We start from the raw sequence: 57,671 nt of genomic DNA on the forward strand, positions 1-57,671 counted from the left end.
GACGACGATGGCCTGGAAGTCGGCAAGCGCATTCCGATCCGGGTCAAGGTCATTGTCGAAGGCGACGGGATGACGGTTGATTTCACCGATGTGGCGAAGCAAGTGCGCGGCTTCTACAACTCGGGCTTCACGACCGGTATCGCATGCGCCCAGGTCGCGTACAAATGCCTGACCACGCCGACCGATTACCCGGTCAACGACGGCAGCTTCCGACCCCTCAAGGTGATCATGCCGATGGGGACCGTGATCAGCGCCGAGCGGCCCTTTCCGATGCGGGTGTGGATGACGTTCCCGATGACCGTGATCGACACCATCTTCAAGGCCCTCGCGCCCGCCATTCCCGACCGCGCGATCGCCGGTCACCACGCCGACCTGGTGTTCCCGAACATCCACGGCATCTCGCCCGAGGACGGTCGCCTGTTCATCGTCGGCATCGGGCCTCTGGGCGGCGGCTGGGGCGCCAAGTCGCGCGAAGATGGCGTCTCGGCCACGGTGTGCATCAACGACGGCGATACCCACAACAGCCCGAGCGAGCAGCTCGAGGCGAAATACCCGGTGCTGGTCGAAAGCTACCGCCTGCGCCAGGACAGCGCGGGCGCGGGGCGCCAGCGCGGCGGCCTCGGCGCGGAGATGGTTGTGCAGGCGCTGTCGCCATTCACCGTCACCACGCGTATCGATCGCGTGCACTGCAAACCCTGGGGCCTGGATGGCGGCCATGAGGCGGCAGGCAACGGCATCGGTATCCGGAAGGATGGGGTGTGGGACGAGAGCCATGCGAACGCCAAGATCTTCAATGTGCGCCTGGCGCGCGGCGACGCCTACAAGATGCTGTCCGGTGGCGGTGGCGGCTTCGGCGACCCGGCCGAACGCGATCCCGAACTGGTGGCGCATGATGTCCGCGAAGGCTATGTCAGCCGTGAGCAGGCAGAGGCCGCCTATCGCGTGATCGTCGGCGCCGATGGCCATGCCGATGCAGAGGCAACGGCGCGCCTGCGCAGCGCGGCATCGACGCCGGCCAACGTCTGAGGCAGCGATGGAGCACGCCACCCACGCTGTATCGGACGAGGCCCGGGAACTGCTCGATATCTGGGACCGCCTGGCGCGCCAGCACGTGGCGCTGGCGGGAAGCTGCGCCTGCAGTGTGGGTGGTGTCACGCTGCAGTTGCAGGACTTCGAGCAGGACATCGTCGATTACCTGCTCGGCCAGGCCGAGCGCAACGATCGCGCCGATGTCGCGGCGCTGCTGCGTCATCGTGGACGCGATGAGGATGGCAAGTGGAGCATCGGCGCATTGCTCGGCGCGCTGGCCGGCAAGGAAGCGCCGGCCGGCGCCGGCATCGACGCGCCGGCGTTCATCCTGACCCGCCTCGGCAAGACCTTGCGTTCATTCGCCAAACTTCATGGTTGAGAGGAGCCACATGAGCACGATTGCGAAAACCGCTCTCCCGCTGCCGGTCACGGTATTGACTGGTTTCCTGGGCAGCGGAAAAACCACCTTGCTCTCGCATATCCTGCGCGATCCCGCTTTCGCCCGTACCGCCGTCATCATCAACGAATTCGGGGAAGTCGGCCTCGATCACGACCTGCTGGAGCAGACACGTGAAGAGCTTGTCCTGCTGGCCAACGGCTGCGTGTGCTGCACGGTGCGCGGCGACTTGCTGGCCACGCTGAAGCGCCTGGCCGATGAAGGCGCGGTTCACGACATCGACCGGGTGGTGCTGGAAACCACCGGCCTGGCCGATCCGGCGCCGATTCTGCATACCCTGATGGCCGAGCCGTCGATCCGGGACCAATTCCGTTTTGACCGCCTGATCACCACCGTCGATGCGGTCAACGGCGCGGACACCCTTCATCGCCACGAAGCGGCGCGGCACCAGGCTGCCCTGGCCGACCGGCTGGTACTGACGAAAACCGACCTATGCACGCCGGAACAGCGCCAGGAGCTCGAAGGCTGGCTGGAAGCACTGAATCCAGGTGCGCCCCTATATCCGGCCTTTCAGGGCCAGATCGCGCCGGACGTCCTGTTCGGCGGCGCGACTTCGCACGAGGCAAGCGACAGCGACCAGTGGATTGCCCGCGCGGCAAGCCACGAGCATCACGGAGAGCATCACGACGACCACGCTCATCATCATGACGACGGTATCCGCTCGTACGCCGTGGTGCTTGACGAACCTGTCTCGTGGGGCGGTTTCGAGTCATGGCTGAATGTGATGACCGCCATGCGCGGCCCGGATCTGTTGCGGGTAAAGGGGTTGGTACAGGTGCGGGAACATCCGGACCGGCCTGTCGTCATCCATGGTGTCCAGCATGTGTTTCACCCGCCACGCATCCTCGATGCCTGGCCAAGTGACGATCGCCGCACCCGCCTCGTGTTCATCACCCGTGGCATCGATCCGGACGATATCGAGGCGACGCTTGCCGTTTTCGCAAACAGGCATGCATAGACGTATGTAGGCTGTGCCTGCGCATGAAACAGTCGCTTAATGCCCAGAATATTGCAAATAGGAAATAAAACGAAGTTTTTACCATAACCAGCAAGCTCACGTAGGCCGCGCAGACGGCATGAACATTCAATCACGGAGACATCATGAGCATCGCAAACAACTCGGCCGGACTGAAGGCGCACGAGGAGTCAGTTGCCGCGGGTGAACAAAGCATCACGCAGGCGGCACGGCTATTGTTTCGGTTGGAAAACGTACATATGTGCCGGTGGCATACCAGGGCCAGGATCATCATGGGAAGCGCGACCTTCTTCGATGCGTTCGACGCCTTGTCCCTCGCCTTCGTTCTGCCGGTGCTGATCGGCCTGTGGAAGATATCGCCGGGCCAGGTCGGACTGCTTATCGCTGCGGGTTACCTGGGCCAGGTGGCGGGCGCGCTGTTCTTCGGCTGGCTGGCCGAGCGCATCGGGCGCATCCGCAGCGCCGGCATCACGATCGGATTGATGTCCGTGATGAGTATCGGCTGTGCCCTGGCCGGTAACATCAACATGCTGTTCCTGGCACGCTTCATCCAGGGTATCGGCGTTGGCGGCGAAGTCCCGGTGGCGGCCACCTACATCAACGAATTGTCGCAGGCAAAGGGACGCGGCCGGTTCTTTCTGCTGTACGAACTGATTTTTCCGATCGGCCTGATGGGGGCGGCCCAGATCGGCGCCTATGTCGTGCCACGCTTTGGCTGGGAGTACATGTTCCTGGTGGGAGGCATACCCGGGCTCGTGATCAGCTTTCTGGTGTTCCGCTTGTCGGAGTCGCCACGCTGGCTGATCGGGCGCGGACGCTACGCCGAAGCGGACCATATCATCACCTCCATCGAAAAGGTGAGCCCCGGCCGCCACCTCGATCCGATCAAGGAAGCGCCCGCATGCGAAGCGCGCACCGTCGAACTTGCCAATACCCTGCAAAGCAAGAAAAAAGGCTCCTGGAAAGAGCTGTTCTCGCCCGTCTACCGTACGCGTACGCTCATCGTCTGGGTCTTATGGGCAAGCGCGTATTTCGTGGCAAACGGCATCAACAACTGGCTCCCCAGCCTTTACAAGACGGTCTACCATCTGCCGTTGCAGGAATCGCTGCGCATGGCATCGCTCTCGAACGTGCTGAGCACTTGCGCGGTTGTGTGCTGCGCGCTCCTGATCGATCGTACGGGCCGCCGGCGCTGGGCCATTGGCAGCTTCTTCATAGGCGGGTTGTTGCTCGTGGGCCTGGTCATGCTCGGTACGCATAGCGCCACCAACGTGATGATTCTCGGCTCCGCTGCTTACGCGGTGATGGGAACCACAACCGTCATGCTGTATTTGTACACCCCCGAGATCTATCCCACCCGGATCCGTGCCATCGGTACCGGCCTCGCCACTTCCTGGTTGCGTGCGGCCTCGGCAGCGGCGCCGGCGATCGTCGGCCTGGTATTGGCCAAGGATGGCATCTCCACCGTGTTCCTGATGTTCGCTGGCATGACGCTTGTCGGGCTGATCGCCGCCTGGCGCATGATCGAAACTACCAACCGTTCGCTCGAAGAAATCTCACCCTGAGCCAAGCTACTGGCACTACGGAGACAACATGAAAATCGAAAAAAACAAGGCGGTGCTGGCCGCGGTCGGGGCCGCTGCATGCCTGCTTTGCGCAGATGCAGCCGCACAGCAGTCTGTCGAGATATATGGTCTGATCGGGGCCTATGTCGGCAGCGTGAAGCGTAGCGGCGAGCCACGGGCAGTCACCCAGCTCAATGGCGGCGGCCTGACCACGTCCTTCCTCGGCTTCCGGGGAACCGAAGACCTGGGCGGCGCCAACCACGTCATCTGGTCGCTCGAAAGTTTCTATCGTCCCGATACGGGCGAGCAGGGCCGTAACGCAACCGACCCGTTCTGGTCGCGTAATGCCTGGGTTGGCGTCGAGGGTGACTTCGGCAGGATCACGCTGGGCCGCCAGACGAATCCAATGTATTCGGCAATGCTCCAGCTCAGCCCCTTTGGTACCTCGGTCGTCTTTTCTCCGCTTGCTCTTCAGACTTTCGTCCCGGCCTATGGAAGCAATGTGCTTGGGGATACTGTCTGGAACAACGTCATCCGCTATTCGACCACGAACCTGAACGGATTTCGGGCAAGCGCCGACTACGGCCTTGGCGAACAGTCGGGCAGGCCTGGCGTTGCGAATCTCGGCCTGCATGCCAATTACAACAGCGGCAAATGGAGCGCGGCCGTGAGCGCACAACGGCTGAGGGTCAACATCAATACGCCACTCCCGGTCGAGCAGAAAGCCTACCTGGCCGGCGTTGCCTACAACTTCGGACCAGTCAAGGTCTACGGCAACGTCGGGCATGCGAGCATCGAAAGGGGTAATTCTTCTCGTATTGTCGATCTCGGCTTGTCGGTCCCGATGGGCGAGCGAGGTACGGTCATGCTGGAGAGTGCTCACACCAGGCTTTCCCCTGCACAGGCGGCGGTGACGCATCGCAATACGAGTTCGCTAGGCTACGATTATCGGCTATCGAAACGTACCGACGTGTACCTGATCCATACTGGTGACAAGAAGAGTAATGCAGGATACGCGAGCACGAATGCGTTCGGGATACGTCACTTGTTCTAGAACCGTGTACAGCGCGACGTACGAGAATGTTTCGATACGTCGCTCCAACCCGCCCGCATTCGCCCCTCATGATCGATATTCCCTCTCCCAGCACTGTACACAGAGCCGGGCGCCCGCGAAGTGCGGATCTCGAAGCCCGCACCGATGCGTTGATCGTTCGGGTTACGGCCCTGTTCCCCGGTGCCGGGACGGTAAAAGCTTGCGAGCCAAAAACGGCTTTCAAGCCAGCGCCCAAATCCTCCTTCCCCCTGACCCCGATGACCGAGGTGTTCAGGCCGCCGCCGTTGATTTGTCGAGTGGCCGCCGGATCGCCGCTACGCTTGAAGCTGCCGCTGTATACCCCGATCAGGCCATATATCTTCAGGGACTGCGCCCTGCATGGATCGCAGGCAGGCTGCCGATGACAACGAGCGCGCTCGCGATGAATCTTTTCATTGTTCGAGCCTTCATGTCTCCTCGCTCATGCATTGTTATGACCCGTCGCTTTACGCGTCGGGCCGTGAGGAGCGCTCTGTCGGATTGACTCAAGGTGAAATTTCTTCGAGGGCGCGGTTGGTGGTTTCGATCATGCGGGTCGTCGCCAGAAAACCGATGACGCTGACGCATGCGAACATCAGGAATACCGCCGCAATGCCTTGACCAGTCAGTACGACCCCGACGATGGCAGGCGCCGCAGCCGATGCCGCACGCAACCATGAGGTTGCGAGGCCGGTGCCGATGCAGCGCATCCGGGTCGGATAGATTTCCGGCGTGTACAAGTACAACAATACGGTCGTGCTACCGATCACCGCATAGGCCGACGAAGCGAGAATCATCACGGACCACGGGCTGCCGGCACCCAGGGTACCGAGCGCTGCCAATAGCACGCCGCTGACCAGGAAAGAGATCATGGCCCAGCGCCGGCGTCCGATGCGGTCGACCAGAAACGCGCAGGCAAGTACGGCAAGGACGCTCAGCACGTTTGAAAGCGACGCCATGCGCAGCGACTCCTGCAGCGGCAAGTGGTAGACCGTCTTGTACAAGCTCGGCAACCAATTGTTGATGCCGTTTGCAATGAAGTAGGAGCTGGCCCACAGCGCCCACACCACCACGGTCCGGCCACGGTAGAACGGTGAAAACAATTCCTTCCACGATCCTTTTTTCTGCCCCTGGAGGCCGTCAAGCAGGTGGGCGACACGCTGATTGACTTCGCCGACATCCCGCTGTGGATCGAGATTGCGCCTGGGCGTGCTGGCCTCGATACCCTTGATGACATTTTCCGCATCGCTGAACCGTCCCTTGGAAATCAGCCAGCGCGGCGACTCCGGCAAGCGCAGGATGAGGAACGTGACAATGAGTCCCGGAATCCCGCCCACCAGGAACATATATTCCCAGCCGAAGCGCGGCACCAGGAAAGCGCCGAGCTGGGCCGCGGCGAGCAGGCCGAGCGGGAAAATCAGTTCATACAGAATGAAGAAGCGACCGCGTCCATGGGCCTGGGATAATTCGTTGATGTAGGTTGCTGCCACCGGCACCTCCCCACCGACTCCGATTCCCTGGATGAAGCGCGCGAGAAAGAGCATATGGAAGTTGCCGGTGAAGACGCACATGATGCTCATGACGGACATGAGACCGACGGTCACGGTCGCACTGGGAACGCGCCCAAGGCGCTCTGCAAGCCAGCCGAACATGAGTGCGCCAACGACTTGACCGAGATATCCGGCCGCAATCAGGAACCCGATATCGCTGGGCGCAAGGTGCCACAGGCTGGCCAGCACCGGCAGCACGAATGCCAGCGCAAGAGCATCGAAGGCATCGAAGAGCGTAGCGCTGCCCATGATGATGCGGGCCTTGGTGTGCCACCGGGTGAAGGGAACGTTTTCGATTCGAAACAGAAGCTGCGCGGCGTGCAATTTACTATCAAGTACAGTGGTGTCCATGATGTCTCCAAATATCGGGCTTATTTTTCTTGTCGGGGTCTGTCGCCCCTTAGAGCGCTTGACGCTCTTAATCGGTTTAACGCCTGCCATGACTGGTGCGCCAATCCTTGTTCCTTTCGTCCGAGGCGTGTAAATCGCTAGGGATATCGACAGCGTTTTGGTTTCCGGCACCGAATGCACATGGATACTCCAGTGTTCCACAGGCCGGACAAGCGGAAAATGGGCGCCCCAATGGAAGCGGCGGAACCGAAATGCATTCCGCCGCCGGGGACTGCAGGCCTCAGGCTGCAGCGCGCTCCTTCACTTCAGCCAGGCCGGCCGAACGCACGGCATTCGCGATCTCGACTTCGGCGCCCGGCTCGAGGGGCAACAGAGGCGAACGCACGGTCGCATGCTCCAGGATGCCCCGCGCCACCAGCGCATGCTTGAGTGCCACCGTACCTTCCATGTGCGAGCCGCGATGGTAGACACTGCGGGTCACGGGCAGCAGTCGGTCATGGATGGCGCGTGCCTTCGCATAGTCCTTGGCTTTGCCGGCGGCGATCAGCTCGACCAGGGGCTCCGGAGCGATCCCGCCATAGCCGACGAGTGCGCCATCGACATCGAACATGGTGTGCAGCAGGTATTCATCGTGGCAAGTCAGGATTTGCAGGTCCGGGTTCTCGCGGCGGATGACGGGAATTTCGGTGTCCCAGCGACGCATGTTGCGCACGCCGTTCTTCATCGCGAAGACGCCCGGTTGTGCGGCAATGTCAAGCTGGGTCTCGAGGTTGTAGGTTGCCTTTGTCGCGTCCGGATACTGAAACAGGATGAGCGGCAAACCGCTCTCTTCGTAGATGGCACGGTAACGGTCCTGAGGCGCGCCTTTCTGGTAGCCGAAGCGCAGCCAGCCATGGGACGGGTAGACGAGGCCGGCCGCGGCGCCTGCTTTTACCGCCCGCTTGGCTTCCTCGGCTGCGACCTGGGTGCCTTCCAGCGTGATGCCGGCAATAATGGGCAGCTTTCCATCAACCGATTTGCTGAAGCTCCGGATAACCGCTGCTTGCTCTTCCTGGGAAAGGAAAGTGCCTTCCCCCGCATGGCCCAGCACCACCAGACCCTTGACGCCAGGGATGCTTCCGAGCCAGGAGCCGAGGCGCTGGATAGCGTCATGGTCAACGGCGCCATCGCGGGTGAAAGGGGTGACGGGAGCAGGAACGAGGCCGCGCAGATCAAGTGCTTTCATGGTATCTCCTTCGAACATGTTGGAATGGTTTGACCCTGGACGAAGTGTCTTGACAGGGAAGCCCGCCACCGCCGCTTGCTTCAGAATCTTCAAGGTCGGTACCGTGCATGCCTTGCAGTGTAGGAGTCGAAGAGAAGTGCAGTAACTGGCGAAAAGCACATGTCAGATATACGGAGTAAGTATGCTTGATCTCGAGGAAGCAAGTAAGCGTAAGGAGAGGCGATGGACTATGCCGCCTGGAAGCTTTTCATCGACGCCATCGAGCTTGGTAGCCTCAGCAAGGTCGCCGAGGCTTACGGCTCAAGTCAGCCGCATATCAGTCGCCGGCTCAGCGAACTCGAGGAGGAATGCGGCGGACGCTTGTTCCAGCGCACGGGGCGAGGGGTCGTCCTGACCGAGTTGGGGCAACGCATTGCCCCCCGGGTGCGGGCATGGCTGTCGAACACGGACCAGCTTGTGACCGATATCCATACCACGGCAGGAAAGCCGATGGGGAAGGTACGGATCGGCATCCTGCCCTCGACTGCGCATCCGCTGGTCAGCACCCTGTACTACCGACTGAGGGAGCGTTATCCGCTGATCCAGATGAGCGTGCGGGAAGGCCAGGGGGCGCAGCTCGAGACCTGGCTCGAAAACGGCAGCGTGGATCTCGCCATCCTGTTCCGGCACAGTCCGACGCCAAAGCACGGCGACATCTACCTGGTGGAGACGGCGACCTATCTTGTCGGCGCTGCCGGCGACCGACTCACTTCCAAGCCGACAGTGCCGTTCTCGTCGCTGCATGAGTTGCCGCTTGTGATGTTCTGCCGTCCTAACAGCTGGCGTGATCGCTTGCATCATCTGAGCCTGGAGCTCGGCATTTCCCTCAACGTGGCGTTCGAAGCGGATTCATTGCGCCTGCAGACTCGCATTGTCTCTGATGGCGGCATGTATGCATTGCTGGGGCCCTATGCCATCGCCGACGCTTCGAAAGATTGTCGGCTTCAGTCATCGAAGCTGATTGAACCGGACGTGCCTCGCCACATTGCCTTGGCCATGTCGCGTCATGGCGAGTTGACGCTGGCATGTCGAACGGTGATGCAGCTGACGAAGGAAATTGCACAATCCATTGCCGTGGAACTGGGGGACAGGGAATAAGATATGGCCGATACGGGTAAAACAAGCCGTATTGACAGTGCGGCATGTCGGAAACCTGAATTCCCGCCAAGAATAATCGACCTTCGTTGAACTGATTCGTGAGGATGAGGACGCCTGCAACGCTGTTTTCGAGATGGTCTGCAGCCGGCCTTCAAGGAGGCCTACCAATCGACACGGAACGTTGTTCCGCTGTCTGGAGGTAGAATTAGGCATTTGGTAATGCAGGCAATGATGAGTGCAAGATCGTCCTTCATTGTCCTGCTTCGACCAATACATGTAAGGGAATGAGAAAGGGTAGGCGCTGAAGTGGTATTGGCTGAACGCCAGTAGCCATGCGGGTTTCGGGACGCAATACGAATCCCACCGCCAGATTCGTAACGTGGGATGTGTGTGACCCCTCGAAGAAGGCTGGACCGCGCGTCTGAGCCACCCCGGCTTCTGACGAGGCCGGTTAGTTTGAGTCTGGCCGGCGGCAGGTCATTCGCGATACCATGCACATAGGACTCAACGGCGGGAATAGCGGTCGTGGCAGGGTAAAATCGAGGTAATGCCCGTTGTTGCCGGGTCAAGGATCAACGATTTGGCATGGTATCGTGAATGGTACTCGGCCAGGAACACGACGAAAATTTCAGTTGATTCAAAGGCTTACATCATCTATTGATCATCGAGTGGGAGTGAGTTTCGTTTTGGAAACTCTCCTTCTGTGGTTTAAAAAGGCTCGCTTCGGCGGGCTTTTTTCGAGATTAAGCGATCCGACGAGGGTTAGCCTTAAGGCCGCTCAAGATTGGTAGTCGAACCGATCGAAGCTGGCCAGTCGCTATCGAAGCTCGCGTTCTAGGTCAGCTTGCCTACGTAAAACTCTGCTATGGCGGTAATGGGCTTTGCAGCGGCCTACAAATGCGCGGATGATATCAACTCCCACCCTCACCTCAAGCATTCGCGGTTCCGGGTTCTGCACCGGACTTCGTCATTGAATTTCGAAGCCCCACCGTACTTTGTGAACCGCCCCGGCAAAACTGGACAACTTCCTTGATGAGTTTTGGTCCAACTTTTTCCTTGGAGAAGGAGTGTGACCATGAAACGAAAACGGTTCCCAGCGGAACAGATTGTCTCGATTCTCGGGCAGGCAGAGTTCGGCATTGGAGGTGAGCGATATCGTGCCCGAACTGGGCATTTCGGAACTGACGTTCTATCGATGGAAGAAGCATCACCGCTGGCGGTGTATGACACGAGGAACAAACCATGACAACGGGCACTTTGAACTGGCTCTCGAGGACTGAGGACGAGGACAACTTCATCAGCGCACGCACGCTGTACCGCGAGGCCAGCAAGCACGACCAGCGCCAAGCGGCGCCACACTTGCTCGTCATGCTCAAGGTCGAAGAGAAGCTGCAGACCGTGCGTGGCCTGATCGCCCAGATCATACGCGACTGGGTGACCATACCGCCGCCCACTTCGGCGCAGGAGGAGAAGGCGACCGAATTGTTCGACGCCTTGGACCGGGTGCTGAGAGACAACGAGCAAGTCGAAGGGGCCCAGCGCATCCTTGCCGACCCCGGCAAGCTGGTCACCTCGGGTCTGTCAAAATAAACAGTTCGTTCAGCCACGGTTTGCCGTTTGGCAGCTGCAGCGACGTATTCGAAACCATCAGGTAGGATGTAGGCCGCGTGCAGCGGCGCATACACCGCGATCGCCTCGCGAGGCAGGCTCGTGCGCTCTTTCAGATTACCCTCGAAATCGTCTGCGTCAACCTTATCAGCGCCGGTGAACACGATCAACGCGTTTTCCCAGACCGACGCACCCAGTGACGTCGTGAGCAATTTAATGCCGCGACGTTCATCGCTCGACACCCGAGCCGCGTCCAGCTCGGTCACGAACAGCAAGCAGTCGGCTTGGGTGGCCTGCGTACAAAGGATAACCGTGCATCTGTCAGCGCCGCCGGCGCCGGGGCCAACAGCCGCGCCGGTTGGTTTGCGTCCTGCTTCCTGCGACATCGACTCATTGTTGAAGCTGCTGTTGCACCAACGATTCGGTCGCTCGCCTTTATTTGGAGGGCCGCCCCCGCGGATATCACTGTACGAATCGTGCAACGTCCACGTATGAATCTTGAAACCTGCTAGCGCCTGAGCGACAATGAATTCGCTTGCCACACTGCAGGCGCGATGTCCTTTCGTTGTGCAGATAAGCGTCGACCGCTGATCTTTGCGCGTGGAGGAAGCGTAGGTATGCCCGGATGTGTGGCCCGAGATGATGTTCGAACGTAGCTGTCTCGCTAACCGGAGGCATATGCGCCGCTTTTGGCGCTTGCACGATCATGAAGTTCCCTCATCTGCTAGGTATAGCACTCATGCTGTTTTCTTGCGCCTCATCTGTGTGGGCACAAGAAAGTAAGCCCTTGTTTTGTGCGAAGGTGCCAGAATCGGTGCTGAGCGGGCTGGCCGTACCATACGCGCGAAAGGTCTCCCCGGACGGAAGTGCATATTGCGAGGGACTCTTGCGAGCACCGATTGCCTTTGCACCGTTGCGGATCATTTCGGTGAAGCAGCAGCAAGACCCAAAGCCGCAATTCGCAGTCGGATCTACAGCGCTGCTTCGCTGGTGTGATGAACCGAACGCCCCGGTGCATCTTGCACTTCGCTCTATGAAGGCGCCGATGTTCGCACTCGATGCCCTGCAGGCGGGGCAGTTCAGATGGTCTGCCGACTTAATCGCGCAGTGGCAACCGGACTGGAACTCTATCGCGGCCCGTGGCACTCGTGAAATCGAAATCTCGGGCCAGAAGTATGAGGTGTTTCTGCCGTTAAGAATTGGGCTCGGGTACACTAATAACTACTCCTTCACTGTGAACGGAAAGCTCCCAGTACGACTGACCACGGCATTAATCGAATCGATATCTTCCCCAGGGCCTCCTGAAATCATCAGGATCGTATCGGTGCGCGGCTCTGTTAGCGACACGTGGGTTACCACGATTCCATTCAGTGCTAAGCCCAAAGGGGTGTTTCGCGTGACCTTAGGGGAGGACGTAGAGCAAGCGGGGGCAAGCACTGAGCCGATCTATCTTCTGCATCATAGCTGCACGACTAAATGAATGCTCCGGATCGAATGCGTTGCGAAAAACGCGTGATTATCGCCCGTCTTCTAGATTCGGCGTTGCAGCACCAATGGCATCTTCTCGAGGAGACGTTGCAAAGGGGGCAACCACCGACCAGCGAGAATGCCGAGGCCATAGAACGAGTTTCCAAGTTGATGGGCCTGGTTCCAAAGCCGAGCAGCTTCCGCCGTCGGGTGGATGTCATTGTTCTGGCTATTTTGAGCCTATCGATTTTGGCGTGTACGCTGATTCGATTGCCATCAACTTCTGTCGACTTGGACGTTCTCGTGAGCGGAGTCCGGATCGATCTTGCGGGCCAACACACTGAGTTACTCATTCCCGGAGAGCTTGGTGAAATGCTCATGTTGAGCCAGGTCCGCATCGCGCAAGCGGAACAAATCCTTCCACCGCTTGTCTCTAATGAGGCAATTGTCGAACTGCGGCAACTTGCGGTGCCGGCTGATAAGAAGGATGGGACTGGTAGTACGAATACCTTTCCAGTACGTTTGCAGGTAATCGCGATCCCAGCAAACGCCCCTGTCACGATGACAATGGCGACGGCGTACGCGCTCAACCAACGTGGACTGAAGCTCGGTGCGCTAAGCACGAAGCCCACTAAAGCCCAGTTCGGCGAGGTCATCGAAGTCGAACCAAGGAACTTGGGCGCGAGCGCGCCGCGTCGCGCTATTCGACCAATCGTGGTGAGCGGAAGGGCTCTCTCGATGGACCTTTTTCCGGTCGATCCCACCCAATTGATGACCGTATTCCGTGACGTTCGCGTGTCCGCAATCAGGTTCGAGAATCTTGGCGAGTCGTCGGTCCACGGGGGACAGGTCGTAGTCCAGAGCGGCCCCACGCCAAGCATTACCGTGCAGCCAAGCGATCGCATCGATATACGCAGCACGGCGCCAATGCTGCTGCGGGAGGTAACGTTCGACAAAACAGGCCTTCGCGTTAAGCTTACGGCCGCCGAAGCGACAGTCATCACGATGGGGGGCGGGAATCCTCGAAACCTGATGCCCACCATGTTCGACTGGCTTCGATTTCGATGGCCGACTCAGCTTTGGGGAACGATCAGCGCCATTGTGGCGATATGGTTCGCAGCGCGGCAGTGGTGGAGGCCTGATCAATGAACATTGCCTTTGTCGAGCGTGCGCTCGCATGGGGTCGTATTCTGCTACGAATCGCTGTGCTTATAGGTATGGTGAGCGCTAGCGTCAGCGCGCGAGCCCAGCTGCTCCCATCCCAGGCCGCCGGTCCAGCGCGCTCCCAGGTCGTCATGTTGCAAGTAAATCGCACGTTCGGGGCCGGAGTGATCGTTGGCTCGGACACGGACTACATCTATGTCGCGACGGCCGCTCATATTTCCGATCTCACAAAACGGCCCAGGCCACAGGCAAGAGTCAAGTTTGACGATGCATCGGATATTTGGCGCTCCGGTGAGTTCATGGAGCCGTTTGAGGAGGAGGAGCGCGGAGATTTGGCTGTCGTGATCGTCAAAATGGACGACGGCCTTCGGAACTTTTTAAACGGCCTCGACTTTGCAATGCTTTCGCCCGTTCCATTGCCGCCGTCGGATTCGCCCGTCACGAGTATCGGCTATTCCGGTGGAAGCCCTTGGACCAGGGGCCGGAACGAAACACTTTTGCCGACTGAACGAGAAACGTTACGGATTACGTCAGACGTGCTTGAAGGCCAATCTGGCGGGGCGGTCTATAACGAAGCTTGGGAATTGATCGGTATGACAATGTATCGCGACGTCGCCGGTCCCATTGTGTACGCGCGTCCCATCTCGTCGGTATTGAGATCACTGCAGGGCTGGGGGGTGCCGGTGCGCCTGACCTCCCGACCTGAGGCGGCAAGAGTGAAGGGTGCGGATGAAATCGCACGTGAAAATGAACAGCGCGCGCAGCGCGCGGTGCGACGAAATCTGGCGGCACGTTTGGCATCGCAGTCTGATCAGGTACGCCAAAGTAGCCCCATCCGTGCAATGCTTCTGGCCGCCGAAGCGCTACGTGCGACCCAGCAAGACGGAATCGTCACCAACGTAGCGCGCGAAGCGATCGCCAAGAGCTTGGGTGGTGTAGGTGGCGTCGGACTAAACGGTCATTCTGAAACCGTCTTCTCCGCCACATTCAACAGTGACGATACGTTGCTTGCAACCGCTTCGCGAGACGGTGCGATACGTGTGTGGGACATTGCAAATCCCAGAGCACCGAAATGCATCAAGATACTGATGGAACCAGGACAGAGTGATCATCTCGTGTCGCATCACATGACGTTCGATAAGCAGTCTGCTGCTTTGATCACCCTTGCACAAAGTGGCGGTTTGCTTGCAGAGAAAGAGCGTCTGTCATCACCGAAGATCTGGTCTCTCGACACTCCCGAGATCAGCCCCGCGCCAAGGTGGTTAATCAATGATCATGCCGCATCGAAAGCAATGGCCACATCTCACAAGCGGGACTATATTGCGGTGGCCACAGTAAGCAACCGTGTCATTTTGTATTCAACCGCACAGAAGCAAGGCAAGGTGCAGCGAACGCTATCGATCCCACCGGGTTTCGATATTCGACATCTTGTTTTCTCTCGCGACGACAGCGTTCTGCTGGGGGGCACTGATAACGCGCGAGTAGTGATTTGGAACCTTCGGACAGGTGATGGTGCACCCAGTGCCGCGTTTGACACTGGGCACGTAAATCAAATGCCGTTCGAAGACGACAGCAGGCCGACCATAGACCTCCTTGACATCAGCGACGACCACGTACTACTCGTCACGGGCAGCTCGCACTGGCGACTGGAAGGGCGCTTCGGCGATCCATCGCTACGGATATGGCGTTTGGACGGACTAGCCCCGACCGGTGCTCCTTGGGTGGTCGACCAGGCGGGAAACGAGGTTAACAAATTTGTCCTCGACGCGTTTTTCTACGAAAAGTCGCATCTGGTGGTGGGGGTGACTCCGGGCGGTTCTCATAATGTCTGGGATCCGGCCCGGGGTCGCTTCGACGGCATTATGGGCAGCGACATTCCTTCGAGTCGGCTGCAAGGTGGCGAACATCTCCAGGAGGCCATCCATTCGCGCAATCGAGAGGTCCTCACCTTGAGCCGAGGCAGGTCGGTGGACGTGCTTCGAACTGGTTCGCTAAAGGGCGGGAAAATGGATCAGATGATCCACTTCTCTGGCCTTGACGGATACGTCGATGTGATCGCATTGAGCGATTCCGCCAGATTTCTGTTTGCAGGATCCAGCGATGGCGGTGCAAGACTATGGGATTTGAAGCGTGCGGATCCTCTTGGGCAACCGTCATCGCTCGATGTAAATCCTTATTCGAATGCGATTGCGCTTGGGTTGTCCGACAGTGGGCATATTGCGATTACGCTGAGGGGGGCGTCCCTAGAATTCTGGAACATCCAAGACCTGGAAAAACCACGGCTACTTTATGCTCAAGAAATAGACTTGGAACGATTTGGGGACTGCATTGTCTGCAGTCTGGTGCTGTCGCCCGACGAGCGGTGGGTTGCTATTCAAGACAAGGAAAAAGACCGTTCCCTCGTGATCGAGATCGTCCCCGGCTCGGGGACGCCAAAAAGATTTCTGGTCGCCTCGAGAACATGGACAAATACGAAGGAAATAGTATTCAGTCCGGATAGCAGATTCCTGTTCGTCGATGAAGCCAATAACGTTACGGTTGTCTACGACCTGCACGCGCAGTCGCCGACCCGCGCCGTGGTTCTCGACTCTGGGTCGTATGCCAGCCCCATCTTTTCGTCCGACGGCAAGTGGGTTCTGTTTCGGCGATTCGTTAACGAATATCACGACCCGATAGGGCGTGAGCGAGTTGTCGGCTTTCTAGCGCCTACAAATGCTGTTCGCGATGCGCGGCAACGATTGCCGATATCGGGCTTTGCTACCTCGATTGGCGAGGCGGCATTTTCTCCAGACGGGCGATGGCTGGCCCTCTCAGGGAAGATGAGTTTTCCTGAACGCCAGCGTGATGACCGTCGTGTTCAGGTACTACACCTCGTTGGCGATAGGTGGACGAAACATGCAGACCTGGAGCCCATCGAGTATGCAGCACAACTCCTCCGCTTTAGTCCCGATGGTCGCTGGCTGTTCACCGGCTCCGATGACGTGATGATCGGCGACCGCAATGTGTCTGCGAAGATTTGGGATCTGAAGGACACGTTGATCGCGGTCTCCCCTCAAACGCTTCCGAATACCATTTGGAATCTCAAACTTGCCAAGTTCAGTCCTGATTCGAACTGGCTCGTCACTGTCTCCGGTGCAAACTCGTACGCGGATCTCTGGACCATCCGCAATAACAAGTGGGAGTTCGTGAGCAGGTTGGCCGGTCCGCTACCGCGCCTGAACAATCACTGGGCGGCGGTGTTTGGTCCCGATTCTAAAACGGTGGTGCTGTGGACGACTGACGATGCAACGCCGTTCTATTGGCGACTTGAAACGCAACACATTGTGGAATCCGGTAAGGCCATCCCTAATGGCGATCGAGGTGTCGATCAGGTGCACATTTCTTCGAACGGACAGGTCCTGACCATTCTCAACTCAGGAGGACTACCAACCGAAACGGCGGGGACAGTTGGCTCCTATGTAACGTATGTTGATCTTGTCACGTTTCCAGCTGAAGATTCTTACGCTACCGTACCGGCGAGCTCCAATGCAAATTCGCACGTTTACCGGGAAGATTTAGGCGTGGTCGTGACGGCGGGTAAATCGCTGGTGGTGTCTGTCGTCGATATGGGTAGTGCGATGCGGCGCTCAGCAGAAGTGGTAGGCCGGAACATGAGCTGGGACGAATGGGTCAAGGCCCGTATTGCTTCGCAATATCGACCGACGTATCCGACAGTAGGTATCGGGGCGGATGTTATCGTAAATGTGACGAAAGACTTCGAACGTTTGGACAAGGATGGCCGAGGCACGGAAGCCGACGGGTTGAAACGGGATTTGTTGATTTGGGCTCGGCAACTGGGCGACGCAAAAGCTTCCAATAGTCTTGCCTGGGCATTGGCGACGGCGGGTGACCCTAGCGTTGCTCTTGATATCGTGGCTTGTTCTCTACGACTCGCTCCCGATAATCCGGACTACCACGATACTCGTGGTGTGGCACTCGTGCTATTGAATCGTAACGAAGAGGCCATTGCCGAGTTCGAATATTTTGTCGAGCATGCGCAGGGTATTGAGCGATTTGCAAATATGATTCAAGTGCGTAGGCAATGGCTACAGAGGCTCCGGGCTGGTCAGGAACCATTCTTGTCCGATTAGCAATATTCGCTATCCGGTAGGTGCGACCGAACACTGTTTGTCATGTCCAATTGCCTGGATCGCGGTGAGAGTCCGCCAATAGGAGATAGGAGCCGGCTTTTCATGGCAAGGAAGTGAGTGTTGGCTATCAATTTCATGGCGATGCAAGGGTAACTGCCAGGACAACGCGGCCATGGAAGCTTCTTCGCCATGCTCAAGCCCGAGTTCCTTTACCTGAACAAATTCGATTCCGCGGATGAATGACAGCCTGGCTCGAGGTCGAGAGCGACGTCATGCGCATAGCCTGCGTGAAATGCCGTCCGAACCGTCCCACTGCGCACTGGTCAAAGCCTGATTTTCCAAAGAGGACGATCATGGCCATCAAGAACATTGCAATCGCCTGCCAGGGCGGGGGCAGCCACGCGGCGTACACGGCGGGTGCGCTGCCGGTGCTGCTGCCCCGCTTCGACAACGTCCTCATTGCGCGCTCCGGCGCCAAGCAAACCATCCGGGAAGAGGGCGGCGAACACCTAAACCTGGCCGGCATCAGCGGTACCTCGGGTGGCGCGATCAGTGCGCTGCTGGCCTGGTTCGGTTACGTGACCGGGGGACCGAAGGCCGCGCAGGACCGGCTCGACGCGTTCTGGGATGCGAACTGTGCGTACCAGCCGGGCGAACGCATGCTCAACGAGATGACGCAGTGGACGGGGCGCATGATGAGCATCGATCTGAAGTTCAGCCCTTATCTGCCGCCACTGCGCGATATCGAACGCTTCGCCACCGGCACCTGGCCGTGGATGACGAAACTGTGGCCGCCCTTGGGCAACTGGATCCGCGACCACTATTTCCAGTTGCGCGAAACGGTGGCACCCCACGTGGATTTCGAAGTCGTCGGCGCGATCGGCGATTTCTGCAGCATCCCGCAAGAGGTGAAACGCTGGCAGTCCTGCGACCTGGAGGCAAGGATGGCCGACGCCGCGCAGCCGGCGCATGCTGGCATACGCACGAAGCGTCATGCGATCGAAGAGAGGATCCGCGCGAAAATGGAGACCACGCACCGCCTGGTGGCGTGGATTGCCCGCCACGAGCTGGAACCGGACTGCGCGTTGCGCGCCGCCTTCGACGCCTGGAACGTGCCACAGTACAGCTTCGAGTACGCCTCGCTCGACCGGCTGGCCGCGGCGGTGCAGGATGTCAGCTACACGATCCCGCAGCTCCTGATCGGCGCCGTCGACATCGACAGTGGCGCCTTCATCGCCTTCAGCTCGGAACGTTCGCCGGAGGAGGCCGGGGTGACGCTCGACGCGGTCGTCGCCTCGGCTTGCCTGCCGTGGGTGTTCAAGGCACAGGAGATCGCCTGCGTCGACCCGGATACCGAGGAAGTGCGTACCACCGCCTGCTGGGACGGCCTGTTCTCGCAGAATCCACCGATCAAGAACTTCATCTCCCATATCGGCGATCCCGCCAAGAAGCCCAACGGACTGTGGATCCTGCAGATCAACCAGGACAAATCCGATTTCAGCAAGCGCATTGCGGACGTCAACGACACCTATCGCTATGGAAGCGAACTCTGGCACAGGCGCGACACGCTGTCGGGCAACCTGTCGCTGAACCAGGAAATTTCCTTCATCGAAGCGATCAACCGCCGGCTGGACGACCCCTATCAGCCCGGGCGCGCGCAGGACAAGCCGGTCGAAATGGCGCGCATTGTCATGGATGCGGAAGCGGTCAGCGCCGCCTCGGGACGCGACCTCGGTATCTTTTCGAAATTCGACCGCGACCCGGTATTGAAAAAAATGCACTGGTCGAGCATGGGCGCGTGCAGGCCACGAATTTCCTGGCATTGCGCGCCGACCGCGATGCCGTATTCGGCGACCTGGCGCGTGCGCTGGAGAGAATCGGCGCGCGTCCTGGCCGGGGGCGGGCGAGGGCGGCGAACTGGCGGTCCGGGCAAATCTTCGGCGGCATGCTGTCTCCGGACGTGCTCACGCTCGACCGTGCACCGGGCCTGCATCACGACGGCGTCCCGGAGGCCGCCTTGACCTGGCACGTGAGCGATGCGGTCGTTGACGGCCGTGTCGTGGGCATGCGGGGCCGCACCGAGCTGCGGACCGAGGGAGACGGCTGGCGACTGGGTGAAACGCGGCTGTTCGAAGTGTGGCGGAAGGAGGCGCCGGTCGTGAAGCGGCCGGTACGCGCGACCCGGGAGCAGGCGCCGCTGCCGGCCGGGGCCGAGCGGCGTCATACGGCGACAGCGCGGCGGTCGAGCCTGCACTAGGATGGCGTCCCGGTGCTCGTCCCGCTGCTGTCATCTGCGGGCTGGTGGCCCCGATTCATGCGCGCTGCTCCCACGGGCATGTGGGCGGCATGGTATCGCTCGTGGTATTGCTCACGCAGGACTAATAGATTCCTAACGGTTTCAGTAGGTTACCTGAACGATTAATAATCGAGTGGGAGTAATTGAATTGCAGATGTGAACTGAAGTCAAACGAACTTCTAAGGCCGTTGATCATTACCGATGATCAACGGCCTTTTATTATTCTGCAAATGCGTAACACCGTAGGCACTTAAAGGCGTGTATCAGGAGCCCTAGGATAATGCTAGCTAGCACATGCCTAACAACGCCTCTCATAAGATTAGTGCCTACGATCCAATAATCTTGTATTCAAGAACGAGTATATTTGCTTCCGATGGCAGCTGTAAAGATGGTCAAATATGACTTGACTAAGCAGTAAACTTTTATGTTTGCCTTAATCGTAAATTTGATGAGCAAATTACTTAGTTAGTAATCACTTCGGTTAGCTAGATAATCGTAACATATGAATGACTTGCAGTCAGGCTGAGGCCGACAGCCACCTAGGCAAGAATTAAACTTTTTCAGGCTGGCGTTATCTTAGCCAATAGAGCATATGTGTCTAAAGGAGTAAAATTTTTCTTTTCCAATCTTAATAAATTTCCGATAAATTCTTTCGATTGCATGTAAGTTAGATTAAATCGAGTGTGCAGGAAATTAGAATAGCTGTTAATCTTTTCTAAATCATCCTGATTCCGCAAATCAATATGTATGAAATCACTCATGGTCAATGTCAAAATTTCGATTCTTCGGTAATCGACCTGAGGGATAATGAACGCAGGGACGAAAGTGTCTGTATCCTTTAGCGAAGACAAGAGTCCTGTATATATTTCTACTAGTTGGGATATGAGTTTCAAATGGTCAATCCAGGTTCCACTTTGCTTTGGTTTATTTTCCAACAAAATGTGCTGAGCACCGCCGACAATGATGCTTATGCTTGGGCCGCGATGTATTCCTAGGTTGTGAACCGTATTGCGTAACTTCGAGATGAAGTCAACAATTTCACGATCTTCCGCTATATTTCTGGGGTATATTTCTTGATCTATCGACTTTAATATCCCGTTTAGCTTATCCGGGAATGAGACAAATCTTCCAGGCTGGGATAACATTTTCTGTGTGGCTTTTGCTAGTTTCTCTTCATCTGGTGATTTTGCGTATTTTTGGAATTCTTTCGATATTTTTTCTATTCTGCGGTCGATAAGCGCAACCTGATAATCTACACAGATGTGTTCGTATAGCCGATTAATCCAAAACTCGAAAGTTGAAAAGGCCGAGACAGTAAAATCCAAAATTAAACTTGCAAGGACTTCATTGTACTGATAAACGAATAGGTATTCTAAATCTTGAAAATGCCGTGCTGATCTAGGAGGGTTTAATGGCTCACTAGGTTCAGTGCTTGAGGCTGCACTCTTCGATTCTAAAGCTTGGCTGATAACAGAGCGCAAGGCATCCCGACCACCTGCGTTACTAATTTCTTCGTTTATCAAAAAAAATAAGGGAAGGTCGCAAACGTCTCTAAAGCTCGAATATATGGATCGATAATAAAGAAAGTCAAATTTGTTACAATTAGTGTTATAAAAATCTTCGCCGAGAATTCTTTTTTCAAAAAAATAACATTCATCTTTTATTTCTAAAAGCGCCGAGATAACGGCGCAATTGTTCTCATCGAATTTATTTTGCATTTCCGTATGTGCAATTTGCGTTATTAAATAGTCCAGATATTTTGTTTTGGTTAGTTATCCATTGCCTCGTCGATGTCGTGGCGTAAAGAGATTCGAATACTGTAGTGTCCCGTTGGCCAATTTAATGATTGTGGTTAAGCTCGAAGAATTGAATGGATGGGATGTTTAAATAACTTATTCGAACTTCATTATTGGCAATGGACGATTTAGTCAGCTCACGCTCGATATGTCTACATAGTTTATGCCTTTTAGACGATAAGTCTAGCATCTAGATTCAAAAATCGGCACGCGAATATTCAACGCTTTGTTTGAGGAAAATTTTGCGAAATACTCGTTGAAAAGAACTTAAATGATTATTTAAGAAACCATTTCTTCATTTCAGTAATCCAAGATGGCACTGCAAGAGTCGATGTAAGGGATTCCGTATATTTTTTTGCATAGTTGTACTTGTTATTGTTTTTGTCGAAAAACATTTCCAGAAGTTGCTGTTCTGTTGGGCGAAGGTCTAAGGCAAAATATGACGGCCCATCGAATGGAACGACTCTGTCTTTGAGGAAATTTAAGTCTGCCTCCTCTTCGATGAATCCTTGGAGCGTGTTAAACGCGTGAGTTCCATTTAAAGCGTCTTCAATTTCGGTTGGCGGCGAAATTGGATTGGAATCAATATCAACGAGTTCCGTTCGCCCTGTAGTCATGTTGTTAACGATGCGTTTGCATACTAAATTCGCGAAAGTTTTAGTTTGGTATCGTACGAGTTCTTTGTCTGTGTCTGATAAAAGGTAAATCTTTCCAGTAATCTCATCCTTGAAGTCCTCATAACACGCAGACAAATGTCCGTAGAGTCGTTTAATCTCTTTTGCACCGCCGACCGGAACGATTCGTAGTCTATTGTCAGCTATTAATTCTTGCAAGTACGCAGATAAGTATATTTTTTCGGAAGACCCTTCGCATATCAACCAATTAAATGGATGTTCGCCGATCGTACTTGTAATAATTGACTGAACGAAATCGTTGATACTTTTAAGACGAATGTCGTAAGGTAAAATACCTTTCGTGGCGCTAGTCATCTGCTTAACTTGCTCGCGATGGCTCGGAAGACTTATTAGGTCAGTGAAGTGCTCGTTTTTCTGTCGTGTAATAACTGTGGCATTACCTGATTCAATTGTCGGGAAAAAACCATACCAGTGAGTCGTAAATAGTAATTGCCGACACGAGCGACTAATTTGGAAGAGCGAATCAAACTGGTCAAAGCACGCAGCCATGTGCAGGGACGACTCTGGCTCATCAACAGCAATAATCAAGTTTGTAGCATCAGTATGATGTTTCTGAATAAAGCTATATGCCACATCAATAATCGCCCTTTGTTTTTCACCAGAACTTAAAAGACCAATTTCTAGCCAGTTTTCGCCTTGCTTGCGATGAAGTTTTCTAATACTGAAGTATGCTTGTATAATTAGATTGTAAACGTCCTGTTTCTTTAAATATTGTTGCCTATCTGTTGGAGTGCGATACGAATATTCAACGAGTTCGTTTGAAAGACCTTCCAAAAATTCATTTAGGCTTCTATTTATATCTTGAATTTGCGATGGTGTAACACGTTTCTCGACAATCTCGACTAATGATTCCCCCATGAGGGCTTGAATTTCATTTGTCTGCAGTTTTGTAAATGATTCTGAATCAATTTCTTTCGGAATATATATATATAGCTGATTTGTTCGCGGATGGATTCGAGCAATGGCAGGAATTGAGTTACATCTTTATCAGACAGTGCGGTTGCTGAACCATCAGCTCCCTCCGCAAAATATAGCTCTACAAGTTTTCGGCAATTAAAAATTGATAATGTAACCTGTCCATTATGATCGACCCCAATTGGAATTAGATACTCGCCACTTGTGTTATTGCGCTGCATGAACAAATCACGGTGTTGAATGAACTCTTTTAAAAATGGGCGATTCGATAAGGTAACGTCGGGTTCAGTGATGGTGCGAGCTAGCTTATCTAAAGTTTCTGCAAGCTTAGCAATATTATCTTTTAATGTAGCTTTTTTAATAAATATTATGGGAAGCACATGCGGTTTGGTCTCTGCAATACCGCTACGTTTTGTTGCGATATTCAGGTTTAAGCTCTTGGCATTGAAGAAACAATCGAGCGCTTCTAATACTGAGCTTTTTCCTACACCATTATCACCTACAAGACCGCAAAGATTACTAGAGTCAGTTAGTGGAACGTAGTTAATGCCTTTGTACGTTTTGACGTAACGTAATATAACTGAGAGAATCATGAGGTCTCGCAAGAGTTGTTTAAAGTGCTTAGAATATAAGCAACTATTCACGCTGTCTACTCATAATCGTTTTTTCGGAGGGGAATTTTCGGTGTGGGCTTTAACCTACGCCTATGTGTGGGGCAGGCCAGTGGCTCTAGAGATATGCAATTCCGGGGAAGAGCATACCTATTCATGCAGAACAGATTTCTTAGATCATGCGAGCATGTGGTGCGGGTTTACATCAAGCACAGCTCGGGCTGGCGACATAGGCGCACATTTAACAATTGTGTCACGTTAGAGACGACACCTGTGTCGAGTTCGGATCGAAGTACAAGCGTTCCTTTCGCTCGCTTGCTCGCTCATATGTTGGCGGTATGTCGAACGGTTTTGTTAGGCGCTCTAAGCCGACTCCCGCAACGCCAACCCCACCCGTAAACCGCTTGCGATAAACCCCCGCATCGGCATCATCCAGCCGCGCCTGCAAGCACTCCATTGCCGCCAAACCATAGCCGCCACATCCTGCCTGAAGGTAGTCAGCGGGAGAGACAAGTAGGCCGAAATCGGCAAGTTATCATGCCCAACAATGGCAAGATCTTTGCCCGGCGCCAGACCGAATCGCCGGCAGGCGACATGGCCCCGATCGCAAGCCTGTCGGTGCCGCAGACCAGGGCGGTAACGCCATCCTGGCGCCACGCGCCGCCGGCCAGCCAGTCGAGCACATGGCGGAATGCGAACGCTTCGAAATCCGAGGATGGCTATGTGCTGGCAGGCACGAGATGCGGCGCCATGCCAGCTTCCGCCGTCGTCTCCAGGTAGCCCGCAAGCCTTTCCTCCGGTGGCGGATGCGCGACCGGCGGCGCGCCCAGGTAGGCGGGGCGATGACCGCGGCCCAGCAGGTAGCGGGTGAGTATCGCCATGCTCTGCCGGTTGTCGTTCATCACATAATTGCAGTCTGCATGCACATAGCTGTCCAGGTACACGATGCGCATCTCCTGCTCCAGCCGCAACAGCAGGTCCACCTTGACGGCACGGTCCTCGCCCGCGTGCTGGGCCGAACCCATCATCGCCATGCCGGTCTGGCGCATTGGGAGTGCAAGACGTTCCGTCTCACATCTTTTTGAACCCGATGTCGTCGAGGCCAACGCGCGTCGCGTAGCAGAGCGACCCGAGATGATGAAACTATGGCGTCGTACCGTCGAGCACCCATTCGGCACCGTCAAGCACGAGATCTTGCGTAACGCGCGCTTGCTCAAGCGTGGATTATCAGAGGCGAAAGGTGAGCTGAGTTTATCGGTTCTTGCTTACAACCTGAAACGCCTGACCAACTGGAAAGGCATCGATTGGACCCTGGCCGCGCTTCGAGCCTGAGGTATTTTCTCCTTCAAAAGCAGATGCCCCGCTTTCGCGGGGCATCTTTTTTACTGCTCGGGCCTTTGCAGACTAATTTACACAGTTTGTTCGGCGAGCTTTTTTTCGAGCATAACCGGTCTTACCATGGCCGGCTCGGCCAGTTCAGGATCTGTACTCGTTCCGGCAGCGCGACGGGTCGTCGGTTCTCCCGCAACAAGCGATCAGGTAACGCCGCCGGAACTGTTGTGTCGTGGCGAACATAGGCTCGCATTGTGTTCGTCACGAGCGAACACAGTTGGGGGAAATTCAATACTTTCAATGGTTTGGAGCGCGTTCCCGCTCTGCGCCTTACACCTGGCATGGGCATTGCAATGATGGAGGCGTGAACCGAAAGATTCACACGCCGCCGACAAGGCAAACCTGACCCATATTCAACCCTGATGGAGAATTGCCATGACTACCCTTACGATCAAAAACTTGGTCAAGACCATGATCGCACTCACGGCTGTGCTTGCCCTGCCGGCCACTTCGTCGGCGGCCGGACTCGACAATTTCCATGGCGTGGCCATGGCGGCCTGCGTTCCGACGGGCCAGACGTCCGCCCAGTCGGTCCTGTTCAATTCGGCCGGCGAGGCCTCGTTTCGCGACGGGGGTTACGGCGAGATTATCCTGACCTGCGCCATCCCGAGCACGCTCAGCCGGATCACCAAGATGACGGTGAGGTACAAGGATGACGGGCTCCGCGGTGCGGGTTCGCAAGTCGTGACCGCGTTGAGGCAAAAGAAATATGTTTTTAACGGGATTAGTGAGGGCGTGGACTCCGCTCCCTCGACGATTGCCGAGGCAGATAGCGATGCGTTCGTCCCTCCGGTCGCGTCTCCGCAGGGGTACAGGGACTACCAAAAGAATGTTCTCCCGACCAACGGCACGCTGACCTTCGATCACCGCCAGTTCTTCTATTACATACAGGTCAACATGCGCCGGCCGGCTGGGACCACCGGCCCAGTCACCGTGGCATACGTCACGCTGTTCTAGGCACGCTGCGTTTTATTCCCAGTTGAGTTCGTTTGGACATCACATCGTCGCGCAGTGCACCCCACGCATGGACGGCCTGCAGGCCGCCCTCGATCCGCCCCCCGGGTGCATCCCAATGAACGAAAAAGGCCGCCTGGAAAGCGGCCTTGTGTTTGAAGCAGCATGGACCGGCTATCGCCCTCCAGCCAGTTGCAAGCGCGGCGTCAGGATCGTGCGCGCTTCACTTCGTACCGGTTGCGGGTGCGGCTGCCGGCGGCGTGGTGCTAGCCGCCGCGTTGGCAGCTGCCTGCTTCTTCTTGGCGGAATGGTGGCCGATCGCGCACCCGATGGCCGCACCGGCGACGCCATGCTTGCCGGCGACGTGGCCCGCCACGCCACCCGCGACAGCGCCTTTGCCGCAGCCCGCGCTGGCGCTGCCTGCTGCGAACATCAAGGCTGCAGAGACGACGGCAAGTTTGCATTTCGTATTCATGACATTTCTCCTGGAGTGGGGTGAAAATCCAGCTTAGGTACCCGGTCGGGGCCGCACTGTACGCCGCTTAACGTAGTCCCGGCATCGTCACTCACATTACCAAATCGTAATCCCGGACTCGAGGTCAGCCTGATGTCCGCTACCCCGGGTAGCGGCGCGCGCCGTGAACATACGCTCATAGGCCTGAAGCGGCCGCTAGCCGAACCATTCGTTTGGAGAGGTGTCAATGAGAGGTGGCAGCAACCCATCACGAACGCACGCCCGGTCACTGCAGTGCGACTTGTGGAGATCGACATGAGAGCGCATCGGACCGCAATCGTCCTTGCGGCGGCCCTGTCGTCGCTGCTGTGGCCGTTGGGTGCCCAGGCCGACTGGGCGCAATCGTCCGACCCGCTTGTCGTTCGAACGAACCCGTCCAACGGCGAGGAGCAGCTGCAGAACCCGCCTACCTTCACCTGGGCCCGCTACCCGGGCGGTGCGACCCGCTATGAGATCCAGATCGTAGCGGAGGGGGCTTCGCCGATCGGCGTGACCGTGGACCGCACCTGGTACCTGCCGCCCAAGTCCCTGGCCCGAGGCCATTACACCTGGCGTGTGCGCCCGGCCGGCTCGACGGAGTGGTCGGGGGCGCGCGCATTCTCCATCACCGACAAGTCGACCACGTTCGAGGTGCCGGACAATGCCACGCTGCGTACGCGCATCCTCGACAAGGCCCGGCCGCGTTCGCTGCCGCCGTCGTTCACGCAGTACGCCGCCTGGAGCGCGCCGAAAAAGAATGACCTGGACCCCTACCTCAGCCGATTGGTCAACGAAGTCAAGCTGCAGACAGCGGCACTGCCCGACCTCAGCGACGAACGCTGGCCGCTCGTGATCAATGCGCCGCTGACTGCGGCCATGGCTGCCCAGCAGAGGGAAATCGCCCACCGCATCGACGAAGCATCGCGCCAGCTGGAAGCGGCAACCATCCTGTGGCGCCTGAAGAAGAATCCGGACCACCTGAAAGAGGCATGCAAGCGCGGCGACCAGTTGGCCGCCCTGAGCCCCTCGGGCCCGACCAGCTATGCCAACCAGGACCAGGCGACACGCCAGATCGCGCTGGCACTGGTGAAGGCGGCCGACCTGTTGGCCGGCGACCTGGACGCAGGCCGCAAGGCGCGCTGGCTGAAGATCGTGAGCGTGCGCGGCGCCGACATGTTCAGCGACCTGGCCGCCGACGGCGGGCGCCTCGACCAGCACCCCTTCGATTCGCACGGCACGACGCTGCTGGCCTACATGGCCGTGATCTCGACGCTGGCGCTGGGGGACGTGCCGGACGCGCGGAAGTGGTTCGACTTCGCGTTCCGGGATTATGTCGCGGCGCCCGAACCCTGGTCAGGGCAGGAGGGCGGCTACGCCAACGGCACTGCGTACGCCGAATACGCAGCCGCTTACATGCTCGTGCTGTGGGATCCCTTGCGCCAGGTGACCGGCGTGAACATGTACGCGAAGCCGTGGACGGCGGGCTTCATGGACTTCCTCATCGCGTTCGTCCCGCCGGGCGCGCCCTTGCACGCCTTCGGCGATGGTTCCGACACCAAGCCCGATTTCCGTGTGCTGCGGGCTTTTGCGAATCGCGTGGCGTCGCCGCATGCCGCCTGGTATGCCGACAAGCTGACGGCGCTGGACGACGCCCTGTCCGTACTCGAGGCGCCTTACCCGATGCCGGTGGCGGCAAGCAGGCGCAAGGCCGCGCCGCCGAACGCGGCCGGATTCCAGAGCATCGGCTGGGTCGCAATGCACAGCGACATCGGCTCGAGCGGGGACATGTCGTTCTACTTCAAGTCCAGTCCGTACGGTTCGTTCAACCACAGCCACGGCGACCAGAACGGCATGCTGCTGACGGTTGCCGGCCAGCCCCTGCTGGTCGAGGCCGGCTGGTACGACTGGTACGGTTCGCCGCTGTGGACCGACTGGTACCGCCAGACCAAAGCGCAGAACGCCGTCACCTTCGATGGCGGCAAGGGGCAGCTGGTAAGCGGCTACCGCGAACAGTTGCAGCGCAACGGCAGCATCGTCCAGTTCTCGCCACGCCCGGACCACGACTATGCAGAAGGTGACGCGACCCCGGCCTATGGCGGCCAGCTGACGCAGGCCCGGGGCCAGGTCGTCTACCTCCATGGTCCGAACGCGATCGTGGTGCGCGACAAACTGTCGTCTTCAGCCCCGCACACCTACGAGTTCAACGTGCATGCCCCTGGCATGATGAAAGTCGAGAGCCCGTCGAGCGTGAAAATCGCAGCCGGACGGCAGTCGGTCTGCCTGCGCGACTTGAACGGCAACGCCCCGTTCGCGAAGTGGAGCGGACCACCGCCGAAAAAGGGCGTGACGGAAGACCATGGCGCGTTCTACCTGAAGGCCGATGGCGGGTCGGTGGCGGAATTCCTGGTGCTGCTGGACATCGGCTGCAAGCGTCCGCGCGTGACCGTCGGTGAATCCGGCAACCGCCGCACGGTGAAGGTAGGCGGACAAGTTTTCGAGTTCGGTTGACACGACAGCAGCGGCCTCTCGGTACGGGGCACAATTTGGCAAAAAAAACTCTGCCATAACAGTAGCAGGCTTTGCAGCGGCCTGCAGTTGCGGAGATGGGATCAACCTCACCTCAAGCATTCGCAGATCATGGTGCTGCACTGGTCTGCGTCACCCAGTTTTGGAACCCCACGCTACTTTGCAACCTTGCGAGGGTAGGAGGACCACTGAGACATGCGCGTGTCTGACAAAGCCCGCCGATTACCAAGCCGAGAAGAATGTCGAAATTTGCCTTCTAGTTCAGCCGGCCAGTGACGCGTCGGTCCAGTGACGCAACAATGTCGCCGGATCATCAAAGATGACTGCCGCATCGGAAAAAGCCGCATCGTCCCAGTACCCGCCGCAGCGCAGTGCAATGCCCTTGACCCCGGCCGCCTTGGCCGCCGCCATGTCGTAGGGCGTGTCGCCGACCATCACGGCCTCGGTGGGATGCACGCCAGCCTTCCGCAAGGCAACTTCGATGATGTCACCGTCGGGTTTGGACGCCTTTACCTCATCGGAGGAGACTGCCGTGTCGAGCAAGTCCTGTAAGTCGGCCTGCGCAAGCAACGCCGGCAGCTCTTCGCCACTGGATGAAGCAATCACCAGACGTAGACCTTCGGACCGCAGGCGTTGCACCAGCTCTCTGGCGCCGGGTGTAGGTTTCAGGTTCGGGATGAAGCTGTTCAGCAATAACTGCGTGCGGTCGTGCGTAATCTGTTTCGCAAGGGCCGAGTCCGACTCGATGCCGAGCAGCTCAGCGAAAACCTTGTCGGATCCCTCGCCGATCAAGCGCCTGATCGTCTCGTAGCTGACAGAGTGGCCGTGCCGTTGCAGGGTTTGCATCCATGCGCGCGTGTGCGCATCGTTGCTGTCAATGAGCGTGCCGTCGATGTCAAAAAAAACGGCTTTCAGCGCGGTTTTATTCATCATATGAATGTAATAGGAAGGAATGTTGGCTCTTGATTTTGATGGTAACCGAACTGCCCTGTGCGCACGAGGGCAGCCGGTGCAAAAGCGCCATGCCTTTTTCTCGACCCGAGCTAGCGCGAAGTCGACCCGGTACGCACCTCATGCTGCCCCAACGTCGACCTGACTCCCGCTTGGCGCAGCACCGACTGCGGCTGGTTCAAAGGCCGCGACAGCGCCGACCGCCGTCCGACAGCAAAGTCGCTAGGACGATTCAAGCCCGTGGCCACCACGGTCACCCGCATCGCATCGCCCAGCGTATCGTCGAACACCGCGCCGAACTTGATGATGGCATCGTCGCTGGTCTGGGCACAGATCGTGTCCATCACCAGCCGGGTTTCACGCAGTTTCAGGCTTTCCTCGGAGGCGGCGATGTTGACCAGCAGCCCGCGCGCAGCGCGCAGATTCGAGCCGTCGAGCAGGGGACAGGAGATGGCTTCCTCGGCCGCCTTGACGGCGCGGTCCTCGCCCTCGTGCTGGGCCGAGCCCATCATCGCCATGCCGGTCTGGCGCATCACGGTGCGCACGTCTTCGAAATCGACGTTGACCATGCCGGGCACGGTGATGATGTCGGCGATGCCGGTCACCGCCTTGGACAGCACCTCGTCGGCGGCGGCGAAAGCCCCCTTTTGCGTGATGTCGTCGCCCAGGACTTCTTCGAGGCGGCTGTTGAGGACGATGACGAGCGAGTCGACGCAGCGCGCCAGCACCGCGATGCCTTCTTCAGCCACGCGCATGCGGCGCGGGCCTTCGAACTGGAAGGGCTTCGACACCACGCCGACGGTCAGGATGCCCAGCTCGCGCGCCACTTCGGCGACCACGGGCGCGGCGCCGGTGCCGGTGCCGCCGCCCATGCCGGCGGTAAGGAAGACCATGTCGGCGCCCTTGAGCGCGTCGGCGATGGCGCTGCGTTCGTGCGTGGCGCTTTCGCGCCCGGCGACCGGGTCGCTGCCGGCGCCGAGGCCGCTCTCGCCCAGCTGGATCCGTTTTTCGGTACGGGTGTTCGACAGCGCCTGCGCGTCCGTATTGGCGCAAATGAATTCGAAGGCGGACAGTCCGGAGGACGCCATGTGGCTGACGGCATTGCCGCCGGCCCCGCCTATGCCGATGATTTTGATGACCGTTTGCGGTTGGGGAACATTAGTGTCGGACAAGGAAGACTCCGTTTGAAGAAAAAGCGATCGGCCCGCCGTGAGGCGCCGTCACGAGCCTGGCTGGTACCGAGCCCATTAGATTACTTGCTGAGCCGCACACGCGAAAGTGTGTAAAAGTTTCAATCGAAACCTTTTGTAAGAGCGCGTGCAATCCTGGCGAATGCGTGCATCGCATGCGTAAAGCCGTCGTACCAGAGCGGAAGAGATGCTTGCGTCAATGTATGCCGGTCAAAGTTTCGTTGACGTAGAGAGATTTTGTTTCATCGCATGAGCGCAAATAGCAAAATTTTTTGACAAACCGTTGCTTTTATTGAAGGTTTCGATTTTTCGCAATCTTTAGTGTGTCATCCGTCAAAAATGGGCACAGAATGATGTGGCTCGCAGTAGACCGCTGTCTATTGAAGATGTGTGGTCACTGAATGTGTTCCGCATCGTCTCCGGTCAAGCCAACCGGCGATGGTCACCTTGTGAAGGATTACCATGCGCCCCTCTTTCAAAAAAGTGAGCTTGGATCAATTCTCCGCGTTGCTCGCCCGCTTTCCGTTCTCGCGCTCCATCAACGCCGTCCACATGCACCATACATGGCGCCCCGACCACCATGGATTCAAGGGGGAAGACACGATCGTTGCGATGTGGCGCTATCACACCGAGCACAATGGCTGGAGCGATATCGCCCAGCACATCACCATCGATCCGAACGGCGAGATCTGGCTGGGACGCGACTGGAACAAGCCGCCGGCGAGCGCCAGGGGTTTCAACGGCGACGATCGGGCCGGTCCGTTCATGTTCGAGATGATCGGGGACTTCGACGTCGGCGCCGACCCGTTCGGCGGCAAGCAGCGCGCCACTGCGGTCGGCGTCGTCGCGATGCTGCAGCAGGCCTTCGACTTGCCGCTGGCGACGCTGAAATTCCATAACATGATGTCGGGGAAGACGTGCCCGGGCGACAGCATCGACTATGAGCGGATGCTGGACGACGTCATGCGCAAGCGCCGCGAGATGGGACAGGCGCGTCGGGCCTTGCCCGAGAACGAGCCGCCGTTTCATGCCGATTCCCTGGCAGCCAACGCGATCATCACGGACTTGCTCGAGGATATGCAGAGCCGGGAGAGCGGCGTGATGGCCGCCTTCGAGGCCGATGCCGACGCCTGCACCCATCACCCTCGGCATCACGAGGAGGCCGGGGCGCGCGCGGCTTACGCCGGCCAGGGCCGGCGCGAAGCGGTGCCGCTGCGCCAGCCCGACCTCAGGCCGCACCTGGTCAACCTGTCGATGGGAGAACTGTCGGGCAGCGGACAATGGACCACCACCCGCCAGGATGTCGAGGCGATCTTCTCGGAACACCTGCCGCGCGCGCTGGAGCGCGCCCAGGCTGCGCAGCGGCCCCTGCGCCTGATGTTCCAGGCCCACGGGGGCCTGAACGACGAGGCGGCCGGACTGGCGATTGCCCGCAAGAGCGTCGCATGGTGGCTCGACAACGACATCTACCCCATCTATTTTGTCTGGGAGACGGGCCTGTTCGAAAGTGTCGGGCAACTGCTGCAGCGGGCGATCTCCGGCAAGCGCGACTTCGCCGACTATACGAGCGACCCGCTGATCCAGGAAACGGTGCGCTTTCTCGGCGGACCCAAGATCTGGGGCGTGATGAAGCAGAATGCCCGCACCGCGTCCTCGCCGGACACCCTGAGCGAGACGCGCCAGGTGCAGCCGGGACGCGAGGGCGGCGCCTACCTCGTCGCGCAGCAGCTTGCGGCGTTCTGCAAACGCTACGGCGACGCCGTGGAACTGCATGCCGTCGGCCATAGCGCGGGTGCGATCTTCCATTCCTGGTTCATCCCCTGCGCGCTCGACCTGGGCGTGCCCGCGTTCCGCTCGCTCCACCTGATGGCGCCTGCGGTGCGGGTCGATTTGTTCAAGGAGAAGCTTGCACTTCTGGTCGGCGATCGCGGCGGCATCCGCGATCTGACCGTGTACACCATGAAGGAGGCGCTCGAGGCACGCGACAACTGCGCCGGGATCTACAACAAATCGCTGCTGTACCTGATCTTCCATGCACTCGAGCCGCAGCGCAAGACGCCGATTCTCGGTCTCGAGGAAAGCCTGCGCGCCGACGCCGACTTGAGCCGCCTGTTCGGCTTGAGCGGTGGACAGGGCAGGGCCGAGGTGATCTGGTCGCAGACGCCGCCGGGGATGGTGGACAGTGCCAGCCGATCGACGACGCACGGCGGCTTCGACGACGACCGCGCCACCATGGGCAGCATCGCCCGCCGCATCCTGAACCGGGGCGACGACGGGACCATCGTCGACTATCCTTCTGCCGGAGCCGCGGACCGCGGCCTTGCGCAAGCACCGGCCGCGCCGACGCTGAGCGACATGCTGAAGCAGGACCGGCGCAGCGACGACATCCGGATCGACGAACGGCGTGGCACCAGGCGGGCGCTGTGCGTGGGTATCAATGCCTACCCCACGCAGCCGCTGGCGGGATGCCTGGCGGATGTCGAATCCTGGCGCAAAGCCCTGGACGGCGCCGGCTTTGCGGTAACGCGCCTGCTCGACCAGCAGGCCACGCGCGACAACATCATTGGCCAGCTGAAGCAGATGATCGCAGAAAGCCGCGCGGGCGACGTCATCGTGTTCCAGTATGCGGGACATGGCACGGAGATGCCGGACCTGAACCACGACGAGGAAGTGGACGGCAAGGACCAGGCCATCGTCCCTTACGACTACCAGACCGGCGCATTCCTGCTGGACGACGAACTTGGCGAGATCTACGCGGGCGTGCCCGCCGGCGTCAACCTGACGTGTTTCATGGATTGCTGCCACTCGGGGGATAACCGGCGCCTCTTCATCGCCGAAGGCGACCAGCGCCAGCGCTTCATGCCGCCGACACAGGCAATGATCGATGCGTTTCTCGACTATCGCAAACATGTGGTCGGCGACGCCGGCGCTGCCCGTGCCTTCGCGGCTGCCGCGGAACCGAAGGTGACCTACGAGGTGAGCTTCGCCGCCTGCGCCCGGAACGAATCCGCGTGGGAGAGCCAGGGCCAGGGCGAGTTCACTGCCCGCGCCACCAGAATACTGGAGACCGCCGGCGCCAGACTCACCAACGGCGCCTTCATCGAGCAGGTGCGGGCCGGCTTCGGCAAGACGCCGCGCCAGCATGTCCAGCTCGATGCCAGCTCCCGCACTGCGGCGAAGCGGCCTTTCCTGCAGCCGCTGCCGCAACCGTCAGCCGCGCGGCCCGAGCGCGCAGCCGTGCCGGCACCCGGCCCGTCGCCCATACCCGATGCCGGCGAGCTGCTCGGCGTGTTGCGCAGCGTCGAGCGCCTGCTGCAGCAAGTCCAGCTGCAACAGACGTCGACGGGCGACATGCAGCGTCCGAATGGCGGTATTCAGCATCCGCCGCCGCAATCGCTGCAGTCGGGCGGGCCGCAGAACCGGTGACGAAGCATGGCTACTGGTCAGCAACAGCTCGACAGCTCGACCCCGCAGGCCACGGCTGCGCAGGCGCAAAGCCGCGACGGCACGGGCGGCTTGCCGCCGCCCGTGCATGGCCCGCCGAGCGTCGAGGGCGACGGGCTGGGCGTGCGCTTCCAGGTGGCCGCGTCGGTCACGCGCGCCATTGCCAGGCCGTTCGCGCGCAAGGCCGGCGACCCCCTGTATCGCCCGCTGAAGGTGTATACCAGCGATCCCGCCGCATCGCGGATGGAAGCGGCGGTCACCCTGATCAATGTGCCTTATGAGCCGCTGGCGCCGGGGCCCGAGGGCAGCCTGTTCAAGGTCGACAGCCAGGATCCGCAGCAGAATGGCCGTTACCAGCCGGCCGACCTGAACGAGCACTTCGTCCTGATGTCCGGCGGCTATACGCCATCGCCTTCCGAGCCGCGCTTTCATCAGCAAATGGTGTACGCCGTATGCAGCAGCGTGTACGCCGTCTTTCGCAGCGCGCTCGGACGCCACGTCGCCTGGGGATTCCGCCGCGAGGACGATCCGACCCGGCTGGCGCTGCGTCCCTTCGCGGCCAAGGGGAAAAATGCCTGGTACGACAAGGAGGAAGGCGCCCTGTGTTTCGGCTATGACGTCGCGCCCCTGGGCAGCGTCGGCGGCCGCACGCTCCCCGGCGGCTACGTCTTCACCTGCCTGTCGCACGACATCGTCGCGCACGAAGTGACGCACGCGCTGCTGGACGGCTTGCGCGCCCAGTTCAGCGTGCCCACCGGGCCCGATGTCGCCGCCTTTCACGAAGGCTTTGCCGACCTGATCGCGATATTCCAGCGTCTCAGCTATCGCGAACTGGTCAAGACGGCCCTGCGCAAGGCACGCGGCCGCCTCGACCAGGCGCCGCTGCTGACCGAACTTGCCAGCCAGCTGGGGCATGTGCTCGAACTGGATGCGGCGCTGCGCAGCGCGCTGTCGAAAGAACCGCCGGAACAGTACGACGCCGGCGCCGAGCCGCACCAGTCCGGCCGTGTCCTGCTGTGTGCCATCTTCGAGGCCTACCTCACCATTTTCCAGCGCAAGACGGCGCCTTTCCTGCGTCTTGCCAGTAACGGCACGGGGATATGCCCGCCGGGCGAGCTGCCGGCCGACCTGACCGAACTCCTCGCGCATGCGGCCAGTTCGCTGGCCGGCCATTTCCAGGCGCTGATGATCCGGGCGGTCGACTATTGCCCGCCGGTGGACATCACCCTCGGCGAATTCCTGCGCGCGCTGGTCACGGCAGACTACGACCTGGTCCCCGACGATCCCTGGGGATACCGCGAGGCCTTGATCGACGCCTTTTCCAGGCGCGCGATCTATCCGCGCCACGTGCCCACGCTGGCCGAGGATGCGCTGCTGTGGCGCGCCCCGCGGCGCGTGATGCCGCCGGTGATCGCGCTGGATGCGGCGCACCTGGTGTTCGATTGCGACATGGCCTGCGGTGCGACGCCGGCCGAGCTGACCCGGCAGGCCCGGGCGCTGGGCGAATTCGCCACCCGGCCCGAGCACCTGCAGGAATTCGGCTTGCTGTCTGGCAGCGAAGCCGAAGCACTCGGGGGCAGGGCCGAGCTGCCGGTGGTGGCGTCGGTGCGGATCGCCCGCCGTGCCGGTCCGGATGGCCAGATCGTCAACGACCTGGTCGCGGAGATCACCCAGCAGGTGATGATGCAGCCGGGGGCCGGCAAGGCGGACTATGCACTCGTCGGCGGGACCACCGTCATCCTGGGACCGAACGGGGAGATACGCTACCTGATCTCGAAAAGTGCAGTCGGCAGCGAACGCATTCAGCGGCGGCGCGCCTTCCTGGACTCGATACAGGGACGCCAGTTCTGGCAGCTGCGCGGTACGGCCTACCAGGAAAAGCGGCCCCTGTACGAGGCCTTGCATGCCGGGACCTAGCGCAGGCCGAGATCGCTCGCCAGCTGCTCGCGCAGCACGTACTTCTGGATCTTGCCGGTCACAGTCATGGGAAAGCCCGACACGAAGCGGATATAGCGCGGCACCTTGTAGTGGGCGATCTGCCCCTGGCAAAAGGTGCGGATCTCCGCCTCGTCGGCAAGCGCCCCGGGCCGCAAAATGATACAGGCACACAGCTCTTCCCCATATTTACTGTCCGGCACCCCGACACACTGCACGTCCAGCACCTTGGGATGCCGGTACAGGAATTCCTCGATCTCGCGCGGATAGATGTTCTCGCCACCCCGTATGACCATATCCTTGCTGCGCCCGACGATGGCGGCAAACCCGTTCTTGTCGATGACGGCCAGGTCGCCGGTATGCATCCAGCGGCTGCGGTCGATCGTTTCCCGCGTCTTGTCGTCGTCGCCCCAATACCCCAGCATCACCGAGTAGCCACGCGTCAGCAGCTCGCCCTTGACGCCGCGCGGCACGATGCGTCCCTCCGCATCGACGATCTTCACTTCCAGGTGCGGATGGACGCGGCCGATCGTCGTGACGCGCAGTTCGACCGGGTCGTCGACCGAGCTCTGGAACGACACCGGCGAGGTTTCGGTCATGCCGTAAGCGATCGTGATTTCGTGCATGTGCATCTTCTCGATCACGCGGCTCATCACCTCGGCGGGGCAGGGCGACCCAGCCATGATCCCGGTGCGCAGCGTCGACAGGTCGTAGCCGGCGAAATCCGGCTGGTCGAGGATCGCGATGAACATGGTCGGCACGCCGTGCAGCGCCGTGCAGCGTTCCGCCTGGACCGTCTGCAGCACGGCTTGCGGATCGAAGCCTTCGCCGGGATACACCATCGCGGCGCCGTGGGTGACGCACGCCAGGTTGCCCAGCACCATGCCGAAGCAGTGATACAGCGGCACCGGGATGCAAAGCCGGTCGCGGCTGCTCAGCTTCATCGCCTCGCCGATGAAGAAGCCGTTGTTGAGGATGTTGTGGTGGCTGAGCGTGGCGCCCTTCGGTGCGCCCGTGGTGCCGGAGGTGAACTGGATATTCACCGGATCGTCGAACTGCACGCGCGCCTCGACCTGGGCCAGACGATCGAGCGACCCGGCGCCCGGCGGCACCAGCAGGCTGGCGAAATTCAGCATCCCGGGCGTGCGGTCGCTACCCAGGCGGATCACATGCCGCAGATGCGGCAGGCGTGCCGACTGCAATGCGCCCGGCGCGGCGTCGCGGATTTCCGGCGCCACGTCCTGCAGCATGTCGATGTAATTGCTGGACTTGAAGGCGGGCGCCAGGATCAGCGCGCTGCATTGCACCTTGTCGAGTACGTATTCGAGTTCGGCACGGCGGTAGGCCGGATTGATGTTCACCATGATCAGGCCGGCACGCGCGGTGGCGAACTGGACCAACACCCATTCGGCGCAGTTCTGCGCCCAGATGCCGACCCGGGCGCCGGGCGCGAGTCCCAGCTCCAGCAGGGCCGCGGCCAGCCAGGTCACCTTTTCGTCGAATTCGCGGTAGGTCCACCGGATATTCTGGTAGGGCACGACGAGCGCGTCCCTGTCGCCGTATTCTGCCGCGATGGATGCCAGATAGGGGCCGATTGCCTGTCCGATGAGCGGTATGTCGTGCGCGCCGTGCACGTAGCTCGCTTGCTGTTCCATGGGATGTCTCCGTTATTGTCGTTCGAGGGCATACACGGCACAGAATACTGTATTGACAGGACGTCCAGATTACCGGACGAGTAGAATATTGAAACCTTTTCGACTAGACAAACAAAATCATGAAACAAATTCAATCATCGATGGTCACTTACAAGCGTCCGGACGGCCAGGAAGTGCAAGGCTATCTGGCGCAGCCGCAGAAGCTCGACGGCGCTCCCGCCGTCGTCGTCATCCAGGAGTGGTGGGGACTGAACGACCAGATCCGCGGCGTCGCCGACCGCCTGGCCCTGGCCGGCTATCTCGCGCTCGTGCCCGACCTCTACCGCGGCAAGATGACGGTGGAAGAAGAGGAAGCCCACCACCTGATGGACAACCTGAACTTCGGCGATGCCGTCAGCCAGGATATCCGCGGCGCCGTCGCCTACCTGAAGGAGCGGGCGCCGGCCGTCGCCGTGACCGGCTTCTGCATGGGTGGCGCGCTGACGCTGCTGGCGGCCTCGCAATTGCCCGACCTGTCGGCCGCCGTGGTCTGGTACGGCTGCCCGCCGCTCGACTATATCGACGCCAGCAAGATCACCGCGCCGCTGCAGGCGCACTGGGGCACCCAGGACGCATTCTTCCCGATCGCGACCATCGACGAACTCGACAAGAAGCTGGCCGCCGCCAACGTCGATTACGAGCCGCACCGCTACCTGGCGCATCATGCCTTCGCCAACGAGGAGGCTGTGGGCGCGGGCCGCATCGCCGGCACCCAGTACGACCCGGCATGGGCGCAGGTGGCGTGGGACCGCACGCTGACCTTCTTCGGGCGCACCTTGTGGAAGCAGGCGGCCTGACGCGCCGCGCCTGACCCGGTTGCCGGATTCCGGCCCCGGTCCGTCGCCCAGCCGGCAGCGGAACCGCAATCCGGCAACCGATGTCCAAACGGACGAGAACCCGGCTTTCCTTCAGAATGAACGGATAGCGCCTGGCCGCCGGCATCCCTGTCTGCGGGATGCACTCCGCCTTCCCTGGACCTGACGCGGACGCGTGCCGTCCCCCACGCAAAGAGGCGCGTCATGGAAAAGGAATCGAAGCCATCGGGAGGCGTTCCGACCAGCGGGATCATTGCCATCGTCATGCTCACGGTCGGTGTCCTGTTCATCCGCACGGTCCCGCTCGAAGCCACCCGCCTGCCGGTCAGCGAGCCGAAGATCCAGCAGGCAAGTGCCGGGCAAGACATGGATGCGCGGCTCTGGCAGGATCCCTTTGGCGCCGTGGCGCGCGCACGCGAAGAGGCCCGGAAGCGCGACCCGAAGAAGGCCGAGGCCAGCGATAGCGAGCGCCAGCCCGAGAAAATCCTGGGCGAAATGAAGGATGGCGATCGCAAGGCAGTGGTGCTTGCCGTGATGCTCCAGGGCGGCCCTTACTCGGAAGACATCGAGACCCGGCGACGGGTCCGGTATGCGGTGCTGGCTGGCCTGGACGCCAGTGGCCAGGTGCCGATCGACGCCGAACACCTGGGCTACTTCTTCCCCAAGGGCCCGGACAAGTCCGGATTCGTGCCCTACGAATGGTTCCAGTCCAAGAAGGAAAAGGCTGGCGACCATGCGCCCAGGGTACTTGTACTGTGGCTTGACGGCAATGCGTTCAAGGATAAACCCCTGGAGGAGATGCGCACGCTGGTTGGCCAGATCAAGCCCCGCGACCGGCTGGCAAGCTGGCGCGTACTCGGTCCCGCCACCTCGGGTGGATTGAGCGCCATGGTGAAGGAACTTGATGACATACCGGACGTACAGCCTTCCGGCGACCCGGAGCAGGCGGAAGTGCCGACCCTCTACTTCTATTCGGCCGTGCCCACTGCGCCGGACACGCGCATCGCACCCGAACTGCCGTCCGGCCAGAGCCTGCCGAGCCTGTTCGACAAGAAAGGCGTCAAGCTGGTACGGACCATCGGCGACGACAGGCAGCTGGCGAATGCGCTGATCAGGGAATTGCGCTTGCGCGGACTGCATGCGGGCAGGCGGCGCACCGAGCAGGACGCGACCTGCGAATTGGGAAAGGACAAACCGCAGGTGCCCAGCCACGTCGCGATCATCTCCGAATGGGACACCCTGTATGGCCGCGCCCTTGGCGACGCGTTCCTGACGCATGCCGACGCCGATGGCTTCTGCATCCACAGCGCCAGCTATGTGCGCGGCCTCGACGGCGAACAGCCTCCGGCCGCCGGCACCGGCGCTTCTCCCGCCAAGGCCGGCCCGGCCACAGCCGGGACCGAGGACAAATACGACAGCCGCCAGCTGGACGGCACCTACCTCGAGATCGCCGAGGGGCAGAGCCAGTTCGACTACCTGCGGCGCCTGGCAAAGCGCCTGACCGACATCGACCAGGAGATCGGCGAGAGCAGCCCGGACGGCATGGGCCTGCGCGCCATCGGCGTGCTCGGTTCGGACGTGCACGACAAGCTGGTGGTGCTTCAAGCCTTGCAGCCGCAGTTTCCAAACGCGATCTTCTTCACGACCGACCTGGATGCGCGTTTCCTGCACCCGCGCGAGAAGGCCTGGACGCGCAACCTGGTCGTCGCCTCGCATTTCAACCTGCGCCTGGCGGAAACCATGCAGCCCGACATGCCGTCCTTCCGCGACGCTTACCAGACGTCGAACTTCCTCGCGACGCGCCTGGCCATGGACGACGCACTGCGCGCCGAGGCCGTGGCCGTGGCCACCGGTGCCGGCAAGCCGCCTCCTGGCGAGCCGACCAGCCAGGAGACCATACGCGCGTGGTTCACCGAGCCGCGCCTGTTCGAAATCGGCCGTACCAGGCCCTTCGACTTCAGCTCCGGACCGCCGGCCGCGCCGGCGGCCGACCGCGAGCCGGGCAGCGGCTGTACCGGCCCGGATTGGAAGCTGTGCGGTGCCAGTATCCATCCCGAGCCAAGCGACCTGTATCCGCACTTGCGCCTGTTTACGCTGTGGTTCGTCGCGAGCCTGCTGATCCTCATGCTGTGGCTGCCCCCGGTCCTGGCCAGCCGCAAACTGCGTCGGCGGCTGCGCGGCGTCCTTCTCGCCGGTTCGCTGGCGCAACGGATATGGCGCTGGCAGGCTGCCGCGCTCGTGCTGGCGCTGGCGCACCTCGGACTGCCGCTGCTGCTGGCGCACTATTGGGAACCCTTCGCCATATGGCTCACGCATGAGGGCAAACCGCTGGTCGCCCTGGAAGGGATCAGCCTGTGGCCCACGGAAGCCATCCGGCTGGTGACGCTGCTGCTGTGCGTGTATCTCATTTATTCCGGCTGGGCCGCGCTCACCGAGAACCTGGACGACATCCTCAAGCGCTTCAATCTCCGTGAAATGCGCATGGACCTGGTGGACAAGCAACGCAAGGCCGACCGGCACCTGCCGCGCTGGCTGCGCTTCGTAAACATGTTCTCGTTACGACTCATCCTGCCTCGGGACGTGAGCCACGGCAGCCCGAACGAACCCTTCTGGCGTCGCTACATCGTGCAGAACCGGATCAGCGCGCGCGCCACGCGCACCACTGCCTGCGTGCTGCTGGCAGGCCTCGCCAGCTGGTGCCTCGCGCAGGCGCTGCACTCGCCCTGGTTCGTTCCGCAGCGCGGCGAGCTGTCGCTGACGGTGCATCAATGGCTGCATAGCCTGATGTTCGTTGCCATCTATTTCCTTCTGTTCTTCGTGGTGGACGCCACGACGTTTTGCGTCAGCTTCGTGCGCGGACTGACCGCGTCGCGCGTGGTCAACTGGCCGAGCGACACGCTGCGCAGGTTCGAGAAGGAACTGCAGATACCGGGCGTCTACCTGAACAAGTGGATCAACCTGCAGTTCATCGCCATGCGTACCAAGTGCGTCAGCCGCCTGATCTACTTTCCCTTCATCGTACTGTCGCTGTTCCTGATGTCGCGTAATCCCTTCTTCGACCACTGGACCATGTCCGGCACCGGCGTGGCGCTGATGGTGCTGGGGGCGGGTGTGGCCCTGGCCTGTGCGCTGGCATTGCGTTATGCGGCCGAAGCCGCGCGGCAGGACGCCATCCAGGATCTGAGCGACGAGATCATGCGCGCGAGCGGTGGCGAGCCGGCACCCTCCTGGCGCGGCATGCCGGCCGCGCCGCCAGTCAACCGGTCGCGGCCGGCGAGCGGGCCGAAGCCGGCCCAACTGAAATTGCTGCTCGAACGCATGGAGCAGCTGCACGAAGGCGCCTTCGCCCCCTTCTGGCAACAGCCCCTGCTGAAGGCTTTCCTGCTGCCGTTCGCCACACTCGGCGGGACCAGCATCCTGGACTACATGGCATTGGCGAATCTATAGGACCGATCCGGCCCGCTTGCGCAGGACCGACGGCGCCGCACCATGGCTGGCCGCGATCGCCCGGCAGAAATGGGCCTGGCTCGAAAAGCCCCAGCGGAACGCGATGTCGCCGATGGCCGCGTGGCGCGCGGCCGGGTGCATCAGGTCGCGGTAGGCCATCGCCGTGCGCTGCGCCCAGATATGTTCGGCCAGCGAGGTCCCTTCCTGTGCGAACAGGCGGTTGAGGTGGCGTACCGACACGCCGGCGGCCCTGGCCACATCGAGCGGGCAGAGTTCGGGATCGCCCAGGTGGCGCGCGATGTGCATCTTGGCCGCCAGGATGTGAAACAGCGAGCGCGGCAGCGCGTCGGGTCCGCGCAGGCCGGATTGGGCCATCGTCCGCAGGACCGTGTGCACGCAGGCGGGCAGGGCGATGCTGCCCTCCGGCGTCGGCGCCTGCAGGTAGCCGCGCACGGCGCGCCGCAACTCGGTGCCGAGGGCGGCGCCGACGCCGCCGGCCGGCGCGATCTTCAGCGGCAGGTCGCCCACCCCCACGCCCCAGCAGGCATCGAGTTCATCGACCGGGATATCGACTAAAAACTCCTGCATGTCCGTGGGGAAGGCCAGGGTGAACGGACGGCGGGTGTCGTAGATGATGGTATCGCCGGCGCTCAGCGCGAACTGTTCGCCGTCCTGGACGAAGACCGCGCTGCCCTTGACCAGGTGGCAGGCGAACACCGCTTCCTTCGGGAATAAGCCGACCAGGGCCGGACTGCGCTCGACCGCGTGGGCGTTGCCGCTGATGTCGGCGACGCGCATCGTGGGCAGCGCGGCGTTGGTCTGGCTGGCCACCAGGCCGGCGCGCGATTGCGAGGTGGTGCGCAAGCCGACCAGCGCGGCGGCATTGTAGCTGTCCCAGTAGGACAGCCGGTCGCCGGCGGCCACCGGGGCCGTGGACGCGTGGGTGACGCAAGGGGCGTGGACGAGCATCGGGTTGTCTCCTTCTGTCGCGGCCGCTTCGTGGCGGCTCTCGCATGGCGTTTCCACAAACATAGCACGGCGGGGCGGACTTGCGCCATGGCGGCGGCGGCGGCCGCAATCCGATGTCCCGCTCAGTCAAAAGCCAGGTCCCGCTCGGTCAATCGCGGCGCCGGCCGCGGGTCTATATTGAGAGCGCTGCATCCATCCATAATAAAACAGGAGACTTTCATGGTAGACAAGGCCAACACCGAATTCTGGCGCGACCTGAGCCCGATCGCCAACCCGTTCAAACCGCACGCGCTGCCCGAGGCCTTCATCGCCAACGCCGCGTCCGATGACGAGCGCCTGTACGTACCCTTCACCGACACCGTGTCTTCGCGCCCGCTGTGGATTTCGCCGTCCGCGAACAAGTGGTGCGACATCCTGATGGCGAAGAAGGCCGGCCTGGTCAACCGCCACTATCACCCGCACGAAGTGTTCGCGTACACGATTTCCGGCAAATGGGGCTACCTGGAGCACGACTGGACCGCGACGGAGGGCGACTTCGTGTACGAGACGCCGGGCGAGGGCCACACGCTGGTCGCCTTCGACCACGACGAGCCGATGCGGGTGTTCTTCATCGTCAGCGGACCGCTGATCTGGCTCGACGACAAGGGCGAATCCGCCGGCTATTTCGACGTCCACGACTACATCGCGATGTGCGAGCAGCACTACGAAAAGATGGGTTTCGGCGCCGATGCGGTCAAGCGCCTGATCCGCTGAACGGGGAGGGCACGGCATGTCCTACCTGAACAACGTCTGGTATGTCGCGGCGCTGGCCGGCGAAGTCGGTCCCAAACCGATGGCGCGCACCATCTGCGGCGAATCCATCCTTTTCATGCGCAAGGAAGACGGCAACTGCATCGCCGCCGGCAACCGCTGTCCGCACCGGTTCGCGCCGCTCGACCGCGGCACCCTGGTCGGTGACGGCATCGTGCAATGCCCGTACCATGGCCTGCAGTTCGACGGCGCGACCGGGCGCTGCGTGCACAACCCCCACGGCAGCGGCAAGATCCCCGAGGCGGCGCAGATTCCCAGCTGTCCGCTGGTCGAACGCCACGGCCTGCTGTGGCTCTGGCTGGGCGACAAGGCGCTGGCGGATCCGGCGACGATCCCCGATTTCGGCTTCATGACGGATCCGTCCTTCCGCACCCAGACCGGCGCGATCCACGTGCAGGCGAACTATGAACTGATCGTCGACAACCTGATGGACCTGTCGCACGTCGAATACCTGCATGCGGGCGGCCTTGGCAGCGAGGCGATCAAGCGCGGCAGGATCGAGGTCACCCAGGCCGGCAGCACGGTGCACTCGAACCGCTGGTGCCCGGACGGCATGGCGCCGCCGGTGTGGGACGCGCTGTTCGACGATTACGGCAAGCCGGTCGACCACTGGCTCGACATGCGCTGGGACCCGCCGGGCGTGCTGCGCCTGGACGTCGGCGTGGCCCCCGTGAACGGCGCGCGCGAGCAGGGCGTGTGGGGCTATTTCAATCACTTCCTGACGCCGGAAACGGCGACCTCGACGCACTACTTCTGGTCGGTCAGCCGGGCATTCAAGATCGACGACGCCGCTGTCGACCGCGGCATCGAACAGGCGGTGCAGGTAGCCTTCGTCGGCGAGGACGTGCCGATCATCGAGAGCGTGGAACGGCTGATGGGAGGGAAGAGCTTCGAAGAGCTGCGCCCGGTACTGCTCAGCGCCGACGCCGGCGCCCTGCGCGCGCGCCGGGTGCTGCGCCAGCTGATCGCGGCGGAGCAGGCGGTCGCGCCGGCGCCACGCCGCATCCCCATCGTGGCAGGGGCAGCCGCACCCTGAACGGGGCCGACCCGGGCGGGCAAAAAAAAGCCCGCTCGGAAGCGGGCTGAATCTATCCTTTTTTGAGGAGAATAGAGGAGACAGGTGCAGTATGGCGTCCGGCGCACCAACCGTCCAATGGTCATTGGTGATGCCGGCGATTCAGAATTCGCATGTCTTTCCTCATTTTATCAAGCAGGCCGGCATGACCCCCTGCGCCGGCACGAATGACACACCCCTCCGTACAGGTCCTGGCCCAACCAGAAGCGCTCAGGCTGGCCCGTCGTCCTCCGCCAGCTTGTAGCGCACATAGTCGATGTGCGCCTGCATCGCCGTGCGGGCTTCCTCCGGACGGCGTTCGCAGATCGCGTCGCAGATCGTGCGGTGCTGCATCAACAGCAGGTCGGACAGGGAGCGGTCGATCTCGCGCAAGCCATCGACGTTCAGGATGATGTGTTCGCGCAGCATCTTGGTGATGCTGCCGTGCAGGTGCAGGAACATGCTGTTACCCGAGGCCAGTGCGATCGCCTCGTGCAGTTCGACGTCGATGCGCGACTCGCCGGCGACATCGCCGACCTGGCGCGCATGCTCAAGCCTGTCCATCGCGTCCGAGATGCGCGCGCGGTCCTCGTCGCTGCAGCGCAGCGCCGCGAAATAGGCGGTCGCCCCCTCGAGCACGCGGCGGAATTCGAGCATGTCCTGGTGCCGCGCCGGGCTGCTCGAGATCAGGTGCGCCCAGGGCGACGGCGTGGCGCCGGTGCGCATGCGGTCCGAAACGAAGATGCCGCTGCGCGGCTTGATCTGGATGAGGCCGCGCGCCTCCAGTTGCCGGATCGCCTCTCGCACCGTGTTGCGCGACACACCGTGGCGTTCTGCAAGTTCGCGCTCCGACGCGAGCTGGGTGTTGGCCGGCGCGCTGCCGTCGAGCAGGGTGTCTTCCAGTTTGGCGATCAGTTCGGCGACGCGGCCGCGTTGTTGGCTTTTCGGCATTGCGTATATTTCTCCATCATCTGGCCCAACCAGTTTGTTTTGTTACGAGAATAGCGCAAATATTTACAAACTTAAAGAAAATCAAAAATCGGAGACCTTATCGGCCCACGCGCCTGCCCTTATCGGGCGCGGCGTGCCTGCCTGTGTCCTCCGAAGCTCTGCCCGAAAGACTTATTCAATAAAAATGAGGAGACACATATGGCATGGCAACAAATTTATGACCCATTCGGCAGTATGCTGTCATCGTCACTGCTGGCTGCGATACCGGTGGTGGTGATGCTGGTCGCGCTCGGCTTCCTTCACATCAAGGCGCACGTGGCGGCCGCCCTCGGGTTGGCGGCGGCGCTGCTGGTGGCCGTGTTCGCGTATCAGATGCCGGCCGGGATGGCGGGCAGGGCGGCGTTGCTGGGCGGGTTCACGGGTTTGTTGCCGATCGGCTGGATTGTGCTCAATATCATTTTCCTCCAACAGTTGTGCGTACAGAACGGCAGCTTCAAGGTGCTGCAGGCGTCGCTTTCGGGCATCACCGGCGACCGCCGCCTGCAGCTGCTGCTGATCGCGTTCTGTTTCGGCGCGTTCTTCGAAGGCGCGGCCGGTTTCGGCACGCCGGTGGCGGTCACGGCCGGCGTGCTGATCGGACTCGGCTTCTCGCCGCTGGCGGCGTCCGGCCTGTCGCTGATCGCCAACACGGCGCCGGTGGCCTTCGGCGCGCTCGGCACGCCCGTGATCACGCTGGCCAAGGTGCACGGCTACGACCTGCTGCCGCTGACCGCGGTCATTGGCCGCCAGCTGACCGTGTTCTGCCTGCTGGTACCGTTCTGGCTGATCTGGGCCTTTGCCGGACGCAAGGCCATGATGGAAATCTGGCCTGCGATCCTGGTGACCGCGGTGTCGTTCGCGATCCCGCAATACCTGATGTCGAATTTCGTCGGCCCGGAACTGGTGGCGATCGTGGCGGCGCTGGTCTCGATGACCTGCCTGATCCTGTTCCTGCGCGTGTGGCAGCCGAAGACGATCTGGACCTCGACGACGATGCGCGGGCGCGACAGCAGCAATGCCGCGCAAGAGGCGCCGGCCGCCGTGGAGACCTATTCGCGCGCCGAACTGGTACGTGCCTGGATGCCTTGGCTGATCCTGACCGTGTTCGTCTTCATCTGGGGCCTGCCGCCGGTGAAGGATTTCCTGAACAGCCTGTTCGCGCCCAAGTTCCCGATGGACGGCCTGCACAACCTGATCATCCGCGTGCCGCCGGTGGTGCCCACGCCGCATCCGGAAACCGCTGTTTATACGCTGAATCTGCTGTCGGCGACCGGCACCGCGATCCTGCTGTCGGCCATCGTCGGCGCGCTGTTCATGAAGTTCAACCCGCTGCAGATCGTGAGCGCCTTCTTCCGCACCGTGTGGCTGGTGCGCTATTCGCTGCTGACCATCGTGCTGATGCTGGCGCTGGGCACGCTGACCCGCTATTCGGGTTCCGACACGACGCTCGGCCTGGCCTTCGCCAACAGCGGCGCGCTGTATCCCTTCTTCGGCACGCTGATGGGCTGGCTCGGCGTGGCCATGACCGGATCGGACACCGCTTCCAACGTGCTGTTCGGCGGCATGCAGCGGGTCGCCGCGCAGCAGCTCGACCTGCCGGTGAACCTGATGGGCGCCGCCAACAGCTCGGGCGGCGTGATGGGCAAGATGATCGACGCCCAGTCCATCGTCGTCGCCTCCACCGCCACGCGCTGGGTGAACCACGAGGGCGACATCCTGCGCTTCGTGTTCTTCCATTCGCTGGCCCTGGCGGCGCTGGTGGGCATACTGGTGACCCTGCAAGCCTACGTCTGGCCGTTCACCCTGATGGTCTCCAATTAACTTGAGGATGAAAAAATGAACGCTCCCGTTTCCGCCGACACCCATGCCGTCCCCCATCGGGAAGCGCTGGTGGCCCTGCGTGCCGTGCTGCCCGACCGCGTGATCCGCGCCGACGAAGAGGAACTGCGCGCCTACGAATGCGACGGCCTGGCTGCATACCGCCAGATGCCGATGATCGTGCTGTTGCCGGAAAACGAAGCGCAGATCGTGGCGGCAATTGGGGTGTGCCGCCAGTTGAACCTGGCGATCGTGCCGCGCGGCGCCGGCACCGGCCTGTCCGGCGGCGCCATGCCGATCGCCGGCGGCGTGGTGTTGTCGACCGCGCGCCTGAACAAGATCATGAAGCTCGATCCGAACGCCCGCATCGCCGTGGTCCAGCCCGGGGTGCGCAACCTGGCGATCTCGGAAGCGGCCGCGCCGTACGGCCTGTACTACGCGCCGGACCCGTCGTCGCAGATCGCCTGCACCATCGGCGGCAACGTGGCCGAGAATTCGGGCGGCGTGCACTGCCTGAAATACGGCCTCACCGTCCACAATGTGCTGCGGGTGCGCATGGTGACCACCGGCGGCGAGATCGTCGAGCTGGGCGGCGAGACGCTCGACGCCCCTGGGCTCGACCTGCTGGCCGTGGTCATCGGCTCCGAGGGCATGCTCGGCGTGGTCACCGAAGTGACGGTCAAGCTGGTGCCCAAGCCGCGCGTGGCGCGCGTCGTGATGGCCTCGTTCGACGACGTCGTCAAGGCCGGCGACGCGGTGGCGCGCGTCATCGCCGCCGGCATCATCCCGGCCGGGCTGGAGATGATGGACCGGCTGTCGACCCGGGTGGCCGAGGAATTCGTCCGTGCCGGCTACGATACCAATGCCGCCGCGGTGCTGCTGTGCGAGTCGGACGGCATCGCCGAAGAAGTGAACGAAGAGATCGCGCGCATGGACGAGGTGCTGCGCGAATGCGGTGCGACCGCGATCGCGGTGTCGGGCGACGAAGCCGAGCGCCTGCGCTTCTGGTCCGGCCGCAAGAACGCCTTCCCGGCAGTCGGCCGCATCTCGCCGGACTATTACTGCATGGACGGAACCATCCCGCGCAAGCACCTGGCCCACGTGCTGCAGCGGATCGAACAGATGGAGCAGCAGTACGGCCTGCGCTGCGCCAACGTGTTCCACGCGGGCGACGGCAACCTGCACCCCCTGATCATGTTCGACGCCAACGCGCCGGGCGAATTCCACCGCGCCGAACAGTTCGGCGCCGACATCCTGGAACTGTGCGTCGAAGTCGGCGGCACGATCACGGGCGAGCACGGCGTCGGCATCGAGAAGATCAATTCGATGTGCGTGCAGTTCTCGCGCGACGAGCTCGACATGTTCTTCGCCGTCAAGCGCGCCTTCGACCCGGCCGGCATCCTCAACCCCGACAAGGCCATCCCGACGCTGCGCCGCTGCGCCGAATACGGCCGCATGCACGTGCACCAGGGCCAGATGAAATTCCCCAACCTGCCGCGTTTTTGACATGGACACCACATTACAACGATTCTCCGACCAGATCGCCGAAGCCTCCGCCAGCGGCGCATCCCTGCGCATCCGCGGCGGCGGCAGCAAGGACTGGTACGGACAGGACCTGCACGGCGCGCTGCTCGACACCACCGCCTACCGCGGCATCATCGAGTACGAGCCGACCGAACTGGTGATCACGGCGCGCTGCGGCACGCCGCTGGCCGAGATCGAGGAACACCTGACGCCGCACGGCCAGATGCTGGCCTTCGAGCCGCCGCACTTCGGCGCCGGCGCCACGCTCGGCGGCATGGTGTCGGCCGGGCTGTCGGGCCCGCGCCGTCAGGCGGCCGGCAGCGTGCGCGACTTCGTGCTCGGCGCGGCGCTCATGAACGGCCGCGGCGAGCTGCTGCGCTTCGGCGGCAAGGTAATGAAAAACGTCGCCGGCTATGACGTGTCGCGCCTGCTGACCGGGTCGCTCGGCATGTTCGGCCTGATCGCCGAGGTCTCGCTCAAGGTGCTGCCCAAGCCGGTCGCGGAACTCAGCCTGCGGCTGGAGATGCACCAGGACGAGGCGCTGCGCCGCCTCAACGAATGGGGCGGGCAACCGCTACCGATTTCGGCCTCGGCCTGGGTCGACGGCACCTTGGCCGTGCGCCTGTCCGGCGCCCGCTCGGCGGTCGATGCGGCACGCGCGCGCCTCGGCGGCGAGGTGATTGACGAGGCCGACGCCTGCTGGCGCTCGCTGCGCGAGCAGGACAATGCCTTCTTCGCCGAGGCGAGACAGCATCAGAACGGTCTGTGGCGCCTGTCGCTGCCCTCCAGCGCGGCGCCGCTGGCGCTGCCCGGCAGGCAGCTGATCGAGTGGGGCGGCGCCCAGCGCTGGCTGCTCACCGATGCCGATGCCGCCACGATCCGCGCCGCGGCGAGCCAGGCCGGCGGCCATGCGACGCTGTTCCGCGGCGGTGCCCGCGACGCCGGCGTGTTCCATCCGCTGGCGCCGGCGGTCTGTACGATCCATAAACAGCTCAAGGATGCATTCGATCCGGCCGGCGTGTTCAACCGCGGCCGCATGTACAGGGAGTTCTAACCATGCAAACCAATCTTGCCGATTTCATCCGCGATACGCGCGACGGCATCGAGGCCGACGCCATCCTGCGCAAGTGCGTGCACTGCGGCTTCTGCACCGCCACCTGCCCGACCTACCAGTTGCTCGGGGACGAACTGGACGGCCCGCGCGGCCGCATCTACCTGATCAAGCAGGTGCTCGAGGGGAAACCGGCGACCCGCGCCACCCAGGTCCACCTGGACCGCTGCCTGACCTGCCGCAACTGCGAATCGACCTGCCCGTCGGGCGTGCAGTACGGGCGGCTGGCCGACATCGGCCGCCGCGTGGTCGAGGCGCAGGTGCCGCGGCCGCCGGCCCAGCGCCTGCTGCGCACGGTGCTCAAGGAGACGCTGCCGCGCCGGTGGCTGTTTGCGCCGGCGATGAAGACCGGGCAGGCGGTGCGCGCCCTGCTGCCGCAGGCCCTGAAGGACAAGGTGCCGGCGCCGCAGCCGGCCGGCGCCTGGCCGACCACGCAGCATGCACGCAAGATGCTGATGCTGGAAGGCTGCGTGCAGCCGGCGATGTCGCCCAACATCAATGCGGCGACCGCGCGCGTGTTCGACGCGGCCGGCGTGCAACTGGTGACGGCCAAGCGGGCCGGCTGCTGCGGCGCGATCCGCTGGCACATGAACGATGCCCCGGGCGGCCTGGCCGACATGCGCCGCAACATCGACGCTTGGTGGCCCTGGATCGAGGGCGGCGTCGATACCATCGTCATCAACGCTTCCGGCTGCGGCTCGATGATCAAGGAGTACGGCCATCTGCTGGCGGACGACCCGGCGTACGCGGAAAAGGCCGCGCGCATATCGGCCGCCGCCAGGGATGTCAGCGAAGTGCTGCCGGCGTTCGAGGCGCGCCTGACGGAAAAGCTCGCCGGGCGCAAGACTGCACAACGCGTGGCCTACCACCCGCCGTGCAGCCTGCAGCACGGCCAGAAGATCCGCGGCAAGGTCGAGTCGCTGCTGACCGCCGCCGGCGTCGACGTCAGGCTGTGCGCCGACAGCCACCTGTGCTGCGGTTCGGCCGGCACCTATTCGGTGCTGCACAAGGAGATCGCCACCCAGCTGCGCGACGACAAGCTGGCCAAGCTGGAAGCGACCGGGCCGGAACGCATCGTCTCGGCCAACGTCGGCTGCATCGGCCACCTGCAGTCGGGCACCGCCACGCCGGTGGAGCACTGGATCGAGCTGCTGGACCGGATGCTGGCCTGATCGCCGGCCGTGGCCGCCGTCCGCGGGTCAGATCGAGAACGAGCCGCGCCGCTCGGCGAATTTCCAGCCGTTTTCCGTGAGGCTGAACCTGTCGTGGAAGACGCCGGGCACCGGCGCTTCTGCGGGGCCCGGCGTCGCGCCTTCCTGGGCCGGCCTTTTGGTGGACAGCAGCAGGATGCGCGACTGCGCATGCGCGGACGTGGCGTCGTCGACGGTGACGATTACGTCGGTGCAGAGGTGGAAGGTCATCACGTCGGCTGGCCGCTTGCGGAAGGCGGCGAGGATGGCGTCATGGCCGGCGATCGCCTTGTCCGGCGCCGAAGGACGGAACAGCAGGGCGTCGGGCGTGAACAGCGCCGCCAGTTCCTCGAAGCGGCGCCCGTCGTTCAGGTAGGCGTATTGCGCGATCAGGCGGGTGCAGGCGCGTTCGATGGCTGCGTGGTCGTCGATGTGCATGCTCATTGTTCTTACGCCGATTCCGGCACGCGCCGCGTTTTCAGGAAGTCTTCTAGCGTCTCGCCGCGCATGCTGGCGTAGACGGCCAGGTTCGATATCTTGACCACGCGCGCGAATTTTTCCAGCACAAAGAAACTCACGCCATAGCGGATCAGTCCCAGCCAGTCCTGGCCGGTCACCAGGGCACGCTCTTCCTCGTTCAGCTGCAGCTCGTCGAAGGCGGCGTTCAGGTCGCGCGCCACCAGCGCGCGGAAGGCCGGCTCCCGATGGCGCCAGAAGAAACGGTTCAGGCGCGCCGCGTGCAGGCTGGCGTTCAGGTCGAACGGATAGGTGCCTTCGAGCGCATCCAGGCCGGCCAGTTGCGGATTGCCGTGCACCGGCGCGGCGGGCGCCTGGCCGTCGCCGGCCTGTTCGTAGATCGCGACCGCCATGTTGGTGGTGGTGGCCAGGTAGTGGTTCTGGTGGATGCAGCGGATGTTGTCGTTCAGGGCGCCGCGCATCGCCAGCCACATGATCACCTCGGCGCTTTCGGCGCCGCCCAGTTCCACCAGCTCGGCGTGGCGCATCCGCGCCAGTTTTTCGGGATCTTCGACGATCAGGCGCAGGAATTCCTCGTCCCACTCGATGTTGTTGAAGCCGGTGCGCTCGCCGTGGATCTGGTGCGACAGGCCGCCGGTGCCGACGATCGCCACTTTCAGGTCTTCCGGATAGGATTCGATGGCGCGCCGCACCGCCTTGCCCAGCTTGTAGCAGCGCGCGGCTGTCGGCAGAGGATACTGCAGCACATTGATCGCGATCGGCACGATGGCGCCGGGCCAGGCCGGTTCGTGCGGCCACATCAGCGCCAGCGGCGAGTTGCAGCCGTGGTCGAGCGGGCGGTCCTGGAATACTGCCATGTCGAATTCGTCGTTGACCAGCGATTCCGTGACGTGGATCGCAAGCTTCGGATGACCCTGGATGTCGGGCAGCGGACGGCGCCCGGCGCCTTCGTCGGCCATCTCGAAATTCGGCGAGATGCCGACCGCAAAGGTCGGGTAACAGTCGAAGAAGAAGCTGTTCGCGTGGTCGTTGTAGAAGAACAGCAGCACGTCGGGCTTCTGTTCTTCCAGCCATGTCGCGACCGGCTTGTAGCCCTCGAACAGCGGGGCCCAGGCCGGGTCGTTCTGCCGCTTCCTGTCGTATGCGAGTCCGATGGTGGGAACGTGCGACGTCCCGATACCGCCAATGATCTTGGCCATTGAATCATGTCTCCTCGTAGGTTGTCGTGGGCAGCGCCAGCCATTCCTGCAGCGCCTGCAGCACCGCGCCGGGTGCTTCCATCATGACCATGTGGCCGGCGCCGTCGATCAGGCGCAGCTGTGCACCGGGCACCAGCGCCGCCATCTGCTCGTGGCGCTCCGGCGGGCTCCAGCCGTCTTCCTCCCCGCAGATGATCATGGTCGGGCAGGCGATGCGCTTCAATACGTCGGTCGCATCGGGTCGTCCGAGCAGCGCGCGGGTCTTGCCGGCATAGATCGGGGCCGACATCCGTCCCACCATGTCCACGACCGCCTGGACCAGTGCCGGATCGTCGCGGTTGGCCGGCGCCAGCATCGGCAAGCCCCAGCTCGCGGCGATCGAGGCGATACCTTCCTTCTGCGCCTGGTCGACCAGCACGGCGCGCTTTTCGGCCTCGCCGGGCGCCGCCGGCTCGTAACCGGTGTCCAGCAGCGCCAGCCGCTCGATGCGCTGCGGCGCGCGCCGATAGACTTCCAGCGCCACCCGTCCACCCATCGAGTGGCCGGCCAGCGCGAAGCGTGCCGGTGCATCCACCAGCACCTTGTCGGCCATGGCCTGCATCGAATCCAGGCCTTCGAAACTGATCACGCGGACATCGTAATCCGCTCCCAGCGCGTGTGCCTGGGCTTCCCAGACGACGCTGTCGCACAGCAGTCCGCACAACAGATAGACGACTTTTTTCATGGCCTCGTCCATCCCGTCAGTCGATGTATTTCAGCCCGGCCCTGGCGAGCGGCTCGCGCATGCTGTACATGTCGAGGCCGAGCACGCCGGATGCCAGCTTGGCGCGCTTTTCGCCTTCCAGGTCTTCGCGCTTCTGCGCGACGTCGGCCACGCGCACGGCGTCCGCAGCCGGCACCACCACCACGCCGTCGTCGTCGGCCACGATCGCGTCGCCCGGGTTGACCAGCGCGCCGGCGCAGATCACCGGGATGTTGACCGATCCCAGGGTCGCCTTGATGCAGCCCTTGGCGCTGATCGCCTTGCTCCACACCGGGAAACCCATCTCCTTCAGCACGCGCACGTCGCGTACGCCGGCGTCGATGACCAGGGCTCTGGCGCCGCGTGCCATGAAACTGGTGGCGAGCAGGTCGCCAAAGTAACCGTCGGTGCACTCGGCCGTGATCGCCGCGACGACGATGTCGCCCGGCTGGATCTGCTCGGCGGCCACGTGCAGCATCCAGTTGTCGCCCGGGTGCAGCAGCACGGTAACGGCGGTACCGGCGACCTGGGTGCCGGCCTGGATCGGACGCATATAAGGTTTGAACAGGCCGACCCGGCCCATCGCCTCGTGCACGGTGGCGCTGCCCAGTGTGCCCATGCGTTCGGTCGCATCGCGGTCGGCACGCTCGATGTTGCGCTTGACGACGCCGAGCTGGTTGATCAGGGGCGTGCTCATTCATTGTCCTTTCTGGGTCAGGGCGGCGTCCAGGAGGGTAAATACGCGGCGCGCATTGCCTTCGAAAATCTGGAAGCGGTCTTCATCCGACAGCGCGGCGGCCTCGATGTAGCGCCTGGTGTCGTCGTAGTAGTGGCCGGTCTCGGGATCGATGCCGCGCACGGCGCCGATCATCTCCGAGGCGAACAGCACGTTCTTGGTCGGGATGACCTTGGCGAGCAGGTCGATGCCCGGCTGGTGGTAGACGCAGGTGTCGAAGTAGATGTTGTTCAGCAGGTGTTCTTCCAGCAGCGGCTTCTTCATTTCCTGCGCCAGGCCGCGGAAACGGCCCCAGTGGTAGGGCACGGCGCCGCCGCCGTGCGGGATCAGGAACTTCAGGGTCGGGAAATCCTTGAACAGGTCGCTGGTCAGGCACTGCATGAAGGCGGTCGTGTCCGCGTTCAGGTAATGCGCGCCGGTGGTGTGGAAACACGGGTTGCAGCTGGTCGAGACGTGGATCATCGCCGGGATGTCGTACTCGACCATCTTTTCGTAGATCGGGTACCAGTGGCGGTCGGACAGCGGCGGCGCGGTCCAGTGGCCGCCCGAGGGGTCGGGGTTCAGGTTGATGCCGACCATGCCGTATTCCTTGACGCAGCGTTCCAGCTCCGGGATGCAGGTGGCCGGGTCGACGCCGGGCGACTGCGGCAGCATGGCCGCGCCGATGAAGTTGTCCGGGAACAGCCGGGACACGCGGTAGCACAGTTCGTTGCAGATCGCGGCCCAGGTGGCGCTGGTCTCGAAGTTGCCGATGTGGTGGGCCATGAAGCTGGCGCGCGGCGAGAAGATCGTGAGGTCGGAACCGCGCTCGCGCATCAGGCGCAGCTGGTTGGTTTCGATCGACTCGCGCAGTTCGTCGTCGCTGATCTTCAGGTCGGACGCACGCGGACCGAGTTCCGGCGTGTTCAGGTTGGCGATCTGCCGGTTGCGCCAGTCTTCCAGCGCCTTCGGCGTGGTCGTGTAGTGGCCGTGGCAATCGATGATCAGGGGCTTCTTCATTGGCTGTTCTCGTTCAGGGAGGAGGCGGGCACCAAGACTTCGCCGCGCATGATGGGACGCGCCGTGCGCAGCAGGGCGGCGCTGGCGACTTGTTGTGGATCGTGGGCGTCGAGTTCCAGCTCGACGCTGAATTCGCCGGTCGGGTGTTCCACCGAGATGGTGCGCTGCGCACCGCTGCCGGCGCGGGCCAGGCCCTCGGTCACCGAGCCTTCCAGCACGCAGGCCGTGGCCACGGTCACCGCCGCCAGCACGCCGATGGCGTCGTGGCACACGTGCGGAATGAAGCAGCGGGTCGACACGGTGCCGCCGGCCGTGGGCGCGGACACCAGGCACATCTTCGGGTAGTTCTTGCTGCCGACGTCGCCCAGGCCCATGGCCGGGCCGACCGCCAGGCGCAGGGCTTCCAGCCTGGCCTTGAGCGCCGCGTCGGCATTCAGCTCGGCCGCGCTTTCGCGTCCGCTGATGCCGAAATCGGCCGCGCGGACCAGCACCATCGGCATGCCGTTGTCGATCAGGGTGGCGTCCACTTCGCGCGTGGCGCCGTCGGCGGTCGCGTACGACACCCGATCCAGCGTGTGTCCGGTCGGGAGCAGCGCCGGGCAGACCGACCCGGCGGTGTCGAGGAAGTTGATCTTGACCGGCGACGCGCTGCCCGGAACGCCGTCGATGCGGGTGTCGCCGGCGTAGCGCATGCGGCCGCCCGGCGTCTGCACGGTGACGTCGCACTGCATATTGGTGTTCAGGGTCAGGATGCGCGCGGTCGTGGTGTCGTCGCCTGCCTGCACCAGGCCGCGCTCGATGGCGAAGGGCAGCACCGCGGCCAGCATGTTGCCGCAGTTCGGGGTGGTGTCGACCTTGTCGGACTCGGGCTGCAGCTGCGCAAACAGGAAATCCAGATCGACGCCGGGCGTGGCGCTGCGGCTGACGATGCCGGCCTTGCTGGTCAGCGGATGGGCGCCGCCCAGGCCGTCGATCTGGCGCTTGTCGGGCGAACCCATGACGGCCAGCAGCACCCGGTCGCGGCGGGCGACGTCGGCCGGCAGGTCGGACGCCAGAAAGAAGGGACCGCGGGAGGTACCGCCGCGCATCAGCGTGCAGGGCAGGGGACGATAGTCGTCGATGTTGGTCTCGTCAGGCATGTCGGGATGGGGGCCAAGTTCGGATAAT

General features: G+C 61.6%; 43 protein-coding genes (1 of these 43 cut by a window edge). 25 read left to right on the forward strand and 18 right to left on the reverse strand.

The features are described 5' to 3' along the window. The 5 genes from FBX97_RS25225 to FBX97_RS25245 form a co-directional block, all read left to right on the forward strand. Positions 1 to 1,026 carry the 3' portion of a hydantoinase B/oxoprolinase family protein gene (locus FBX97_RS25225; protein ID WP_141837889.1) on the forward strand. The gene continues 756 nt to the left of window position 1, outside the view, so only the last 1,026 of its 1,782 coding nucleotides appear in the window; its start codon lies off the left edge, out of view; its stop codon occupies positions 1,024 to 1,026. A gap of 7 nt (positions 1,027 to 1,033) precedes the next feature. Further along, positions 1,034 to 1,408 (forward strand): hypothetical protein, encoded by a 375-nt coding sequence (locus FBX97_RS25230; protein ID WP_141837892.1) that lies wholly within the window; start codon positions 1,034 to 1,036, stop codon positions 1,406 to 1,408. 10 nt (positions 1,409 to 1,418) lie between these two features. After that, a complete protein-coding gene (locus FBX97_RS25235; protein WP_141837894.1) occupies positions 1,419 to 2,444 on the forward strand; it encodes a GTP-binding protein in 1,026 nt (341 codons plus the stop codon). A gap of 143 nt (positions 2,445 to 2,587) precedes the next feature. Next, on the forward strand, positions 2,588 to 4,027 hold the full coding sequence (locus tag FBX97_RS25240) for an MFS transporter (protein ID WP_141837896.1): 1,440 nt from the start codon (positions 2,588 to 2,590) through the stop codon (positions 4,025 to 4,027). A 28-nt stretch (positions 4,028 to 4,055) separates the two neighbouring features. After that, on the forward strand, positions 4,056 to 5,081 hold the full coding sequence (locus tag FBX97_RS25245; protein ID WP_141837898.1) for a porin: 1,026 nt from the start codon (positions 4,056 to 4,058) through the stop codon (positions 5,079 to 5,081). A gap of 524 nt (positions 5,082 to 5,605) precedes the next feature. Here the strand turns inward: FBX97_RS25245 and FBX97_RS25250 are convergent. Both FBX97_RS25250 and FBX97_RS25255 read right to left on the reverse strand, forming a co-directional pair. Next, positions 5,606 to 7,000, reverse strand: a complete 1,395-nt coding sequence (locus FBX97_RS25250; protein WP_141837900.1) for an MFS transporter — start codon at positions 6,998 to 7,000, stop codon at positions 5,606 to 5,608. Positions 7,001 to 7,280: 280 nt separating this feature from the next. Continuing rightward, the gene (locus FBX97_RS25255; RefSeq protein WP_141837902.1) at positions 7,281 to 8,225 is read right to left on the reverse strand and encodes a dihydrodipicolinate synthase family protein; all 945 of its coding nucleotides are present in this window, start codon (positions 8,223 to 8,225) and stop codon (positions 7,281 to 7,283) included. Between the two features lie 222 nt (positions 8,226 to 8,447). On the opposite strand from FBX97_RS25255, the gene FBX97_RS25260 reads away from it, so the two are divergent. From FBX97_RS25260 to FBX97_RS25290, 7 genes are all read left to right on the forward strand, one after another. Then, positions 8,448 to 9,362 (forward strand): LysR family transcriptional regulator, encoded by a 915-nt coding sequence (locus FBX97_RS25260; RefSeq protein WP_141837904.1) that lies wholly within the window; start codon positions 8,448 to 8,450, stop codon positions 9,360 to 9,362. A gap of 1,242 nt (positions 9,363 to 10,604) precedes the next feature. Next, positions 10,605 to 10,952, forward strand: coding sequence for a hypothetical protein (locus FBX97_RS25265; RefSeq protein ID WP_141837906.1), 348 nt, complete (start codon positions 10,605 to 10,607; stop codon positions 10,950 to 10,952). Positions 10,953 to 11,856: 904 nt separating this feature from the next. Further along, positions 11,857 to 12,450, forward strand: coding sequence for a hypothetical protein (locus FBX97_RS25270; protein ID WP_141837908.1), 594 nt, complete (start codon positions 11,857 to 11,859; stop codon positions 12,448 to 12,450). Next, positions 12,447 to 13,586, forward strand: coding sequence for a hypothetical protein (locus FBX97_RS25275; protein WP_141837909.1), 1,140 nt, complete (start codon positions 12,447 to 12,449; stop codon positions 13,584 to 13,586). Before FBX97_RS25270 ends, FBX97_RS25275 begins: the two co-directional genes overlap by 4 nt. After that, entirely contained in the window at positions 13,583 to 17,731 is a 4,149-nt protein-coding gene (locus tag FBX97_RS25280) for a trypsin-like peptidase domain-containing protein (RefSeq protein WP_141837911.1), read from the forward strand. Before FBX97_RS25275 ends, FBX97_RS25280 begins: the two co-directional genes overlap by 4 nt. 353 nt (positions 17,732 to 18,084) lie before the next feature. After that, entirely contained in the window at positions 18,085 to 19,752 is a 1,668-nt protein-coding gene (locus tag FBX97_RS25285) for a patatin-like phospholipase family protein (RefSeq protein ID WP_185748746.1), read from the forward strand. Beyond that, on the forward strand, positions 19,749 to 19,988 hold the full coding sequence (locus FBX97_RS25290) for a hypothetical protein (RefSeq protein WP_141837915.1): 240 nt from the start codon (positions 19,749 to 19,751) through the stop codon (positions 19,986 to 19,988). Before FBX97_RS25285 ends, FBX97_RS25290 begins: the two co-directional genes overlap by 4 nt. Positions 19,989 to 20,587: 599 nt before the next feature. On the opposite strand, the gene FBX97_RS25295 is transcribed toward FBX97_RS25290, so the two are convergent. From FBX97_RS25295 to FBX97_RS25305, 4 genes are all read right to left on the reverse strand, one after another. Continuing rightward, positions 20,588 to 21,745 carry a hypothetical protein gene (locus FBX97_RS25295; RefSeq protein WP_141837918.1) on the reverse strand — a complete coding sequence of 386 codons (1,158 nt, stop codon included), beginning with the start codon at positions 21,743 to 21,745 and terminating at the stop codon, positions 20,588 to 20,590. Between the two features lie 353 nt (positions 21,746 to 22,098). Then, complete coding sequence (locus FBX97_RS25300; RefSeq protein WP_221631870.1) at positions 22,099 to 23,376, reverse strand: ATP-dependent endonuclease; 1,278 nt, start codon at positions 23,374 to 23,376, stop codon at positions 22,099 to 22,101. Continuing rightward, complete coding sequence (locus FBX97_RS29895) at positions 23,361 to 24,026, reverse strand: AAA family ATPase (protein ID WP_221631871.1); 666 nt, start codon at positions 24,024 to 24,026, stop codon at positions 23,361 to 23,363. Before FBX97_RS29895 ends, FBX97_RS25300 begins: the two co-directional genes overlap by 16 nt. A 737-nt stretch (positions 24,027 to 24,763) precedes the next feature. Further along, positions 24,764 to 25,093 (reverse strand): hypothetical protein, encoded by a 330-nt coding sequence (locus FBX97_RS25305; RefSeq protein ID WP_141837920.1) that lies wholly within the window; start codon positions 25,091 to 25,093, stop codon positions 24,764 to 24,766. An 85-nt stretch (positions 25,094 to 25,178) separates the two neighbouring features. On the opposite strand from FBX97_RS25305, the gene FBX97_RS25310 reads away from it, so the two are divergent. Then, entirely contained in the window at positions 25,179 to 25,376 is a 198-nt protein-coding gene (locus tag FBX97_RS25310) for a hypothetical protein (RefSeq protein WP_141837922.1), read from the forward strand. A 435-nt stretch (positions 25,377 to 25,811) separates the two neighbouring features. Continuing rightward, entirely contained in the window at positions 25,812 to 26,393 is a 582-nt protein-coding gene (locus FBX97_RS25315) for a hypothetical protein (RefSeq protein WP_141837924.1), read from the forward strand. Between the two features lie 220 nt (positions 26,394 to 26,613). Here FBX97_RS25315 and FBX97_RS25320 read toward each other — a convergent pair whose 3' ends face one another. Beyond that, positions 26,614 to 26,865, reverse strand: a complete 252-nt coding sequence (locus FBX97_RS25320) for a hypothetical protein (RefSeq protein ID WP_141837926.1) — start codon at positions 26,863 to 26,865, stop codon at positions 26,614 to 26,616. Positions 26,866 to 27,159: 294 nt separating this feature from the next. On the opposite strand from FBX97_RS25320, the gene FBX97_RS25325 reads away from it, so the two are divergent. Next, positions 27,160 to 29,391, forward strand: coding sequence for a heparinase II/III family protein (locus tag FBX97_RS25325; protein WP_141837928.1), 2,232 nt, complete (start codon positions 27,160 to 27,162; stop codon positions 29,389 to 29,391). A gap of 279 nt (positions 29,392 to 29,670) precedes the next feature. Here FBX97_RS25325 and FBX97_RS25330 read toward each other — a convergent pair whose 3' ends face one another. Together FBX97_RS25330 and ftsZ are read right to left on the reverse strand one after the other, a co-directional pair. After that, positions 29,671 to 30,342, reverse strand: a complete 672-nt coding sequence (locus FBX97_RS25330; RefSeq protein WP_141837930.1) for an HAD family hydrolase — start codon at positions 30,340 to 30,342, stop codon at positions 29,671 to 29,673. Between the two features lie 110 nt (positions 30,343 to 30,452). After that, positions 30,453 to 31,532: a cell division protein FtsZ gene (gene ftsZ, locus FBX97_RS25335; RefSeq protein ID WP_141837931.1), complete on the reverse strand. Its 1,080-nt coding sequence runs from the start codon at positions 31,530 to 31,532 to the stop codon at positions 30,453 to 30,455. 570 nt (positions 31,533 to 32,102) lie between these two features. Here ftsZ and FBX97_RS25340 point away from each other — a divergent pair. Further along, positions 32,103 to 34,976, forward strand: coding sequence for a caspase family protein (locus tag FBX97_RS25340; RefSeq protein ID WP_185748747.1), 2,874 nt, complete (start codon positions 32,103 to 32,105; stop codon positions 34,974 to 34,976). Between the two features lie 6 nt (positions 34,977 to 34,982). Beyond that, positions 34,983 to 36,911, forward strand: a complete 1,929-nt coding sequence (locus tag FBX97_RS25345) for a peptidase M4 (protein ID WP_141837933.1) — start codon at positions 34,983 to 34,985, stop codon at positions 36,909 to 36,911. Here the strand turns inward: FBX97_RS25345 and FBX97_RS25350 are convergent. After that, positions 36,908 to 38,584, reverse strand: a complete 1,677-nt coding sequence (locus tag FBX97_RS25350) for an AMP-binding protein (protein ID WP_141837935.1) — start codon at positions 38,582 to 38,584, stop codon at positions 36,908 to 36,910. The genes FBX97_RS25345 and FBX97_RS25350 overlap by 4 nt on opposite strands. Positions 38,585 to 38,703: 119 nt before the next feature. Here FBX97_RS25350 and FBX97_RS25355 point away from each other — a divergent pair, with 119 nt between their 5' ends. Continuing rightward, complete coding sequence (locus tag FBX97_RS25355; RefSeq protein ID WP_141837937.1) at positions 38,704 to 39,420, forward strand: dienelactone hydrolase family protein; 717 nt, start codon at positions 38,704 to 38,706, stop codon at positions 39,418 to 39,420. 222 nt (positions 39,421 to 39,642) lie between these two features. Then, positions 39,643 to 42,885 carry a hypothetical protein gene (locus tag FBX97_RS25360; protein ID WP_141837939.1) on the forward strand — a complete coding sequence of 1,081 codons (3,243 nt, stop codon included), beginning with the start codon at positions 39,643 to 39,645 and terminating at the stop codon, positions 42,883 to 42,885. Here FBX97_RS25360 and FBX97_RS25365 read toward each other — a convergent pair. Next, positions 42,880 to 43,854 (reverse strand): helix-turn-helix domain-containing protein, encoded by a 975-nt coding sequence (locus FBX97_RS25365; protein WP_185748748.1) that lies wholly within the window; start codon positions 43,852 to 43,854, stop codon positions 42,880 to 42,882. The two genes, FBX97_RS25360 and FBX97_RS25365, sit on opposite strands and share 6 nt — an antisense overlap. Positions 43,855 to 44,073: 219 nt before the next feature. On the opposite strand from FBX97_RS25365, the gene FBX97_RS25370 reads away from it, so the two are divergent. Then, positions 44,074 to 44,607 (forward strand): 2,4'-dihydroxyacetophenone dioxygenase family protein, encoded by a 534-nt coding sequence (locus FBX97_RS25370; protein ID WP_141837943.1) that lies wholly within the window; start codon positions 44,074 to 44,076, stop codon positions 44,605 to 44,607. A gap of 16 nt (positions 44,608 to 44,623) precedes the next feature. Then, on the forward strand, positions 44,624 to 45,700 hold the full coding sequence (locus FBX97_RS25375) for an aromatic ring-hydroxylating dioxygenase subunit alpha (RefSeq protein WP_141837945.1): 1,077 nt from the start codon (positions 44,624 to 44,626) through the stop codon (positions 45,698 to 45,700). A gap of 249 nt (positions 45,701 to 45,949) precedes the next feature. Here the strand turns inward: FBX97_RS25375 and FBX97_RS25380 are convergent, their stop codons facing one another. After that, on the reverse strand, positions 45,950 to 46,669 hold the full coding sequence (locus FBX97_RS25380; protein WP_141837947.1) for a FadR/GntR family transcriptional regulator: 720 nt from the start codon (positions 46,667 to 46,669) through the stop codon (positions 45,950 to 45,952). A gap of 198 nt (positions 46,670 to 46,867) precedes the next feature. On the opposite strand from FBX97_RS25380, the gene FBX97_RS25385 reads away from it, so the two are divergent. From FBX97_RS25385 to glcF, 4 genes are read left to right on the forward strand one after another with little or no spacing between them, the layout of a single operon-like run. Beyond that, positions 46,868 to 48,529 (forward strand): L-lactate permease, encoded by a 1,662-nt coding sequence (locus FBX97_RS25385; RefSeq protein ID WP_141837949.1) that lies wholly within the window; start codon positions 46,868 to 46,870, stop codon positions 48,527 to 48,529. A gap of 15 nt (positions 48,530 to 48,544) precedes the next feature. Then, positions 48,545 to 50,032, forward strand: a complete 1,488-nt coding sequence (locus FBX97_RS25390; RefSeq protein ID WP_141837951.1) for an FAD-linked oxidase C-terminal domain-containing protein — start codon at positions 48,545 to 48,547, stop codon at positions 50,030 to 50,032. 1 nt (position 50,033) lies between these two features. Next, positions 50,034 to 51,104 (forward strand): glycolate oxidase subunit GlcE, encoded by a 1,071-nt coding sequence (glcE, locus tag FBX97_RS25395; RefSeq protein WP_141837953.1) that lies wholly within the window; start codon positions 50,034 to 50,036, stop codon positions 51,102 to 51,104. A gap of 2 nt (positions 51,105 to 51,106) precedes the next feature. Next, positions 51,107 to 52,333 (forward strand): glycolate oxidase subunit GlcF, encoded by a 1,227-nt coding sequence (gene glcF / locus FBX97_RS25400; protein WP_141837955.1) that lies wholly within the window; start codon positions 51,107 to 51,109, stop codon positions 52,331 to 52,333. A gap of 27 nt (positions 52,334 to 52,360) precedes the next feature. Here the strand turns inward: glcF and FBX97_RS25405 are convergent, their stop codons facing one another. The 6 genes from FBX97_RS25405 to FBX97_RS25430 are packed head-to-tail and all read right to left on the reverse strand — an operon-like array spanning position 52,361 to position 57,643. Beyond that, positions 52,361 to 52,789 carry a nuclear transport factor 2 family protein gene (locus tag FBX97_RS25405; RefSeq protein ID WP_141837957.1) on the reverse strand — a complete coding sequence of 143 codons (429 nt, stop codon included), beginning with the start codon at positions 52,787 to 52,789 and terminating at the stop codon, positions 52,361 to 52,363. 11 nt (positions 52,790 to 52,800) lie between these two features. Then, positions 52,801 to 54,027: a gallate dioxygenase gene (locus tag FBX97_RS25410; protein WP_141837959.1), complete on the reverse strand. Its 1,227-nt coding sequence runs from the start codon at positions 54,025 to 54,027 to the stop codon at positions 52,801 to 52,803. 4 nt (positions 54,028 to 54,031) lie between these two features. Then, entirely contained in the window at positions 54,032 to 54,751 is a 720-nt protein-coding gene (locus tag FBX97_RS25415) for an alpha/beta fold hydrolase (RefSeq protein ID WP_221631872.1), read from the reverse strand. A gap of 16 nt (positions 54,752 to 54,767) precedes the next feature. After that, positions 54,768 to 55,451, reverse strand: coding sequence for a 4-carboxy-4-hydroxy-2-oxoadipate aldolase/oxaloacetate decarboxylase (ligK, locus tag FBX97_RS25420; RefSeq protein ID WP_141838151.1), 684 nt, complete (start codon positions 55,449 to 55,451; stop codon positions 54,768 to 54,770). A gap of 15 nt (positions 55,452 to 55,466) precedes the next feature. Further along, positions 55,467 to 56,492 (reverse strand): amidohydrolase family protein, encoded by a 1,026-nt coding sequence (locus FBX97_RS25425; protein WP_141838153.1) that lies wholly within the window; start codon positions 56,490 to 56,492, stop codon positions 55,467 to 55,469. Positions 56,493 to 56,500: 8 nt separating this feature from the next. Next, positions 56,501 to 57,643: a 4-oxalomesaconate tautomerase gene (locus FBX97_RS25430; RefSeq protein ID WP_141837963.1), complete on the reverse strand. Its 1,143-nt coding sequence runs from the start codon at positions 57,641 to 57,643 to the stop codon at positions 56,501 to 56,503. Positions 57,644 to 57,671 lie beyond the last annotated feature (28 nt).

Source organism: Herbaspirillum sp. SJZ107 (genome assembly GCF_006715485.1).
Taxonomy (GTDB): Bacteria; Pseudomonadota; Gammaproteobacteria; order Burkholderiales; family Burkholderiaceae_D; genus Telluria.

What these genes read in the sequence shown, in the direction of transcription:
- FBX97_RS25230 (WP_141837892.1), top strand. Translation starts at nt 1,034, where the DNA reads ATGGAGCACGCCACCCACGCTGTATCGGACGAGGCCCGGGAACTGCTC.
- FBX97_RS25235 (WP_141837894.1), top strand. Translation starts at nt 1,419, where the DNA reads ATGAGCACGATTGCGAAAACCGCTCTCCCGCTGCCGGTCACGGTATTG.
- FBX97_RS25240 (WP_141837896.1), top strand. Translation starts at nt 2,588, where the DNA reads ATGAGCATCGCAAACAACTCGGCCGGACTGAAGGCGCACGAGGAGTCA.
- FBX97_RS25245 (WP_141837898.1), top strand. Translation starts at nt 4,056, where the DNA reads ATGAAAATCGAAAAAAACAAGGCGGTGCTGGCCGCGGTCGGGGCCGCT.
- FBX97_RS25250 (WP_141837900.1), bottom strand. Translation starts at nt 7,000, where the DNA reads ATGGACACCACTGTACTTGATAGTAAATTGCACGCCGCGCAGCTTCTG.
- FBX97_RS25255 (WP_141837902.1), bottom strand. Translation starts at nt 8,225, where the DNA reads ATGAAAGCACTTGATCTGCGCGGCCTCGTTCCTGCTCCCGTCACCCCT.
- FBX97_RS25260 (WP_141837904.1), top strand. Translation starts at nt 8,448, where the DNA reads ATGGACTATGCCGCCTGGAAGCTTTTCATCGACGCCATCGAGCTTGGT.
- FBX97_RS25265 (WP_141837906.1), top strand. Translation starts at nt 10,605, where the DNA reads ATGACAACGGGCACTTTGAACTGGCTCTCGAGGACTGAGGACGAGGAC.
- FBX97_RS25275 (WP_141837909.1), top strand. Translation starts at nt 12,447, where the DNA reads ATGAATGCTCCGGATCGAATGCGTTGCGAAAAACGCGTGATTATCGCC.
- FBX97_RS25280 (WP_141837911.1), top strand. Translation starts at nt 13,583, where the DNA reads ATGAACATTGCCTTTGTCGAGCGTGCGCTCGCATGGGGTCGTATTCTG.
- FBX97_RS25285 (WP_185748746.1), top strand. Translation starts at nt 18,085, where the DNA reads ATGGCCATCAAGAACATTGCAATCGCCTGCCAGGGCGGGGGCAGCCAC.
- FBX97_RS25295 (WP_141837918.1), bottom strand. Translation starts at nt 21,745, where the DNA reads ATGCAAAATAAATTCGATGAGAACAATTGCGCCGTTATCTCGGCGCTT.
- FBX97_RS25300 (WP_221631870.1), bottom strand. Translation starts at nt 23,376, where the DNA reads ATGGGGGAATCATTAGTCGAGATTGTCGAGAAACGTGTTACACCATCG.
- FBX97_RS29895 (WP_221631871.1), bottom strand. Translation starts at nt 24,026, where the DNA reads ATGATTCTCTCAGTTATATTACGTTACGTCAAAACGTACAAAGGCATT.
- FBX97_RS25305 (WP_141837920.1), bottom strand. Translation starts at nt 25,093, where the DNA reads ATGCGCCAGACCGGCATGGCGATGATGGGTTCGGCCCAGCACGCGGGC.
- FBX97_RS25310 (WP_141837922.1), top strand. Translation starts at nt 25,179, where the DNA reads ATGATGAAACTATGGCGTCGTACCGTCGAGCACCCATTCGGCACCGTC.
- FBX97_RS25315 (WP_141837924.1), top strand. Translation starts at nt 25,812, where the DNA reads ATGACTACCCTTACGATCAAAAACTTGGTCAAGACCATGATCGCACTC.
- FBX97_RS25320 (WP_141837926.1), bottom strand. Translation starts at nt 26,865, where the DNA reads ATGAATACGAAATGCAAACTTGCCGTCGTCTCTGCAGCCTTGATGTTC.
- FBX97_RS25325 (WP_141837928.1), top strand. Translation starts at nt 27,160, where the DNA reads ATGAGAGCGCATCGGACCGCAATCGTCCTTGCGGCGGCCCTGTCGTCG.
- FBX97_RS25330 (WP_141837930.1), bottom strand. Translation starts at nt 30,342, where the DNA reads ATGATGAATAAAACCGCGCTGAAAGCCGTTTTTTTTGACATCGACGGC.
- FBX97_RS25340 (WP_185748747.1), top strand. Translation starts at nt 32,103, where the DNA reads ATGCACCATACATGGCGCCCCGACCACCATGGATTCAAGGGGGAAGAC.
- FBX97_RS25345 (WP_141837933.1), top strand. Translation starts at nt 34,983, where the DNA reads ATGGCTACTGGTCAGCAACAGCTCGACAGCTCGACCCCGCAGGCCACG.
- FBX97_RS25350 (WP_141837935.1), bottom strand. Translation starts at nt 38,584, where the DNA reads ATGGAACAGCAAGCGAGCTACGTGCACGGCGCGCACGACATACCGCTC.
- FBX97_RS25355 (WP_141837937.1), top strand. Translation starts at nt 38,704, where the DNA reads ATGAAACAAATTCAATCATCGATGGTCACTTACAAGCGTCCGGACGGC.
- FBX97_RS25360 (WP_141837939.1), top strand. Translation starts at nt 39,643, where the DNA reads ATGGAAAAGGAATCGAAGCCATCGGGAGGCGTTCCGACCAGCGGGATC.
- FBX97_RS25365 (WP_185748748.1), bottom strand. Translation starts at nt 43,854, where the DNA reads ATGCTCGTCCACGCCCCTTGCGTCACCCACGCGTCCACGGCCCCGGTG.
- FBX97_RS25370 (WP_141837943.1), top strand. Translation starts at nt 44,074, where the DNA reads ATGGTAGACAAGGCCAACACCGAATTCTGGCGCGACCTGAGCCCGATC.
- FBX97_RS25375 (WP_141837945.1), top strand. Translation starts at nt 44,624, where the DNA reads ATGTCCTACCTGAACAACGTCTGGTATGTCGCGGCGCTGGCCGGCGAA.
- FBX97_RS25380 (WP_141837947.1), bottom strand. Translation starts at nt 46,669, where the DNA reads ATGCCGAAAAGCCAACAACGCGGCCGCGTCGCCGAACTGATCGCCAAA.
- FBX97_RS25385 (WP_141837949.1), top strand. Translation starts at nt 46,868, where the DNA reads ATGGCATGGCAACAAATTTATGACCCATTCGGCAGTATGCTGTCATCG.
- FBX97_RS25390 (WP_141837951.1), top strand. Translation starts at nt 48,545, where the DNA reads ATGAACGCTCCCGTTTCCGCCGACACCCATGCCGTCCCCCATCGGGAA.
- glcE (WP_141837953.1), top strand. Translation starts at nt 50,034, where the DNA reads ATGGACACCACATTACAACGATTCTCCGACCAGATCGCCGAAGCCTCC.
- glcF (WP_141837955.1), top strand. Translation starts at nt 51,107, where the DNA reads ATGCAAACCAATCTTGCCGATTTCATCCGCGATACGCGCGACGGCATC.
- FBX97_RS25405 (WP_141837957.1), bottom strand. Translation starts at nt 52,789, where the DNA reads ATGCACATCGACGACCACGCAGCCATCGAACGCGCCTGCACCCGCCTG.
- FBX97_RS25410 (WP_141837959.1), bottom strand. Translation starts at nt 54,027, where the DNA reads ATGGCCAAGATCATTGGCGGTATCGGGACGTCGCACGTTCCCACCATC.
- FBX97_RS25415 (WP_221631872.1), bottom strand. Translation starts at nt 54,751, where the DNA reads ATGAAAAAAGTCGTCTATCTGTTGTGCGGACTGCTGTGCGACAGCGTC.
- FBX97_RS25430 (WP_141837963.1), bottom strand. Translation starts at nt 57,643, where the DNA reads ATGCCTGACGAGACCAACATCGACGACTATCGTCCCCTGCCCTGCACG.